General features: G+C 67.0%; 54 protein-coding genes (2 of these 54 running past the window's edge). 26 read left to right on the top strand and 28 right to left on the bottom strand.

The window, feature by feature from the left end; translation table 11 throughout:
• The 5 genes from ABWP22_RS01300 to lepB all read left to right on the top strand — a co-directional run.
• Positions 1-1,860, top strand: the 3' portion of a protein-coding gene (locus ABWP22_RS01300; RefSeq protein ID WP_353198116.1) for a RelA/SpoT family protein. Its footprint begins 249 nt before the window's first position; only the last 1,860 of its 2,109 coding nucleotides appear in the window; the start codon falls outside the window, past its left edge; its stop codon occupies positions 1,858-1,860.
• 65 nt (positions 1,861-1,925) lie between these two features.
• Complete coding sequence (gene pyrE / locus ABWP22_RS01295; RefSeq protein WP_353198115.1) at positions 1,926-2,507, top strand: orotate phosphoribosyltransferase; 582 nt, start codon at positions 1,926-1,928, stop codon at positions 2,505-2,507.
• Positions 2,507-3,268, top strand: coding sequence for a pyridoxine 5'-phosphate synthase (locus tag ABWP22_RS01290; RefSeq protein ID WP_353198414.1), 762 nt, complete (start codon positions 2,507-2,509; stop codon positions 3,266-3,268). The genes pyrE and ABWP22_RS01290 overlap by 1 nt, the downstream gene beginning before the upstream one ends.
• Positions 3,265-3,687 (top strand): holo-ACP synthase, encoded by a 423-nt coding sequence (acpS, locus tag ABWP22_RS01285; protein WP_353198114.1) that lies wholly within the window; start codon positions 3,265-3,267, stop codon positions 3,685-3,687. The genes ABWP22_RS01290 and acpS overlap by 4 nt, the downstream gene beginning before the upstream one ends.
• A complete protein-coding gene (gene lepB, locus ABWP22_RS01280) occupies positions 3,684-4,493 on the top strand; it encodes a signal peptidase I (RefSeq protein ID WP_353198113.1) in 810 nt (269 codons plus the stop codon). Before acpS ends, lepB begins: the two co-directional genes overlap by 4 nt.
• Before the next feature lie 206 nt (positions 4,494-4,699).
• Here the strand turns inward: lepB and ABWP22_RS01275 are convergent, their stop codons facing one another.
• Positions 4,700-5,218: an FKBP-type peptidyl-prolyl cis-trans isomerase gene (locus tag ABWP22_RS01275; protein ID WP_353198112.1), complete on the bottom strand. Its 519-nt coding sequence runs from the start codon at positions 5,216-5,218 to the stop codon at positions 4,700-4,702.
• A gap of 171 nt (positions 5,219-5,389) precedes the next feature.
• Positions 5,390-5,596 (bottom strand): 30S ribosomal protein S21, encoded by a 207-nt coding sequence (gene rpsU, locus ABWP22_RS01270; RefSeq protein WP_353198413.1) that lies wholly within the window; start codon positions 5,594-5,596, stop codon positions 5,390-5,392.
• Positions 5,597-5,800: 204 nt separating this feature from the next.
• Between rpsU and ABWP22_RS01265 the strand changes: the two genes are divergently transcribed.
• From ABWP22_RS01265 to feoB, 3 genes are all read left to right on the top strand, one after another.
• Positions 5,801-6,442, top strand: coding sequence for a COQ9 family protein (locus ABWP22_RS01265; RefSeq protein ID WP_353198111.1), 642 nt, complete (start codon positions 5,801-5,803; stop codon positions 6,440-6,442).
• 69 nt (positions 6,443-6,511) lie between these two features.
• Entirely contained in the window at positions 6,512-6,760 is a 249-nt protein-coding gene (locus ABWP22_RS01260; protein ID WP_353198110.1) for a FeoA family protein, read from the top strand.
• Entirely contained in the window at positions 6,757-8,622 is a 1,866-nt protein-coding gene (feoB, locus tag ABWP22_RS01255) for a ferrous iron transporter B (RefSeq protein ID WP_353198109.1), read from the top strand. The genes ABWP22_RS01260 and feoB overlap by 4 nt, the downstream gene beginning before the upstream one ends.
• On the opposite strand, the gene ABWP22_RS01250 is transcribed toward feoB, so the two are convergent.
• Positions 8,588-9,925, bottom strand: coding sequence for an APC family permease (locus tag ABWP22_RS01250; RefSeq protein ID WP_353198108.1), 1,338 nt, complete (start codon positions 9,923-9,925; stop codon positions 8,588-8,590). The two genes, feoB and ABWP22_RS01250, sit on opposite strands and share 35 nt — an antisense overlap.
• A 177-nt stretch (positions 9,926-10,102) precedes the next feature.
• Positions 10,103-10,561 carry a nucleoside deaminase gene (locus ABWP22_RS01245; protein ID WP_353198107.1) on the bottom strand — a complete coding sequence of 153 codons (459 nt, stop codon included), beginning with the start codon at positions 10,559-10,561 and terminating at the stop codon, positions 10,103-10,105.
• A gap of 45 nt (positions 10,562-10,606) precedes the next feature.
• Here ABWP22_RS01245 and acs point away from each other — a divergent pair, with 45 nt between their 5' ends.
• The gene (acs, locus tag ABWP22_RS01240; RefSeq protein ID WP_353198106.1) at positions 10,607-12,571 is read left to right on the top strand and encodes an acetate--CoA ligase; all 1,965 of its coding nucleotides are present in this window, start codon (positions 10,607-10,609) and stop codon (positions 12,569-12,571) included.
• 6 nt (positions 12,572-12,577) lie between these two features.
• Here the strand turns inward: acs and ABWP22_RS01235 are convergent, their stop codons facing one another.
• Positions 12,578-13,123, bottom strand: coding sequence for a GNAT family N-acetyltransferase (locus ABWP22_RS01235; RefSeq protein WP_353198105.1), 546 nt, complete (start codon positions 13,121-13,123; stop codon positions 12,578-12,580).
• A 143-nt stretch (positions 13,124-13,266) separates the two neighbouring features.
• On the opposite strand from ABWP22_RS01235, the gene ABWP22_RS01230 reads away from it, so the two are divergent.
• Genes ABWP22_RS01230 through ABWP22_RS01220 form a run of 3 tightly spaced genes read left to right on the top strand, consistent with a single transcriptional unit; the run spans position 13,267 to position 15,979 of the window.
• Complete coding sequence (locus tag ABWP22_RS01230) at positions 13,267-13,770, top strand: GNAT family N-acetyltransferase (protein ID WP_353198104.1); 504 nt, start codon at positions 13,267-13,269, stop codon at positions 13,768-13,770.
• Positions 13,767-14,780, top strand: coding sequence for a phosphotransferase family protein (locus tag ABWP22_RS01225; RefSeq protein ID WP_353198103.1), 1,014 nt, complete (start codon positions 13,767-13,769; stop codon positions 14,778-14,780). Before ABWP22_RS01230 ends, ABWP22_RS01225 begins: the two co-directional genes overlap by 4 nt.
• Complete coding sequence (locus ABWP22_RS01220; protein WP_353198102.1) at positions 14,777-15,979, top strand: acyl-CoA dehydrogenase family protein; 1,203 nt, start codon at positions 14,777-14,779, stop codon at positions 15,977-15,979. The genes ABWP22_RS01225 and ABWP22_RS01220 overlap by 4 nt, the downstream gene beginning before the upstream one ends.
• 228 nt (positions 15,980-16,207) lie before the next feature.
• Here the strand turns inward: ABWP22_RS01220 and ABWP22_RS01215 are convergent, their stop codons facing one another.
• Positions 16,208-16,828, bottom strand: a complete 621-nt coding sequence (locus tag ABWP22_RS01215) for an HAD-IA family hydrolase (RefSeq protein WP_353198101.1) — start codon at positions 16,826-16,828, stop codon at positions 16,208-16,210.
• A gap of 91 nt (positions 16,829-16,919) precedes the next feature.
• Between ABWP22_RS01215 and ABWP22_RS01210 the strand changes: the two genes are divergently transcribed.
• On the top strand, positions 16,920-17,999 hold the full coding sequence (locus tag ABWP22_RS01210; RefSeq protein WP_353198100.1) for an ATP-NAD kinase family protein: 1,080 nt from the start codon (positions 16,920-16,922) through the stop codon (positions 17,997-17,999).
• Positions 18,000-18,009: 10 nt separating this feature from the next.
• Here the strand turns inward: ABWP22_RS01210 and ABWP22_RS01205 are convergent, their stop codons facing one another.
• From ABWP22_RS01205 to glnE, 4 genes are all read right to left on the bottom strand, one after another.
• A complete protein-coding gene (locus tag ABWP22_RS01205) occupies positions 18,010-18,342 on the bottom strand; it encodes a HesB/IscA family protein (protein ID WP_353198099.1) in 333 nt (110 codons plus the stop codon).
• A 43-nt stretch (positions 18,343-18,385) separates the two neighbouring features.
• A complete protein-coding gene (locus ABWP22_RS01200) occupies positions 18,386-19,405 on the bottom strand; it encodes a M23 family metallopeptidase (RefSeq protein WP_353198098.1) in 1,020 nt (339 codons plus the stop codon).
• 389 nt (positions 19,406-19,794) lie between these two features.
• Positions 19,795-20,253, bottom strand: coding sequence for a peroxiredoxin (locus ABWP22_RS01195; RefSeq protein WP_353198412.1), 459 nt, complete (start codon positions 20,251-20,253; stop codon positions 19,795-19,797).
• Between the two features lie 2 nt (positions 20,254-20,255).
• Positions 20,256-23,021 (bottom strand): bifunctional [glutamate--ammonia ligase]-adenylyl-L-tyrosine phosphorylase/[glutamate--ammonia-ligase] adenylyltransferase, encoded by a 2,766-nt coding sequence (gene glnE / locus ABWP22_RS01190; protein ID WP_353198097.1) that lies wholly within the window; start codon positions 23,019-23,021, stop codon positions 20,256-20,258.
• 81 nt (positions 23,022-23,102) lie between these two features.
• Here glnE and ABWP22_RS01185 point away from each other — a divergent pair, with 81 nt between their 5' ends.
• Positions 23,103-23,252: an entericidin A/B family lipoprotein gene (locus ABWP22_RS01185; protein ID WP_353198096.1), complete on the top strand. Its 150-nt coding sequence runs from the start codon at positions 23,103-23,105 to the stop codon at positions 23,250-23,252.
• Here ABWP22_RS01185 and tatC read toward each other — a convergent pair.
• From tatC to ABWP22_RS01165, 4 genes are all read right to left on the bottom strand, one after another.
• Entirely contained in the window at positions 23,249-24,040 is a 792-nt protein-coding gene (tatC, locus tag ABWP22_RS01180; protein ID WP_353198095.1) for a twin-arginine translocase subunit TatC, read from the bottom strand. The genes ABWP22_RS01185 and tatC overlap by 4 nt on opposite strands.
• Positions 24,037-24,498, bottom strand: coding sequence for a Sec-independent protein translocase protein TatB (gene tatB, locus ABWP22_RS01175; RefSeq protein ID WP_353198094.1), 462 nt, complete (start codon positions 24,496-24,498; stop codon positions 24,037-24,039). Before tatB ends, tatC begins: the two co-directional genes overlap by 4 nt.
• 56 nt (positions 24,499-24,554) lie before the next feature.
• On the bottom strand, positions 24,555-24,785 hold the full coding sequence (locus tag ABWP22_RS01170) for a twin-arginine translocase TatA/TatE family subunit (protein ID WP_353198093.1): 231 nt from the start codon (positions 24,783-24,785) through the stop codon (positions 24,555-24,557).
• Between the two features lie 89 nt (positions 24,786-24,874).
• Positions 24,875-25,885, bottom strand: coding sequence for an NADP-dependent oxidoreductase (locus ABWP22_RS01165; protein ID WP_353198092.1), 1,011 nt, complete (start codon positions 25,883-25,885; stop codon positions 24,875-24,877).
• Positions 25,886-25,918: 33 nt separating this feature from the next.
• Between ABWP22_RS01165 and ABWP22_RS01160 the strand changes: the two genes are divergently transcribed.
• A complete protein-coding gene (locus tag ABWP22_RS01160) occupies positions 25,919-26,344 on the top strand; it encodes a VOC family protein (protein WP_353198091.1) in 426 nt (141 codons plus the stop codon).
• Here ABWP22_RS01160 and ABWP22_RS01155 read toward each other — a convergent pair.
• Genes ABWP22_RS01155 through ABWP22_RS01140 form a run of 4 tightly spaced genes read right to left on the bottom strand, consistent with a single transcriptional unit; the run spans position 26,341 to position 32,383 of the window.
• Positions 26,341-26,826 carry a CinA family protein gene (locus ABWP22_RS01155; RefSeq protein WP_353198090.1) on the bottom strand — a complete coding sequence of 162 codons (486 nt, stop codon included), beginning with the start codon at positions 26,824-26,826 and terminating at the stop codon, positions 26,341-26,343. The genes ABWP22_RS01160 and ABWP22_RS01155 overlap by 4 nt on opposite strands.
• 31 nt (positions 26,827-26,857) lie before the next feature.
• A complete protein-coding gene (locus tag ABWP22_RS01150) occupies positions 26,858-30,235 on the bottom strand; it encodes an error-prone DNA polymerase (protein WP_353198089.1) in 3,378 nt (1,125 codons plus the stop codon).
• A complete protein-coding gene (locus ABWP22_RS01145) occupies positions 30,232-31,758 on the bottom strand; it encodes a DUF6504 family protein (RefSeq protein ID WP_353198088.1) in 1,527 nt (508 codons plus the stop codon). Before ABWP22_RS01145 ends, ABWP22_RS01150 begins: the two co-directional genes overlap by 4 nt.
• Positions 31,649-32,383: an ImuA family protein gene (locus ABWP22_RS01140; RefSeq protein ID WP_353198087.1), complete on the bottom strand. Its 735-nt coding sequence runs from the start codon at positions 32,381-32,383 to the stop codon at positions 31,649-31,651. The genes ABWP22_RS01145 and ABWP22_RS01140 overlap by 110 nt, the downstream gene beginning before the upstream one ends.
• Positions 32,384-33,055: 672 nt before the next feature.
• Here ABWP22_RS01140 and ABWP22_RS01135 point away from each other — a divergent pair.
• Positions 33,056-33,610 (top strand): nucleotidyltransferase family protein, encoded by a 555-nt coding sequence (locus ABWP22_RS01135; RefSeq protein WP_353198086.1) that lies wholly within the window; start codon positions 33,056-33,058, stop codon positions 33,608-33,610.
• Between the two features lie 15 nt (positions 33,611-33,625).
• Here the strand turns inward: ABWP22_RS01135 and ABWP22_RS01130 are convergent, their stop codons facing one another.
• Positions 33,626-34,234 (bottom strand): 2-hydroxychromene-2-carboxylate isomerase, encoded by a 609-nt coding sequence (locus ABWP22_RS01130; RefSeq protein ID WP_353198085.1) that lies wholly within the window; start codon positions 34,232-34,234, stop codon positions 33,626-33,628.
• A gap of 41 nt (positions 34,235-34,275) precedes the next feature.
• Between ABWP22_RS01130 and ABWP22_RS01125 the strand changes: the two genes are divergently transcribed.
• Positions 34,276-35,796, top strand: coding sequence for a tetratricopeptide repeat protein (locus tag ABWP22_RS01125; protein ID WP_353198084.1), 1,521 nt, complete (start codon positions 34,276-34,278; stop codon positions 35,794-35,796).
• On the opposite strand, the gene ABWP22_RS01120 is transcribed toward ABWP22_RS01125, so the two are convergent.
• Positions 35,780-36,364: a phosphoribosyltransferase gene (locus ABWP22_RS01120; protein WP_353198083.1), complete on the bottom strand. Its 585-nt coding sequence runs from the start codon at positions 36,362-36,364 to the stop codon at positions 35,780-35,782. The genes ABWP22_RS01125 and ABWP22_RS01120 overlap by 17 nt on opposite strands.
• A 9-nt stretch (positions 36,365-36,373) precedes the next feature.
• Complete coding sequence (purB, locus tag ABWP22_RS01115; protein WP_353198082.1) at positions 36,374-37,684, bottom strand: adenylosuccinate lyase; 1,311 nt, start codon at positions 37,682-37,684, stop codon at positions 36,374-36,376.
• Between the two features lie 35 nt (positions 37,685-37,719).
• Here purB and ABWP22_RS01110 point away from each other — a divergent pair, with 35 nt between their 5' ends.
• Positions 37,720-39,924, top strand: coding sequence for a primosomal protein N' (locus tag ABWP22_RS01110; protein WP_502951071.1), 2,205 nt, complete (start codon positions 37,720-37,722; stop codon positions 39,922-39,924).
• An 84-nt stretch (positions 39,925-40,008) separates the two neighbouring features.
• On the opposite strand, the gene ABWP22_RS01105 is transcribed toward ABWP22_RS01110, so the two are convergent.
• Together ABWP22_RS01105 and ABWP22_RS01100 are read right to left on the bottom strand one after the other, a co-directional pair.
• Entirely contained in the window at positions 40,009-41,541 is a 1,533-nt protein-coding gene (locus tag ABWP22_RS01105; protein ID WP_353198081.1) for a lipopolysaccharide biosynthesis protein, read from the bottom strand.
• Positions 41,531-42,052, bottom strand: a complete 522-nt coding sequence (locus ABWP22_RS01100) for a flavin reductase family protein (protein ID WP_353198080.1) — start codon at positions 42,050-42,052, stop codon at positions 41,531-41,533. The genes ABWP22_RS01105 and ABWP22_RS01100 overlap by 11 nt, the downstream gene beginning before the upstream one ends.
• Before the next feature lie 153 nt (positions 42,053-42,205).
• Between ABWP22_RS01100 and ABWP22_RS01095 the strand changes: the two genes are divergently transcribed.
• Positions 42,206-42,532 carry a hypothetical protein gene (locus ABWP22_RS01095; protein ID WP_353198079.1) on the top strand — a complete coding sequence of 109 codons (327 nt, stop codon included), beginning with the start codon at positions 42,206-42,208 and terminating at the stop codon, positions 42,530-42,532.
• A gap of 117 nt (positions 42,533-42,649) precedes the next feature.
• Positions 42,650-43,321, top strand: a complete 672-nt coding sequence (locus ABWP22_RS01090; protein ID WP_353198078.1) for a response regulator transcription factor — start codon at positions 42,650-42,652, stop codon at positions 43,319-43,321.
• Between the two features lie 81 nt (positions 43,322-43,402).
• Here the strand turns inward: ABWP22_RS01090 and ABWP22_RS01085 are convergent, their stop codons facing one another.
• The 4 genes from ABWP22_RS01085 to ABWP22_RS01070 form a co-directional block, all read right to left on the bottom strand.
• A complete protein-coding gene (locus ABWP22_RS01085; RefSeq protein WP_353198410.1) occupies positions 43,403-44,275 on the bottom strand; it encodes a UTP--glucose-1-phosphate uridylyltransferase in 873 nt (290 codons plus the stop codon).
• 143 nt (positions 44,276-44,418) lie between these two features.
• Positions 44,419-45,078 (bottom strand): ligase-associated DNA damage response endonuclease PdeM, encoded by a 660-nt coding sequence (gene pdeM / locus ABWP22_RS01080; protein ID WP_353198077.1) that lies wholly within the window; start codon positions 45,076-45,078, stop codon positions 44,419-44,421.
• Positions 45,075-46,415: a POT-type proton-dependent oligopeptide transporter gene (locus ABWP22_RS01075; protein ID WP_353198076.1), complete on the bottom strand. Its 1,341-nt coding sequence runs from the start codon at positions 46,413-46,415 to the stop codon at positions 45,075-45,077. The genes pdeM and ABWP22_RS01075 overlap by 4 nt, the downstream gene beginning before the upstream one ends.
• A gap of 10 nt (positions 46,416-46,425) precedes the next feature.
• Positions 46,426-48,849 carry a ligase-associated DNA damage response DEXH box helicase gene (locus ABWP22_RS01070; RefSeq protein ID WP_353198075.1) on the bottom strand — a complete coding sequence of 808 codons (2,424 nt, stop codon included), beginning with the start codon at positions 48,847-48,849 and terminating at the stop codon, positions 46,426-46,428.
• 72 nt (positions 48,850-48,921) lie between these two features.
• Between ABWP22_RS01070 and ABWP22_RS01065 the strand changes: the two genes are divergently transcribed.
• Genes ABWP22_RS01065 through ABWP22_RS01040 form a run of 6 tightly spaced genes read left to right on the top strand, consistent with a single transcriptional unit; the run spans position 48,922 to position 55,339 of the window.
• Complete coding sequence (locus ABWP22_RS01065) at positions 48,922-49,158, top strand: FitA-like ribbon-helix-helix domain-containing protein (protein WP_353198074.1); 237 nt, start codon at positions 48,922-48,924, stop codon at positions 49,156-49,158.
• 10 nt (positions 49,159-49,168) lie between these two features.
• Positions 49,169-49,594: a type II toxin-antitoxin system VapC family toxin gene (locus ABWP22_RS01060; RefSeq protein ID WP_353198073.1), complete on the top strand. Its 426-nt coding sequence runs from the start codon at positions 49,169-49,171 to the stop codon at positions 49,592-49,594.
• A complete protein-coding gene (locus ABWP22_RS01055; protein WP_353198072.1) occupies positions 49,587-50,603 on the top strand; it encodes a ligase-associated DNA damage response exonuclease in 1,017 nt (338 codons plus the stop codon). The genes ABWP22_RS01060 and ABWP22_RS01055 overlap by 8 nt, the downstream gene beginning before the upstream one ends.
• Positions 50,604-50,634: 31 nt before the next feature.
• Positions 50,635-51,666 carry a quinone-dependent dihydroorotate dehydrogenase gene (locus ABWP22_RS01050; RefSeq protein ID WP_353198071.1) on the top strand — a complete coding sequence of 344 codons (1,032 nt, stop codon included), beginning with the start codon at positions 50,635-50,637 and terminating at the stop codon, positions 51,664-51,666.
• A gap of 41 nt (positions 51,667-51,707) precedes the next feature.
• Positions 51,708-53,441 (top strand): gamma-glutamyltransferase, encoded by a 1,734-nt coding sequence (ggt, locus tag ABWP22_RS01045; protein WP_353198070.1) that lies wholly within the window; start codon positions 51,708-51,710, stop codon positions 53,439-53,441.
• 44 nt (positions 53,442-53,485) lie between these two features.
• Positions 53,486-55,339 carry an AMP-dependent synthetase/ligase gene (locus ABWP22_RS01040; RefSeq protein ID WP_353198069.1) on the top strand — a complete coding sequence of 618 codons (1,854 nt, stop codon included), beginning with the start codon at positions 53,486-53,488 and terminating at the stop codon, positions 55,337-55,339.
• A gap of 147 nt (positions 55,340-55,486) precedes the next feature.
• Here ABWP22_RS01040 and ABWP22_RS01035 read toward each other — a convergent pair whose 3' ends face one another.
• Positions 55,487-55,699, bottom strand: partial view of a transglycosylase domain-containing protein gene (locus ABWP22_RS01035; RefSeq protein WP_353198068.1) — the 3' portion only. The gene runs 1,758 nt beyond the window's last position; 213 of the gene's 1,971 nt are visible here — the last part of the coding sequence; its start codon lies beyond the right edge, outside the window; the stop codon is at positions 55,487-55,489.

Here is a 55,699-nt window from a genome sequence, read left to right as displayed (position 1 = left end):
GAGATCGAGCGGCTGTTCGGGCCGGAGGTCGCCCGGCTGGTCGATGGCGTCACCAAATTGTCGAAGATCGAGGCGCAGACGGAAAGCGAGCGTCAGGCGGAAAATCTGCGCAAATTCCTGCTGGCGATGTCGAACGACATCAGGGTGCTGCTTGTCAAGTTGGCGGACCGGCTGCACAACATGCGCACGCTGCATCACATCAAGAAGGAAGAAAAGCGCCGCCGCATCGCGCGCGAAACCATGGATATCTATGCGCCGCTCGCCGAGCGCATCGGCATGTACGGTTTCATGGAAGAAATGCAGGAACTCGCCTTCCGCCAGCTTGAACCCGACGCCCACAAGACCATCAGCCAGCGCATGGACCGGCTGCGCGAAACGACGGGCGCCAATGTGCATCGCATCAGCGGATCGGTGGAAGCCGTGCTGCGCAGCAAGGGGCTGGCCGCCAGCGTGACGGGGCGGGAAAAGCGGCCCTATTCGATCTGGCGCAAGATGCAGGCGCGCCAGATGAGTTTCGAACAATTGTCGGATGTGATGGCATTCCGCGTGATCGTCGATGATGTCACCGATTGCTACCGCGCGCTCGGCATCGTGCACGGGCGCTGGCCGATGGTGCCGGGGCGCTTCAAGGATTTCATCTCCACGCCCAAATCGAACGGCTACCGATCGCTGCACACATCGGTGCTGCTCGGCAGCGAGGCGGCGCGCATCGAGGTGCAGATCCGCACCGCGCTGATGCACGAAGAGGCCGAATATGGTCTGGCGGCGCACTGGGCCTACAAGCAGGGCACCGAAGGCGCTTCGGCGCGCGAGGCCTATCCATGGATCGATGATCTGCTCGATGTGCTGCAGGACGCCGCCAATCCGGAAGAGCTGCTCGAAAATGCCCGGCTGGCGATGTTCCAGGATCAGGTGTTCGTCTTCACGCCCAAGGGCGAACTCTACCAGTTGCCCGGCGATTCGACGCCGGTCGATTTTGCCTACGCCGTGCACAGCGATCTGGGCGACAGTTGCGTGGGCGCCAAGGTGAACGGCCGCGTCGTGCCGTTGCGCACCCGGCTGGTGAATGGCGATCAGGTCGAGATCATGAAGGGCAAGGTGAAGGCGCCCGATCCGGCCTGGGAAGGCTTTGTCGCCAGTGCCAAGGCGCGCGCCGCCATCCGCCGCCATGTGCGGCACAAGCGCCGCGAGGAGCTGCAAGCCATGGGCAGCAAATTGCTCGACGCGGTGGCGGGGCGGCTGCGGGTGGCGCTTGGCGACGACATCATGGGGCCGGCGCTGGGCCGTCTGAAGCTGCAGGATCGCAGCGCGCTGGAACTGGCCATGGCCGAAAACCGCCTGACCGACGACCAGGTGGCCGAAGCGCTGGTGCCGGGCGCGGCCGTGCGCCCGGCGCGGTCGCGCAGCAGCAAGGCCAAGGCGGCCGCTGCCATCTCCATCGAAGGCCTCACCCCCGGCGTCGGCTTCCTGCTGTGTGATCACTGCCGGCCGGTGCCCGGTGATCGCATCGTCGGCAACCGCGCCCCCGATGGCCCGATCAGCGTGCATGTGATCGATTGCGATCTGCTCGGCGACGAAGCCGGCGAGTGGCTGGATGTGCGCTGGGGTGCCGAAACCGCCGGCGCCGCGGCGCGGATTGCCGTGGTGGTGCACAACCAGCCCGGCGCGCTGGCCAGCCTCGCCGCCAGCATTGCCGCGCACAACGCCAATATCGTCGGCCTGGCGCTGAAGCACCGTGACCGCGAATTTCACACCGACATCCTCGATATCGAGGTGGAGAATACCGCGCATCTCGCCACGCTGATGGCGGCGCTGCGCCAGGTGAAGGCGGTGGTGTCGGCGGATCGGGTGCGCCAGTAAAGCCGCTTGGCAAAGCGGGTTCGGCCTGCCAATCGCCCAGCCATGGGCCATGAAGGGTGCGCACGATGACCGATGATGAGGTGCTGGCGGAATTTCGGGCGGCGGATGCGCTGCTGGAAGGCCATTTCATTCTCTCATCCGGCTTGCGCAGTTCGCGTTACCTCCAATGCGCGCGGGTGTTGATGGACCCGGCCCGCGCCGAGCGGCTGGCGAAGGCGCTGGCTGCGAAGATCCCGGCTGACGTGAAGAAAAGCGTGTCGGCGGTGATTGCGCCGGCGATGGGCGGCCTGATCTGCGGTTATGAACTGGCGCGTCAGTTGGGCGTGCAATCGATGTTCGTCGAACGGCCGACCGGCAGTTTCGAATTGCGCCGCGGTTTCCGGCTGGAACCGGGGCAGACGGTGCTGCTGATGGAAGATGTCGTCACCACCGGCCTGTCCAGTCGCGAGGCGATTGCCGCCGTGCAGGCTGCAGGCGGGCAGGTGATCCATGCCGCGTCGCTGGTCGATCGCTCCGGCGGGTCTGCCGATCTGGGCGTGCCGTTCACGCCGCTGATCCGGCTGGACGTGCCCAGCTACCAGCCCGATGCGCTGCCCCCGGAACTGGCAGCGATTCCGGCGATCAAGCCTGGAAGCCGCGCCACGTGATACAGCCCGTTTCGCCCAATCACTTGCGCCTTGGCGTGAACATCGACCACGTGGCCACCATCCGCAACGCGCGCGGCGGCTTGCATCCTGATCCGCTGCGCGCCGCCGAAATGGCGGCGGCGGCGGGTGCCGATGGCATCACCATCCACCTGCGCGAAGATCGCCGCCATATCACCGATGCCGATCTCGACCGGCTCAGCATCGGGGTGGCGCTGCCGATCAATCTGGAAATGGCCGCCACCGATGAAATGCTGGGCATCGCGCTGCGCCACCGGCCGCATGCGGCCTGCATCGTCCCGGAACGCCGCGCCGAACGCACCACCGAAGGCGGGCTGGATGCCGCTGGCCAGCACAACAGCCTGCAACCCATCGTGGCGCGGCTGCGCGATGCCGGCATGCGCGTCAGCCTGTTCATCGCCCCCGATGAACGCCAGTTGGAGGCCGCCGCGCGCCTGGGCGCACCGGTGGTGGAACTGCACACTGGTCCCTACGCCCATGCGGAAGGCGACGCCGCCGTCGCCGAACTGGCGCGGCTGGAACGCGCCGTGGCGTTGGGCGTGGAGATGGGGCTGGAGATTCACGCCGGCCATGGCCTGACCTATGACAATGTCAGCCCGGTCGCCGCGTTGCCGCAGCTTGCGGAATTGAACATCGGGCATTTCCTGGTCGGTGAAGCCGTGTTCGTCGGCCTGGGCCCTGCCATCGGTCGTATGCGCGCGTTGATGGATGCGGCGCGGGAAATGGGCGTGCGGGGCGCATGATCGTGCCCGCCGGCCTGTCCGTGCTCGGCCTGGGGTCCGATCTGGCCAACATCGATCGCATCGCCGCCAGCATCGACCGTTTTGGCGACCGCTTCATCCATCGCATCTTCACCGATCTGGAACAGGCCAAGGCCAACCGGCGCCAGATGACGCGGGCTGCCACCTATGCCAAGCGCTTCGCTGCCAAGGAGGCGTGTTCGAAGGCGCTGGGCACGGGTTTTCGCAATGGCGTGTTCTGGCGCGACATGGGCGTGGTCAATCTGCCGAGCGGGCAACCGACATTGATCCTGACCGGCGGCGCTGCGGCAAGGCTGGCGCAAATCACGCCCACCGGGCATAAGGCCGCGATTCATCTCACGATGACCGACGACCATCCGTGGGCGCAGGCCATCGTTCTGATCACGGCGGCACCGGAATGAGCGAAGCAGTGGCGAAGAAAAAGACCAATTGGGCCGAGGAAGCCTGGCAATTGTTCCTGCTGGCTCTGGCCGTGCTTGCCGTGCACACGGCGGTGGCCAAGCCTTTCTATATCCCGTCCGGTTCGATGCTGCCGACGCTGCTGGTCGGCGATCGGCTGATCGTGTCGAAATATCCCTATGGCTATTCCTATCTGTCGCCGTCGTTGAACATGCTGCCGCGCATGCCGGGGCGGCTGTTCGGCAGCCTGCCGGAACGCGGTGACATTGTGGTGTTGAAATCGCCGATCGCACAGGATGACTGGATCAAGCGGGTGATCGGCCTGCCCGGCGATATCGTGCAGATGAAGGATGGCCAGTTGTGGCTGAACGGCCAGCCGGTGCCCAAGGTGCAGGTGGCCGATACGGTGATGCAGGTGACGCCGAACAGCGATTGCGCCTCCATGGTCGATGCGCAGTACCGGGTAATCACGCCGGACGGCACGGCGGAATGCCATCTGCCCACCTATCGCGAAACCCTGCCCGGTGGCCGATCCTATCTGGTGCACGACATGGCCGCCCTGCCGCAGGACAATACCGAAGCGGTGATCGTGCCACAGGGGCGCATCTTCCTGATGGGTGACAACCGCGACAACAGCGAAGACAGCCGTTTTCCGGCCGAATCCGGCGGCCTGGGCCTGTTGCCGGTAGAAAATATCGTCGGCCGCGCCGAATTCACCACCTTCAGCCTGGATGGATCGACCAGCTTCAATCCGGTCACCTGGGTGACGGCGCTGCGCGACCGCTGGTTCCTGTCGCTGCGGGATTGAGACCCAGCGTAGATTGCGTCCAATTTGAAGCGATCCACTCCCTCCCCCTTGCGGGGAGGGCGACTCGCGCCCCTTGGCGCGAGCGGGGTGGGGGTCCTCCATTCGGTCTCAGCAGGCGGGAACCCCCACCCCGCTCGGCTGACGCCGGGTCGCCCTCCCCGCAAGCGGGAGGGAGCCGATTTGCTTCAATCCAAATGCAGGCGCGCTTACGCCGCCGGCTTCACCGCCAGCAATTCGATATCGAATTCCAGCACCGCGCCGGGCGGAATCACGCCGCCGGCACCCTGCGCGCCATAGGCGAGCTGCGGCGGCACCACGAAATGATATTTCGAACCGGTCGGCATCAGCTGCACGCCTTCGGTCCAGCCGGGGATGACCTGGTCGAGCGGGAACGCCGCCGGCTGGCCGCGTTGATAGCTGCTGTCGAACACCGTGCCGTCGATCAGCTTGCCTTCATAATGCACCAGCACCGTATCCTTGGCGGTCGGGCGCGGGCCCTTGCCTTCGCGCACGATGCTATATTGCAGGCCGGAACTTGTGGTGATCACGCCGGGCTTCCCCTTGTTTTCGGCCAGAAAATCCATGTCGGTCTGGCGCACCGATTCGACCTGGCCCTGCGTGCCGGTGTAGACCAGCACGCCCACCACCGCGATCACGACCGCGCCGGCGGCCAGCCATTTGCCGATCCCGATGCCGCCCGCGCTGCCTGCTGTCTGACCTGACATGATGTGCCTCGATGAATATGTGGCCAGAGGGCCGGATCGGCGGGAACCATGGGACGCGCACCGTGCAGGGTCAACCCTGCGCCGGCCGCGCGGCCCCAGAACAAATACGTCTAAACGAAGAAGGCCGGGCAGGTGATCCCAGCCCGGCCCTGATCTTCTTCACGCCAGCGCTTATTTGACGCCGTCGCGCTCCATGCGCTTGCGATCCATCTTGCGGGCGCGGCGCACGGCGGCAGCCTTTTCACGGGCGCGCTTTTCCGACGGCTTCTCGTAGTGACGACGCAGCTTCATCTCGCGGTAGACGCCTTCACGCTGCAGCTTCTTCTTGAGGGCGCGCAGCGCCTGATCGACATTGTTGTCGCGAACCACGATTTGCATGCAGCCGTTCTCTCCATTCACGTCACCGGGGCTGGCACAGCGCCGATGCTTGTCAAAGAATCACCATTTCCGAACCAAGCCTGGCCGGAGCGAGCGCGGCGCATAGCAGAGGGGACACAGGGAAACAAGCGTTGCCGGGCAAACGCCCGCGCCGCGACGTCTTTGGCGCTGGAGGCGGCGCGGCTGGCGCGGTAAGATGCGGCCATGATCAATGATGACACGCCTCTGGCTGACCTCGCGCCGCAGCTGATTGCGGCCATGCTGCCGCATGTCGCCTTCGATGGCTGGAGCGACACGGCGCTGGCGGCCGCCGCGCGCGACATCAGCGTGGACGCCGATCTGGCGGCGCTGGCCTTGCCGGATGCAGCCGTCATGCTGACGGCGTGGGGCACATTGGCCAACGCCCGCATGGCCGAAGCGATGGCGGGCAGCCACAACATGAAGATTCGCGACCGCATCCGCATGGCGCTGGTGACGCGGCTGGAACAGGGCGACCGCGAAGTGACGCGCCGGGCGCTGGCCCTGCTGGCGCAGCCGCAGCACGCGGCACTGTCGGCCCGGCTGCTGTGGCAGGCGGCCGATGCGATGTGGCGCGCCGCCGGCGATACCGCCACCGACTATAATCACTATACCAAGCGCACGATCCTGGCCGCCATCTATTCGGCCACGCTGCTGCACTGGACGCAGGACGACAGCGAGGATTTTGCCGACACGCGCGCCTTCATCGAACGGCGCATCGATGGCGTGATGCGCTTTGAAAAGACCAAGGCCAAGCTGATCGGCCTGGGCGCCAAGCTGCCCGATCCGGCGCGCTTCCTCGGCCGGCTGCGCTATCCGGCGGTGTGATCAACTTGCCGGTGGCATTGCCGGCGATAGGTTGATAATGGTTCGCATTACCTTGCGTCCGGACACACATTGATTCATCCCCATCGCCTGATCGACAGCCTGGCTCCCGGTGAAGTGGCGCTGATCGCCGCGATCGATCGCGGCGGCCTCGCCCCCGAAACCGCGCAACGCCTGTGCGAATTGGGTTTCGATGAAGGTGTCGATGTGGAAATCCTGCACCGCGCGCCGTTTGGCGGCGATCCGCTTGCAGTGCGGGTCGGCAACATGGTGGTGGCGCTGCGCCGCGATATGGCCCGCCTTATCGAAGTAACAGCATGAACGCGCATGGCGTGCAGGCCCGCGATCTGGCGGTGGCGCTGGTCGGCAATCCCAATGCCGGCAAGACCAGCCTGTTCAACGCGCTGACCGGCAGCCGGCAGAAGGTCGGCAATTATCCGGGCGTCACCGTGGAGCGCAAGGCGGGGCGGCTGGCGCTGCCCGATGGCCGCGTGGCCGAACTGATCGATCTGCCCGGCACTTACAGCCTCGATCCCAAATCGCCCGATGAAGCGGTGACGCGCGATGCCATTTTCGGGCGCATCGCTGGCGAGCGCCCGCTGGATGCCATCATCGCGGTGATCGACGCCACCAATTTGCGCAACCATCTGCGCTTCGTGCTGGAATTGCGCGCGCTCGGCCTGCCGCTGGTGGTGGCGCTGAACATGGTCGATCTGGCGGCGCGCGATGGCATCGTCATCGATGCGGCGCGGCTGGCCGATCTGCTGGGTGTGCCCGTGGTGGCCACCGTTGCGGTGCGCAAGCGTGGGCTCGACGCACTGGGCGCGGCGCTGAACGAACAGATCGGCGCCGAACGGCCGGCCGCGCCAGCCCTGCAACCACGCGACCTGCGCGCCCTGCAAGGCGAAGCCCGCCGCATGGCCGCCGCGGTGCAGACCGCCACCGGCGCGGCACGGCGCTGGTCACAACGGATCGACAATGTCGTGCTGCACCCCGTTGCCGGGCCGTTGCTGCTTGCCGCCATCCTGTTCTTCATGTTCCAAGCGGTGTTCAGTTGGGCCGAAGCGCCGATGGGCTGGATCGAAGCCGGCGTGGCCGCGTTGCAAACCCAATTGGCCGCCGCCTTGCCCGCCGGTTGGCTGTTGTCGCTGCTGAACGATGGCGTGCTGGCCGGGGTGGGGGCGGTGGTGGTGTTCCTGCCGCAGATCCTGATCCTGTTCGCCTTCATCATCACGTTGGAACAATCCGGTTACATGACCCGCGCGGCGTTCCTGATGGACCGGTTGATGGCGCGGGTGGGGCTGAATGGCCGCGCCTTCATCCCGCTGCTGTCCAGCTTTGCCTGCGCCATCCCCGGCATCATGGCGACGCGCAGCATCGATTCGCCGCGTGACCGGCTGACCACCATATTGATCGCGCCGCTGATGACCTGTTCGGCGCGTCTGCCGGTCTATGCCGTGGTCATCGGCGCCTTCATCCCGGCGCGCGATGTGGGGCCGTTCGGCTTGCAGGGCCTGGTGCTGTTCGTGCTCTATCTGGCCGGCATCCTCGGCGCGCTGGTGGCGGCCTTTGCGCTGCGCCGCACCGTCACCAAGGGCGCCGCGCCGCCGTTCCTGATGGAAATGCCCAAATATCAATGGCCGGCACTGCGCGACATCGGCATCGGCCTCTATGGCCGCGCCAAGGCCTTCCTCCAACGCGCCGGCACCATCATCATGGCCAGCACCATCGTGCTGTGGGCGATGGCAAGCTGGCCGCAGCCGCCGGTGGGCGCGGTCAAGCCCGGCATCGAATACAGCCTGGCCGGCAAGCTCGGCACCGCGCTGGAGCCGATCTTCGCCCCCATCGGCTTCAACAAGGAAATCGCCATCGCGCTGGTGCCCGGCATGGCGGCGCGCGAAGTGGCGGTGTCGGCGCTCGGCACCGTCTATGCCCTGCAGGATGTCGACGAGGAAAACACCGGCGGCCTGATCGAACAATTGCGCGCCGCCTGGCCGCTGCCGACCGCGCTGGCGTTTCTGGCGTGGTTCGTGTTTGCCCCGCAATGCCTGTCAACGCTGGCGGTCACCCGCCGCGAAACCGCCAGTTGGCGCTGGCCGATCTTCATGTTCACCTATTTGTTTGTCGCAGCCTATCTCGCCGCCGGCATCACGTTCCACGCCGCGACGGCGCTGGGGCTTTGAGGACCAGCCGCAGCACCAGCCCTGCCGCCAGCACACCAAAGCTGATCAGCGAGCCCTGCACGCCGACATAGCGCACGGAGCTTTGCAGCACGAACAGGCAGCCGCCGGTGAACAGCAACGGCACCAGCGGATAGAGCGGCACCCGGAAGGGCCGCGGCTGATCCGGCAGCCGGCGGCGCAGGATGATCAGTGCCGGGCCGGTCAAGGACAGGAACAGCCAGAACACCGGCGACAGGAAATCCACCATCTGGGCAAAGCCGGTGGACAGCGACCCCCACGCCACCAGGCACAGCGAAAGCGCACATTGCGCCCAGATCGCCACGCGCGGCACGCCGGCCACTTCGTCCCACGCCGCCAGCCGCGCCAGCGCCGGTTCATCGCCGGCCACGGCATAAAGCGTGCGCCCGCCCACGATCACCAGCGCGTTGACAATGGCCAACGCCGCCAGCGTGACGAAGACCACCATCACGGCCTGACCCACCGGGCCGAAGGCGCGCGCCATCAACGCCGCCGCCGGCGCATTGCTGGCCGCCAGCCCGGCGCCGCCCAGCCCGGCGAGATAGGCCCAATTCGCCAGGCAATAGAGGGTGGTGACCAGCGCCATGCCGCCGACCATGGCGCGGGTCATGTCGCGTGGGCTTCGCACTTCGGCCGACAAGGTGGCAGCATCGTTGAAGCCGCCAAAGGCCAGCATGACGAACACCATGGCCTGGCCAAAGGACGCGGCGCCGAACGGTTGTGGCGCCGTGGTGGGCAACAGCGGCGGCGTGCCGGCAGCGATCAGGCTGGCGGCGGCCACGCCCAGCACCAGCAGCGCGATCACATCACCGGTGACCAGCACGACCTGGCCGCCGGTGGAGCGCTTCACGCCCGCCAGATTCAGCGCGGTCAGCGTGACGATGGCCAGCGCCGCCACCCCGCCGCGTCCCGCGGCCGACAAGGGCACCAGCTCCGCGATATAATCCGCCGCCACAAACGCCAGCAGCGCCGCCGACGCCGAGAAGATCACCGCAAAGCGCGACCAGGCAAACAGAAAGGCCACCAGCCGGCCATAGGCCAGCCGCAGGAAACGATAGTCGCCGCCGGTATGCGGAAAGGCCGTCGCCAGTTCGGCATAAACCAGTGCGCCGGCCAGCGCGAACACCCCGCCCAGCCCCCACGCAGCCAGCACCAGCGCATCATTCTGCAGCGTTGCCGCCACCAGACTGGCCGACCGGAAAATGCCGGCGCCCACCACCATGCCGACCACCACCGATGCAGCGGCAAAGGGGCCGAGGATGCGGCGGGGGGCTGGGGTGGTCATGCCGCCAGCGTGGCCGAGAGCGCCCCCGGCAGCAAGCCCCCCCGTCCCGCAAGGGGGAGGGCGAGAGACGCCGTAGGCGGCCCGGGGTGAGGGGGTGCCAAGCGTGGCCAAAGTCAGCACCCCCTCACCCCGCCGCGCTGGCGCGCGAGTCGCCCTCTCCCGCAAGGGGAGAGGGGTTCAGGCGCGCCTTGCGGCGAAGAAGTCCTTCAGCAGTGCGGTGCTCTCCGATTCGGCGACGCCAGTGACCACTTCGGGCCGGTGATGCGCCTGGGCATGGCTGAACACGCGCGCGCCGTGCGCCACGCCGCCGGATTTCGGATCGGACGCGCCATAGACCACGCGGCTCAGCCGGGCTGCCGCGATGGCTGCCGCGCACATCGCGCAGGGTTCGAGGGTCACCGTGATCGTGCAGCCGATCAGCCGCTCCGACGCGATCCGTGCGCACGCCGCACGGATGGCCAGCATTTCGGCATGCGCGGTCGGGTCGCTCAGTTCGCGCGTGCGATTGCCGGCGCTGGCGATGATCGTGCCGGCGGCATCGCTGATCACCGCGCCCACCGGCACTTCATCGCGCGCGGCCGCCAGCCTCGCCTCATTCAGCGCCATGGCCATCGCTTTGGAGGGGGGAAATGCCATCTGCACCCTCTAGCCCGGCGCGGCGCTCCGGCCTAGTCTGCGGGCATGAGCACGATCCACCCGGTCACACCAGACGCGCTGGCCATCACCCGCACCACCGCCGAACAATATCAGGCACTCCATGCCCAGAGCCTGGATGATCCCGATGGCTTCTGGCGCGATCAGATTGCCCGGCTGGATTGGCACCGCGCCCCCACCATCATGGGCAACTGGCGTTGGGACCCGGTGGCGATCAAATGGTTCGAAGACGGCATCTTGAACGCCAGCTGGAACTGCCTCGATCGCTGGGCCGATTCCGATCCCGGCCGCATCGCGATCATCTGGGAAGCCGACGATCCCGGCGCCGCCACGCGCCGCATCAGCTATGGCGAATTGCGTGAAGAGGTGGCGCGCATGGCCAACGCGCTGGTCGCGCTCGGCGTGGAGAAGGGCGACCGCGTCACCATCTACATGCCGATGATTCCGGAAGCCACGATGGCGATGCTGGCCTGCGCCCGCATCGGCGCGGTGCATTCGGTGGTGTTCGGCGGCTTTTCCGCCGAGGCACTCGCCGGACGGCTGGAAGATGCGCAGAGCCGGTTCGTGATCACCGCCGACGAAGGCCGGCGCGGCGGCAAGGCCATCCCGTTGAAAGCCATTGTTGATACCGCTTGCGAAAAAGCCGAGGCCGCCGGCACCCCGGTGGAAGCCGTGCTGGTCGTTCGCCACACCGGCGGCAAGGTGACCACCCACGCCGAGCGCGACCATTGGTGGCACCAGGTGCGCGGTACCCTGCCGACCACCTGCACGCCCGAGCCGATGGCCGCGGAAGACCCGCTGTTCATCCTCTACACGTCAGGGTCCACCGGCAAGCCCAAGGGCGTGCTGCACACCACCGCCGGCTATCTGTTGTGGGCCAATCTCACCTTCGAAACCGTGTTCGATTACCGCCAAGGCGAGATTTTCTGGTGCACGGCCGATGTCGGCTGGATCACCGGTCATTCGTATATCGTCTATGGCCCACTGTCGGCCGGCGCGACGGTGCTGATGTTCGAAGGCGTGCCGAGCTGGCCGGCGAACGACCGTTTCTGGCAGGTGATCGCCAAGCACAAGGTCAACATCTTCTACACCGCGCCCACCGCCTTGCGCGCCATCATGCGCGATGGCGATGAGCCGGTGGAACGCCATGATTTGTCCAGCCTGCGCCTGCTTGGCTCGGTCGGCGAACCGATCAATCCCGAAGCGTGGAACTGGTATCACCGCGTGGTCGGCAAGGGCCGTCTGCCGATTGTCGACACCTGGTGGCAGACCGAAACCGGCGGCGTGCTGATCACCCCCTTGCCGGGTGCCACCGCGCTGAAGCCCGGCAGCGCCTGCCATCCGATGTTCGGCATCGAACCGGCGCTGGTGGAAGCCGACGGGACGGTGATCCCCTGGGCGCCGGGGCAGGATATCAGCGGCAATCTCATCCTGCGGCGCAGTTGGCCCGGCCAGGCGCGCAGCATCTTCGGCGATCATGATCGTTTTGCGCAGACCTATTTCACCACCTATCACGGCCAGTATTTCACCGGCGATGGCGCGCGCCGCGATGCCGATGGCTATTGGTGGATCACCGGGCGGGTGGACGATGTCATCAACGTCTCCGGCCATCGCATGGGCACCGCCGAGGTTGAATCGGCGCTGGTCGCCCACGTCGATGTCGCCGAAGCCGCGGTGGTCGGCTATCCGCACGATGTGAAGGGCCAGGGCATTTATGCCTATGTGACGCTGAATGCCGGCATCGCCGCGTCGCCGGCACTGGTCGATGCCCTGAAGGCCACGGTACGCGCCGAAATCGGCGGGATCGCCGTGCCCGACCATATCCACCTGACGCCCGCCCTGCCGAAGACCCGCAGCGGCAAGATCATGCGCCGCATCCTGCGCAAGATTGCGGAGAATGACTTTGCCGCGCTGGGCGATACGTCGACTCTGGCCGACCCGTCGGTGGTCGATGCGCTGATCGAGGGGCGGCTGAATCGGCAGGCAGGTTGAGCCGGATCAGCCCAGCGCGTGGCGTTCCCACAGGCCGACCAGATGGTCGTGGTAACGTGATTCGCCGAAGATCGCATAGCCGCAGCGCCGCGCCACCGCGATGCTGGCGGCATTGGCCGGGTTGATCATGGCGACGGTGCGGGCAAAGCGCGGATCGGCGCCGCTGGCGGCCTGCGCATCCGCCCATGCCAATATGCAGGCCACGGCTTCGCTGCCCAGCCCCTGGCCTTGCGCTTCGGGGTGGAAGCTCCACCCGGCTTCCGGGCAGCCGAATGCCGGCACGCCGGTGCGCTCGCCGTGCAGAAAGCCGACATCGCCCATGTGGAGATCATCGCCGCGCAGCGTGGCCGTCCACATGCCATAGCCCAGCAGTTCCCAATGCCCGACATAGCGCAGCAGGCGGTTCCAACTGTCCTCGCGGCTGAACGGCTTGCCGCCGAAATGCGTGACGACAGACGGTTGTGCCCACATGGCCGCCAGCCGGTCGAAATCCGACAGGCGCGGCCGGCGCAGCACCAGCCGATCGGATTGCAGGACGAAAAGGTCTTCCATGCGGCGATTCATAACCAGAGCCGGCCCCAAGTTCCAGTAACCGCTTTGTGACAAATAGTTGCTGTCTGCGCGAGGCATGTTACCCCTGCCGGCATGCCGGTTTCGCTCCACTTCGCTCGATCCGTGCCCGTGCAGGGGCAGCGGTGATACGGCTGGCGACCCCTGACGATCTGCCGCTGCTGCCGGGAATCGAGGCGTCGGCCGCGCAGTTGTTTGCCGGCACGGCCGTCGCGCATCTGGCCGAAGGTGCCACCACGCCCCCCGATCTGCTCGCGATGGGCGTCCGGTCCGGCAGCCTGTGGGTGGCCGACGCGGGCGGGCCGGTGGGTTTCCTGCTTGCCGCTGCAACTGCGGGCTGGCTGCACATTCAGGAACTGTCGGTGGCGCACGCCGCCCAGGGCGGCGGCCATGGCGGGGCGCTGCTGGCGGCCGCGATTGCCGCAGCGCCCGGCCTTGGCTGTGTGCGTCTGTCGCTGATCACCGATCGGTTGCTGCCGTGGAATGCGCCCTTCTATGCGCGCCGCGGCTTTGTGGCGGTTGCAGCCGACGAGGCCCTGGTGCCGCCCTGGCTTGCGGCCAAATTGTTGCCACAGCCCGGCGATGGCCTCGATCCGGCGCGGCGCTGCCTGATGGTGCGTAGCCTATGACCGATCTCGACCGCTTGCTGGCCTGGTTGCCGACGGTGGGGCTGGCACCAGCGCCCGGCACCCGGTTGGAGGCCCTGGGCGGCGGCATCGCCAACCGCAACGAACTTGTCATGCTCACCATCGGCCCGGCGGTGCTGCGCCGGCCGCCGCCCGGTGTGCTGGCGGCTGGCGCCAGCGACATGGCGCGCGAAGCCCGCGTGCTGACCGCGCTCGCCCCGCAGTTCGCGCTTGCACCGCGTCTGATCGCCTTTTGTGACGATGAAGCCGTGCTCGGCACCAAATTCCAGTTGCTGGAATGGCGGAGCGGCATCGCCATCGGCGGCGCGCTGCCCGCCGGCATTGCGGACGGCCTGCCGCTGGTCGAAACTACATTGGGCGCCATGGCCGCGCTGCATGCGCTCGATCCGGCCCATGTGGGCCTTGGCGACCTCGGCAAACCGGAAGGCTTTTTCGCCCGCCAGTTGAAGGGCTGGACGGCGCGCGCCGCGGCCGTCTGGCCGGAAGGATTGCCGGCGGCTGCGACCGATCTGATCGCCGGCCTGGCGGCTGCGCTGCCGCCCGATTCGGGCAACGCCGTGCTGCTGCACATGGATCTGAAGCCGGACAATCTGCTGGTCGACGCGCACACGCTGGCGCCAGGCGCCATGATCGATTGGGACATGGCGACGCGCGGCCCGCGCAGCTTCGATCTGGCGGTGCTGTTGTCCTACTGGATCGAACCGGGCGATCCCGACGCGGTGAAATCGCTGCTGGCGGTGCCATCGCTCACCCCCGGCTGGCCGGGGCGCGCGGCGGTGGCGGCGCGTTATCAGGCGATCAGCGGGTTCGATGTGGGCGATCTCGTCTGGCCGCTGGCGCTGGCGCGGCTGCGACTGGCGGTCGCCTGGATGCAATTATACCGAAAATGGCAGCGCGGCGAGATGCACGGAAGCCGCTATCAGGGCTTTGAACCGCTGGCGCTGGCGATCCTTGCCCATGCCGCAGGCCAGTTCAGGAAAGGCGCGTTGTGACCGATTTCACCCTGCCGGAAGAAACCAAAGCACTGGCCCGCCGCGTCCGCCAGTTTGTCATTGACCGGATCATTCCGTTCGAACGCGATCCACGGCTGACCCAACATGGCCCCAATGATGATCTGCGCAGCGAATTGGTGGCGCTGGCCCGCGCCGAAGGCCTGTTGACGCCGCAAGCGCCCACCGAATTGGGCGGCATGGGTTTCGATCATGCCACCCAGGCCGCGGTGTTCGAAGCCGCCGGCTGGTCGACGCTGGGCCCGGTGGCGATGAACTGCGCCGCGCCGGATGAAGGCAATATGTATCTGCTGTCGCGCATCGCCCGGCCCGATCAGGTGGCGGATTTTCTGGCGCCGATGGTCGCCGGGCACCGGCGCAGCGTGTTCGCCATGACCGAGCCGGACGGCGCCGGCAGCGATCCCGGCCAATTGAAGACCACCGCGGTGTTCAATGGCAATGATTACGAGATTTCCGGGCTGAAGTGGCTGATCACCGGGGCCAATGGCGCGAAAACCTGGATCATCATGGCCAATGTCGAGCCGAATCCGCACGGGCCCCACGGGCCGACCCTGTTCCTGTGCGAAGGCGACACGCCGGGCATCCGGATCGAACGCGTGATGGATTCGATGGATCGCAACTATGTCGAAGGCCATTGCGTGGTGCGTTTTGACAGTGTGCGGCTGGGGCCGTCGCACCTGCTGGGCGAGATTGGCTCGGCGTTCCGTTATGCCCAGATGCGCCTCGCGCCGGCGCGGCTCACCCACTGCATGCGCTGGCTTGGTGCGGCGGCGCGCTGCCAGCATATCGCGCTGGAACATGCGCGGGTGCGCACGGCTTTCGGCAAGCCTTTGATCCAGCACCAGGGCGTCAACTTCATGCTGGCCGACAATGAAATCGCCCTGCACCAGGCCCGGCTCGCCATCCGCCATGTCGCCTGGCTGCTCGACAACGGCGTGCGCGCCCGTCACGAAAGCAGCATCGTCAAGGCCAGCGTGTCGGAAGATCTGTTCAAGGTCGCCGATCGCTGCGTGCAGATATTGGGCGGCATCGGCGTGACATCGGAAACCGTCGTCGAAATGATCTTCCGCGATATGCGGCCGTTCCGCCTTTATGATGGCCCCACCGAAGTGCATAAATTTGCCATCGCCACCCAGCTGGAGCGGACCGGCACGGCGTTTGCCGATCCGGTTGGGTGGTAGCGATCAGGGTCGATTGCGTTCAAGTTCAAACGCCAGACTCCCGCCCCCCTGCGGTGAGGGCGACCCGGCGCCAGCCGCGCAGCCTGCCCCGGACTTGATCCGGGGGGTGGGCGTTACCGCCTTTGGCATCAAAGTGCGCAACCCCGACGGGCTTCGCCTTCGGCTCGTCTCTCGCTTTCCCCGCAAGGGGGAGGGCGTTGAAGAGGTTTCGTCAGAATGCCATCGAGCCTAGAAGCGCAGCCCCGTTGCCGCTGCCAGATCGGCCAGTGCCTGCGCCTCGCTGGTCACCTTGATTGCCGTCATGCCCAAGGCCGCCGCCGGTTTGCAGTTGATGCCGAGATCATCGAGATACACGCAAGTTTCCGGCGCCACGCCCAGCGCCTCGCACATCATCAGATAGATGCGCGGGTCGGGCTTGCGCACGCCGGCCTTGCTGCTTTCGATGACATGATCGAACAGCGCCAGGATGTCGGCGACGCTGCTGCCCCAGCCGATATCATCGTCACTGGCGACATTGTTGGTGATGCACCCCACCTTGAATTGCGCCTTGCAGGCCTTCAGCGCGGCGACCATGCCGGGCCGCACACCACCTGCGAGCAGCGGCAGCACATCGCGGCCCGGCACGTCGTGGCCCAGCGCCAGCGCCTCGGTGCGGAACAGCGCATCAAATTCGGCGCCGGCAATCTCGCTGCGCTCCAGCAGCGCCCAGGCGTTGCCATCCGGGTTGGTCGCGTTGACGGTGCGGATGAAATTGGCTGGCAGCCCACGCGCCGCTTCATAGCGGGCAAAGGCCTCGAATGGCGACGAGGTGATGACGCCGCCGAAATCGAAAATCACTGCTGATGGCATCGCCTCGGTCCCCCATTGTCCTTTGCCGCCGGATTTGTCCGCCGTGCTGCCGTGGGATAGCATCAAAGCCTGGGGTTGAAAGGATCATCATGTGCGGCTTGGCCTGATCGTCAATCCCCGGGCCGGAATTGGTGGCCCGCTGGCGCTGAAGGGCAGCGACGGCGCGTTGGCGGGCCGCGCACTGGCGCAAGGTGCGCAGGCGCTGGCCGGGCAGCGGGCGGTTCGGGCCCTCACCGGGATCGGCCATGTTGAAATCTTCACCGCCAGTGGTGCCATGGGGCAGGCGGCGGCGCTGGCCGCCGGGCACCAGGCCATTGTGGTGCATCAGGCGCCACCGGTCACCACCGCCGCCGATACGGTTGCCGCAGCGCGGGCCGTGTGCGCTGCCGGCATCGATCTGCTGGTCTTTGCCGGCGGGGACGGCACGGCGCGCGACCTGTTGGGCGCAACGGGCGTCGTGCCGGTGCTGGGCATTCCGGCCGGGGTGAAAATGCACAGCGCGGTATTTGCCACCAGCCCGGCGGCGGCCGCGGCCCTGCTGGGCGAACTTGCGGCTGGCCAGGCATTGCGGCCCCTTGCTGCAGAAATCATCGATCGCGCTGCGGACGGCGCCGCCACGCTGTTTGGCCTGCTGCCGGCGCCGCAAGGCCCGCGCCGGCAAGCCGCCAAGGCCGCCGGCCCCGGAACCGCCAACGCCGACCTGTCCGCCGCCTGCGCCGCGCTGGCGCGCGAACTGACGGACTGTCCGCTGGCGATCATCGGCACCGGCGGCACCATGCTGGCGGTGAAACAGGCGCTGGCCGGCGACGGCACGTTGCTGGGTGTCGATGTGTACGCCGGCGGGCAGTTGCTGGCGCGCGATGCCGATGAAGGCCGGCTGTGGCAGGTGCTGGCCGGCACGCCGGTGGGCGCTCGCCTCGTGCTGGGCGTGATCGGTGGCCAGGGCTTTCTGCTGGGGCGCGGCAATCAGCAGCTTTCCGCGCGCATCATCCGGGCGGTGGGCCGGCCCGCGCTGACCATCCTGGCCGGTGCCGACAAGTTGGCAGGCCTGGCCGCAGGGCAATTGCTGGTCGATTCGGGCGATGAGGCGCTGGATCAGGCGCTGGCCGGCCAAATCGCCGTGCGCACCGGGCCGCGCCGGCAGATGATGATGGCGGTGGTGCCGGCCTGAACGACGGCGGTCAGACCGAAAAGCTGGAACCGCAGCCGCAACCGGATGCGGCATTGGGGTTGCGCACCTCGAAGGCGGCAGCGCCGATCTTCTCGACATAATCGACTTCGGCACCCGCCAGGAACGGCAGGCTGTCCGGATCGATCAACATGGTCACGCCATGGGCTTCCACGGCGACGTCGTCGGCGGCGGGCGCCGCTTCCAGGCCAAAGCGATACTGGAACCCGGCACAGCCGCCGCCATCAACGGCCAGTCGCAGCATCAGGCCCGGCTTGCCCTGACGGGCGGCGATGGCCGACACGCGGCCGGCTGCGGCGGGGCTGAGGCGGGGCAGTTCATCCATGGGTGCAATGTAGGGGGTCGCACCCTTCGGCGCAACCGCAGGCTCAACGGCCAGCGCGAACAGTCCAGGTGCGGCCGGCGGCCATCACCATGTCGTCGCTGGCCAGCGGCGCAAAGGGTTCATCGCTGGCAATGTTCAGCGGCGCCACCACGGCCTTGCGCGGCTTGGCCAGTGCATTCACGCCATAGCTGGCAAGATCGAGGAACGGCTGCGGATCGAGCGGGCGACCGTCGAGCCGCACTTCAAAATGCAGGTGGGTGCCGGTGGACCGCCCGGTGGAGCCCATGCCGCCAATCACCTGGCCCTGGCGGACCACATCGCCGGCCTTCACATGAAAGCGCGACATGTGGCCATAACGTGTCTCCACGCCATTGCCGTGATCGACAACCACGACCTTGCCATAGCCCGCCCACCAGCCGGCCCGCACCACCACACCATCAGCGGCGGCATGGATGGCTTCACCGGTCTTCCCGGTTAGATCGAGGCCGGCATGAAAGGCGCCGCCACCATGGAACGGATCACTCCGATAGCCGAAATCCGATGATTCCTTCACTCGGTTGACCGGCAGGAAGGCCGGGATGCTGGCGAAGGTGGCGGCCATCGCGGCCTGGCGCACCGAATCCGCCTGCAAGCTGCGCACCTGCGGATCATTGGCCGCGATGAACGGGCCGCCCTGCGCCAGATTGGTGCGGGCACCCAGAAAGCGTTCGGGATCCAGGCCGAGCCGACGCAGGACCGCTTCGGCGCGCGCCTGCCCGGCCGGTGCCGCGCCGATCAAGGCCGCAACCGGTTGGCCGGCGCGCGGCAGCAGGCGGGCCAGCACGGCGGCATCGGTATATTCATTGGCCAATGCGGCCAGAAATTCGCGGCGCGCTTGCGCAACGCTGGTCGCCGGCTGGCTGGCGCTGTCGTCGGATGTCATCGCCATGACGGCGCTGGCGGCGGAAACCGGTGCAAAGCCTGAGCCCTGACCCGTTGCGGCTGCCTCATCGGCCGATGCCGGGGCGCCAAGGGCAAGCAGCCCCGCGCCAATCAGCATGATCGTGCCGATCCGAAAATGCATGACCCGGTGCAACCTTTCCTCAGCCGGAGCATTTCACCCACAACCCGCCCGAGCATCGGCATGAAATGCCAATGCCACCACACGCGCTGTGCTGAAGCCCCCGTTGCCACCGGAAAACCCGGCTGACGACGTTGATGAAGCAGTCACCGTGCCGGCAAACAACCGGTCATCCTCCCCCAAGCGGCCAAGCGTTGGGCGGGGGCGGTGAAGTGTGACAAAATCGTGCCGTCAGCGTGCATCTGCACGGCAAACCACTGCGTACAAGCCGAAAGTAATTTGAATTTGAGCGCAGGATCGCCATCCCGCTGCTGCGCATCTGAGTGGATTTCGCCCTGTCGTCTGATTCGCGGCCAGGCGATTCGCGTCTGGCCGCGCATCGCAAAGGCGCATCACGCCAGCGCGCGGGCTGCCGCCAGCACAGCTTCGGCATGGCCAGGCACCTTCACCTTCGGCCACACCCCGGCAATGATCCCGTCACGGCCGATCAGGAAGGTCGCCCGCTCGATCCCCATATATTTCTTGCCGTACATGGATTTTTCCACCCACACGCCGAAGGCTTCGGTCACGCTGCCATCATCGCTGCCCAGCGCAACGGTCAGGCCCTGCTTGGTGCGAAACTTGGCATGGCTGGCCACCGAATCGCGCGACACGCCGACAATCGCGGTATCGGCGGCGTCGAAATCCGCCTTCAGCGCGGAAAACGCCTTGCCTTCGGTGGTGCAGCCCGGCGTGTCATCCTTCGGGTAGAAATACACCACCAACTTGCGCCCCGCGAAATCGGAAAGGGCGATCGGGCCGGCATCGCCGTCCATGCGGAAATCGGGGGCGGCGTCACCTGGCTGCGGCATATTCATGGCTCATTTCCCTTGCAGAGGATGATGTCTGCCCATGCCATGCGCACCACGCCCTTGGCGATGGCCAGTTGCTGCTGAACATCGGCGAAATCTGTCGCACCCAGCGCACGCCCCAGCAAGGTGCCGATCTGTGCCGGCATGGCGGCCGGGATGCGCGCGCCGGGGAACAACAGGCGCAGCCACATCAGGGATCGGCTCAACAGGTCGTGGGCCTGGGCCAGTTCGGCGGGCAACAAGCCGGCTGTCACCAGTTGATCGATGGCGGGCCGCAATTCCGGGGACAGGCCCTGCCCGGTGGCAAGTTGCCGGAAATGCACGATGAACTCCAGATCGACGAGGCCGCCCGGCGCCAGCTTGACGTCGTACCGGCCCTGCGGTGGTTTGGCAGTCGCCACATCGGCGCGCATGGCCAGCACGGATTCGCGCAGCACGTCGATGTCCCGCGGCATCGCAAACACCTGGGCCCGAACGCCGCCAATCACCGCTTCCACGGTGCCTGCCGGCCCCGCCACCACCCGCGCCCGGCAGAGCGCCATATGCTCCCAGCTTTCCGCCTCTTCCAACTGGTATCGGGCAAAGCTGCTGATCGACAGCGCGAGATTGCCCTTTGCCCCCCAGGGCCGCAGCCTGGTGTCGATCTCGTACATGGCGCCGGCCGCGGTCGGCACCGACAAGGCGGTGACCAGCCGGGCGGCCAACCGGTTGAAATACTGGCTGGCGGGCAGCGGCTTCTCGCCATCCGAAACCACCGTGTGATCCCCGGTGAACAGGAACACCAGATCAAGATCGGAGGCATGGGTCATCGCCCGGCCGCCGTGCCGGCCCAGCGCCAGCACCACCAGTTCGCCGCCGGGAACCGCGCCGTGCAGCCGCGCATAATCGGCCGCCACCACCGGCAACAGCACGCGAATCGCGGCGTCCGCACAATCGGCGAGGTTGCGCCCGATCGTCAGCGCATCGGCATGGCCCTCGATCAACTGGGCGCCAAGCTGAAAACGCAATTCGGCTGTCCAGCGCCGCACCCGGTCCAGCACGTCTTCCACACCGGCCGCGCCGGCGCACAACTGCGCCAGGCTGGCGGTCAACCGATCGGCATCGGGCAGCGGTGCAAAGGCATCGGGCGACAACATGATGTCGAACAGCGCCGGTTGCCGGGCCAGCGCCTCGGCCAGCACCGGGGTCACACCGATCAGATTGCTGAGCAGGGTGACCAGGCGCGGATTGGCCCGCAGCAGCGCGAGAAACTGCACGCCGGCGGGCAGCGCCGCCAGGAAGGCGTCCAGCCGGCCCGCCGCCGTGGCGGGGTCGGCCGCAGCGGCCAGCCCGTCGATCAAGCCGGGCAACACGGCTTCGAAATCGGCGCGGGCGGCTTCGGCACGCAAGGATCGGTATCTGCCTTGCCGCCAACCGGCGATCAGCGGCACCAGCAGCTTGGCCAGCGGGCGGTGATGTTCCTTCAGCCAGGGCGCGGGATCGGCGGGCACCACCGTGCCTTCCGGCAGTGCCGCCTGCACCAGCCGGTCATAGGCCGCCGCCACCGGGGCCGTGATGCGGGCCAGCGCGGTTTCCAGCGCCGCGCCGTCCTGCAATCCGCTCAGCCGTGCCACGGCTGCCCGGTCGGCCGCCAGCCGCGGCACCGCGTGCGTCTGTTCATCGCGGCGCATCTGCAAGCGATGCTCCAGCGTGCGCAGCGCGCGGTACGCGGCCGACAGCGCCTGCACATCCGCGGCCGGCACATGCCCCGCCGCCCCCAGCGCCGCCAGCCCGTCCAGCGTGGCCGGGCAGCGCAGTTCCGGCGCGCGCCCGCCCCAGATCAGCTGATGGATCTGGGCAAAAAATTCGACCTCGCGGATGCCGCCACGGCCACGTTTCAGGTCAAAGCCGGGCCCGATGCCCTGACCGGCTTCGAAATGATCGCGGATGCGCAAGCTGACCGACTGGATGTCGCGCACCGCCGTATAATCCAGGCTGCGGCGCCACACGAATGGCCGGATGCGACCCAGAAATGCGGCCCCCATCGCGACATCGCCGCCGGCGGCGCGGGCGCGGATGAAGGCCACCCGCTCCCAGGTCAGCGCTTCGGATTGATAATATTGCTCGGCCGCATTGAGGCTGATCGACATCGGGGTGATTTCCGATGCGGGGCGCAGCCGCAGATCGATGCGCGCGACATACCCATCCGGCGTCAGATCGGCCAGGATCGCCACGGCGCGGCGGGTGATGCGCACGGCGGCCTCGCCCGGGTCTTCCCCCGCCCGGCACGGGATCAGGTCGGGATCATGCAGGAAGATCAGATCGGCGTCGGACGAATAGTTGAGTTCATGGCTGCCGAGCTTGCCCAGCGCCAGCGCCACCAGCCCGCGCGGGGGCGCGCCGCGTTCGGCCAGCGCGGTGGTGATTGCGGCATCGATGGCGGCATCGGCAAAGGCCGACAGGGCCGCCGTCACCTGCTCCAGCGGCCACAGCCCGGCGAGATCGGCCAGCGCGGTGATCAGCGCCACGTCGCGGCGGGCCGTGCGCAGCCGCGGCATGATCGGCTGCGCATCGTCGCGCACCATCGCCATGGCATCGGCCAGCGCCGCATCCGGGCCGTCGGTGGCCAGCCGCGCCATCGTGGCGGTCCGGCCGCGGATCAGGCCTTTCAGAAACGGCGCATTGAACCAAGCGGCCACGGCGGCGTTCAGCATCTGGCGGGACAGGCCATCGGGCAACACGCCCGCCAGATCGGGCGGCGGCTCGGCATCGGGCAGGATGAACGCCATGCCCGGGTGATGCCACCCCGTGCGGTCGCCAGCAAGCCGGCAGGCGATCAGCATCTCGATACGATATGAGGGAGAATATCCATGAAGACCACGACAATCGGCCTGCTGGCCGCGCTGGTGCTGCTGACCGCATGCAACACGGTGGAAGGCGCCGGTCGCGACCTCGAAAGCGCGGGCAGCACCATCGAAAAATCCGCCAATGATAACAAGGACGACGCCGGGCGCGTTTAAGGGCTGGCGGTGGCATCCACGCGGGCGCGCCGCCGTTCGGTGATCCAGATGCCGATGATCGAAATTTCATACAGCAGGATCAACGGGATAGCGAGCGCGACCTGCGACCACAAATCCGGCGGCGTGAGCACGGCGGCGACCACGAACGCCGCCACCACCGAATAACGGCGGCCGCCCTGCAATTGCTGGCGGGTGATGATGCCGGAGCGTTCCAGCAGCATCAGCAGCACCGGCAGCAGAAATGCGACGCCAAAGGCCAGGATCATGCTCATCACCAGATCGAGATATTCGCCCATGGCGGGCAGCGCTTCGCGTTCGACGCCGCCGGCCCCGCCCACTTGCTGAAAGCTCAGGAAGAACCGGAACGCCGTGGGCATGACGACATAATAGGCCAGCGCCGCGCCGCAGGTGAACAGGATCGGCGTCGCCAGCAGGAACGGCAGCAGCGCCTTCTGCTCGCGGCGATACAGGCCGGGCGCCACAAAGCGCCAGAGTTCGTTGGCGATCAACGGAAACGCCAGACAGATACCGGCAAAGGCCGCGACCCGGATCTCGGTGAAGAAGGCCTCATACAATTTGGTGTAGATCAGTTTGGCGCTGGTGCCCGACGCCGTGACCAGCGGTTGCACCAGAAAATCAAACACCCGGCCCGCCTGGCTGAACGCCAGGCCAAAGGCGACGGCGAAATAGAGGACGCAGCGCAGCAACCGCCCGCGCAGTTCGATCAGATGATCCATCAACGGCGCCTTGCTGGCGTCGATATCGGAACGATCGATCTCCTCGCTCATGCCGCGTCACTCTGCGGCGCGGCTTCGGCTGGGGCTGCGGGCTTGGCACGGGGCTTGCGCGCGCGCTTGGGCTTGGCCGGCGCTTCGGCAGCAATGTCCGGCTGCGCCTGTGGCTCCGGCGCGGGCAGCCACGGCGTGTCGTTGGTCGGCCACGGATCGTAGGAGGTTTCGGCAGGCTCGGATGGCACCGGCCCGGCCAGATTGGGCAGGGCATTTTCCGGCAGCGCCGATGCCTTCATGATGGCGTCGTTCTGCGCCGCCCACAATTTCTGCATCTCTTCCAGTTCGGATTCGCGCATCATCGCATCGAAACCGGTGCGCAGATGCCGGCTCATGGCGCGGGCCTTGCCCACCCATTGCCCCACCCAGCGCATGACGCGCGGCAGATCCTTGGGGCCGATGACCACCAGGGCCACCAGCGCGATGACCAGAAGTTCGGACGACTCAATACCAAACATGGGGCGGTGCCGGGTTCACTTGAACGAGGAAGGCGGGGGGCTGCCCCCTCAAGTGCTCAGCGGCGGGTTTCTTCGCCCAGCGGCGCCGGCTGCGGCTGGCCGGCGTTCGTCACCTGCGGCGGCGCGGCCGCGGGCGGTGCGGGCGCGTCATTGTCGCTCAGCCCCTTCTTGAAGCTGTTGATCCCCTTGGCGAAATCGCCCATCAGATCGGAAATGCGGCCGCGGCCGAACAGCAGCACGACAACCAGAATGACCACCAGCCAGTGGGTGAGGCTGAACGAACCCATGTGATGTGTTCCTTAGGCAGTTTTGAACGCGATAGCCGTCTTCTTACGCCCATGGTTGGCGATGCGCCAGCCCAGAGCCTGTGATGTGATTACAGCCGGATCAGCCGCCGGCCAAAGCTCGCGCCGCTGAACAGCCCGCAGAAGGCGGCAGGCAGGCTGGCCAGGCCGTCAAAGATTTCCTCGCGATAGGCGACCTTGCCATCGCGGATCAGCGCCGCCAGTTCGGCTTGCGCGGCGGGGAACTGCGGCAGATCGTCGAACACCACCATGCCTTCCATGCGCAGCCGCTTGCCGATGAATTCGCGGGTGTGGTGGATGCCGGGCGCGTCTTCCGGCGTCAGATTATAATCCGCCACCTGGCCCGACACGACGATGCGGCCCTTCATGCGCATCACCGGCAGGGCGCGATCGATGCTGGCATTGCCGACATTGTCGAACAGCACGTCCCAGCCCTCGGCACTGGCCTCGGCAAAGCGCGCCTCGAAATCGTCCGCCTTGTAATCGATGGCGTCGTCAAATCCGCACACGTCGGTCAACCAACGGCATTTCTCCGCGCCGCCGGCAATGCCGACGACTCGGCCAGCGCCCCACAGCTTGGCGAGCTGGCCTGCGGTCGCGCCGACCGGCCCAGCGGCCGACGTGACCAGCACCCGCTCCCCCGCCTGCAAATTTGCCACGCGCTTCAGGCCGAACCACGCCGTCATCCCCGGCACGCCCAATATGCCGTTCCACAGACTGAGCGGCACGCCGAGATCAGGCACTTTCGACAGATAGCCGCGCCCGTTCGACACCATGTGCGTCGCCCAACCGGTGCCCATCACCAGTTCGCCAGCGCTGAACTTCGGATGGCGGCTCTCGATCACCTCCCCCACCGCAAAGCCGTCGACCATCGCGCCGGCCTTCAGCGGCGGCGCATAGGAGGCGCCGGGCGACAGCCGAGACCGCGTGCCGGGATCGCAACTGATGAAGCGATTGGCGATCAGCAACTGCCCCTCTTCCAGCGCCGGGATCGGCAGCGTCTCCAGCCGGAAATCGTCGGGCGTCGGCGCGCCAACGATATGCCGTGCCAGCACGATGCGTTCCATATTTCCTGCCGTCATGCCAAAGTCTCCCCATTCAACCGGAGGTTATCCATGGACCAACGCATCAGCATCGTCACCCTCGGAACGGACAATATGGCCCGCGCCGTCGCCTTCTGGGAAGCCATGGGCTGGCCTCGCAAGATGCGAAAGTGGGAGGCCATCGCCATGTTCCAGTGCGGCGGCATGACCTTCGCCCTCTACCCGTTCGACAAATTGGCCGAAGATTGCGGCATGACGGATAGAGGAGCGGGCTTCGGTGGCTTCACCTTGGCCCACAATGTCAGCAGCAAGGCAGAGGTGGACGAACTCCTCGCCCGCGCCGTCGCCAACGGCGCCACCTTGCAAAAACCCGCCCACGACGCCTTCTGGGGCGGCTACTCCGGCTATTTCTGCGATCCCGATGGCCACCCATGGGAAGTGGCGTACAACCCGTTCATGCTGCCGGGACCGGATGGAACCGTGACGTTGGCGGATTAGACCAGCTGTTCCCCCAGCAATTCCAGCGCCGCCACCGCAAACGCCACCATGTTCGCCTGTCGGTCACTCGACCCCGTCGCGATGGTGCGCGCCATCTGCACCGGCCCGCTCACCGCCACCACATCATGCCCGGCGGCGTGGCCATAGGGATTGCCGTTCGGCCCGGCCGCGCCGGTTTCGCCGATGCCCCAGGTGGTGCTGTGCTGGTGGCGGATGGTTTCGGCCATCAACAGCGCGAACGGTTCGGTGGCCGACATGAAGCCGCGCACGTCTTCGCGCTTCAAACCGAGGAGCCGGTGCCGCGCGCGCGGGGTGTAGACGACCGCGCCGGCGATATAGAAGGCCGACGCGCCCGGCACGGCCAGCAGCGCCGCCGAAATCAGGCCGCCGGCGGCCGATTCGGCAACGGCGATGGTTTCGCCGCGCGCCTTCAGGCGATCGGCAATGGTGGCGGCAGTGGCGAAAAGGGTTTCCATGGTCATGGGCGCAGCTTGCCGCGCCGCGCCCCTGTCATCAATGAAAATCCCGGCTGCGCGGGATCACGCGCACGTCGCGGGGGTGGCGGCCCCGGTTTGCCGCCTTGGGCGGCGGCGGTTTGCGGTTTGAGGGGCCGTGCACCAAATCCTCGCTGGCGCGGGCCAGCGCTGGGCGCGCGTCGTGGGCGTCGGACAATCGGTCCAATACCCCGCTCATGTCGGTGATGCGGGTGGCCATCAGGTGCATCACGCCTTCCGGGCTGCGCTGCACTTCGCCGTCAACCTGCATCAGCCGGCTGGCCATGATGGCGCGGCGATAGATTTCGAACAGGCGCGCCCACACCACCACATTCACCACGCCCGTTTCATCCTCCAGCGTGATGAAGATGGCATTGCCGCCGCCCGGCCGCTGCCGCACCAGCACCACGCCGGCCGCGCTGACGCGCCGGCCGTTCCGCGCCGCGTTGAACTGCGCGGCGGTCATCACGCCGGGAAACCACGGCCGCAGCAGCGCCATGGGGTGGGCGCGCAGGGACAGGCGCAGCACCTGATAATCGGCGGCGACCTCCTCGCCGGGTGCCATCAGCGGCAGATCGGCGGATTCTTCCTGGCCCAGATCGCTGGCGTCCGCAGCGGCGAACAGCGGCAGGCTATCCGTCGGCGTGCGCAGCGCCTGCCAGCCGGCATCGCGGCGATTGAGGCCCAAGGACGCGCAGGCATCGGCATCGGCAAGCAGTTTCAGTGCGCGGGCTGGCAGGCCGGCGCGGGCGAGATGTTCGAGGGAATGGATCGGGCGGGCGGCGGCGATGGCCTGCGCCCATTCTTCGCGGAAACCGGTGATCTGGCGCAGGCCGAGGCGCAGGGACAGGGGGGCGTCGGCACGCGCTTCCCCACCCCCAGCCCCTCCCGCAGGCGAGAGGGGAGACGGCTGGCGCCCGCACACACTGTTCCCCTCCCGCCTGCGGGAGGGGCTGGGGGTGGGAATGCCCTCCAACGAACAATCCCACCCGCTGAAATTCACATCGACCGGCAACACCGCCACGCCATGTTCCGCCGCATCGCGCACGATCTGCGCCGGCGCGTAAAACCCCATCGGCTGCGCGTTCAGCAGCGCCGCCGCGAACACCGCCGGGTATCGGCATTTGAGGTACGCCGACACCCACACCAGCCGGGCAAAGGCAATCGCGTGGCTTTCGGGAAAGCCATAGCTGCCGAACCCCTTGATCTGGTTGAAACAGCGCCGGGCGAAATCCGCTTCATAGCCACGCGCCACCATGCCATCGATCAGCTTGGCTTCGAAATATTCCATGCCGCCATTGCTGCGGAAGGTCGCCATGGCGCGGCGCAGGCGGTTGGCTTCGGCGGGGGTAAAGCTGGCCGCCGTGATCGCCAGCTTCATCGCCTGTTCCTGGAACAGCGGCACGCCAAGCGTCTTGCCGAGCACTTGCTTCAGCTCATCCGGATCGTGTGGCGGGCCGGGGGAGGGGAAGTGCACCGCCTCGCGCCCCTGCCGGCGCCGCAGATAGGGGTGGACCATGTCGCCCTGGATCGGGCCGGGCCGCACGATGGCGACCTGGATGACCAGATCATAGAATTCCGCCGGCTTCAGCCGTGGCAGCATGTTCATCTGCGCGCGGCTTTCGACCTGGAACACGCCGATGCTGTCGCCCCTTTGCAGCATCGCATAGACGTCCGGCGCATCGCCCGACACATTATCGAGCGTATAGCGGGGGCCGATGTGGGTCTCGATCATCTCGAACGCCCGCCGGATGCAGCTCAGCATGCCCAGCGCCAGCACATCGACCTTCATCAGGCCCAGCGCGTCGATATCGTCCTTGTCCCATTCGATGAAGGTGCGATCGGCCATGGCGGCATTGTGGATGGGCACCAGCTCATCCAGCCGGCCCTCGGTCAGCACGAATCCGCCGACATGCTGCGAAAGATGCCGCGGCAGCCCCAAGATCTGCCCGACCAGCCCCGCCAGCCGCGCAAGTTCCGGGCTGTCGGGATCGAGACCGCTTTCGGCAAAGCGCTCCCGCTCCATCTGCGAAGAATAACTGCCCCAGACGGTGCTCGAAAGCCGGTTGGTCAGATCCTCGCTCATGCCCAGCACCTTGCCGACCTCGCGCACCGCGCTTCTGGGCCGGTAATGGATCACGGTGGCGGCGATGCCGGCACGGTCCCGGCCATAGCGCTCGTAAATCCACTGCATCACCTCCTCGCGGCGCTCATGTTCGAAATCGACATCGATATCGGGCGGCTCCTTGCGCTCTTCGGAAATGAAGCGGGAAAACAGCAGGTTGTGCACCGAAGGATCGACGGCGGTGATGCCCAGCACGAAGCACACCGCGCTGTTCGCCGCACTGCCGCGGCCCTGGCACAATATGCCGCGCGCCTGCGCAAACGCCACGATATCATGCACGGTCAGGAAATAGGGGGCATAGCCGGCGCGCGCGATGATGCGGAATTCCTCGGCGAGCAGGCCGAGCAGTTTCGGCGGGATGCCATCGGGCCAACGCGCCCGCGCCTTTTGCAGGGTGAGCGTTTCCAGCCAGCCCTGCGGGGAATAGCCGGGCGGCACCGGTTCATTGGGATATTCGTACCGCAGCTGATCGAGGTTGAAATCGATGCGCGAAAGCAGCCGCGCCGGTTCGGCCAGCGCATCGGGGCGGTCGCGGAACAGCCGCGCCATGTCGGCGGCGGATTTCAGATGGCGTTCGGCATTGGCGCGCAATATCGTGCCGGCGGCTTTCAGCGTGCAACCCAGTTTGATGCAGCGCATCACATCGTGCAGCGGGCGCTGCGCCGGCGCCGCATAAAGCGGCGCATTCAGCGCCAGCAGCGGCAGGCCCTGCGCATCGGCAACGCCAGCCAGTGCCGCCAGCCGGCGCCTGTCGCTGCCCAGCCCCCACATCATCGCCCCCTGCCACAGCCGGCCGGGGCAGGCGCGCGCCAGTTCGGCCAGGCGCGGCTGCTGGCCGGGTTCGGGCGGCATCGTGATCAGCAACAGCCCATCGGCATGATCGATCAGATCGGCCAGATGCAGGATGCACGCGCCCTTGTCGGCGCGGCGGTTGCCGGTGGTGAGCAGCCGCGTCAGCCGGCCCCAGCCCTGCCGATGCGCCGGATAGGCGATCACATCGGGCGTGCCATCGGCGAAGACCAGCCGCGCCCCCACCGCCAGCTTGAAGGGCGGCATCTCGGTGCCGGCCTCGCGTGCGGCTTCGGCCAGATCCCGCACCGCCACCTGCGCGCGCACCACGCCGGCCACCGTGTTGGTATCGGCAATACCGATGCCGGCATGGCCCAGCGCCAGCGCCGCCGCCACCATCTCGGCTGCGCTGGAGGCGCCATCCAGGAACGAATAATGGGTTGCGGCCGCCAGCTCGGCAAAGCCGGCGACAGGCGGCATCATGCAAACAGCCCGTGCAGATACCAGCGCGGGCTTGTTGTTTCGCGCTCATACAGGCCGTGGCGGAACAGCCAGAACCGCCGGCCGCTGCTGTCCTCCACCCGCCAGTAATCCCGCGTCAGCCCGGCGCCATCCTTGCGTTGCCACCATTCGGCGGCGATGCGTTCCGGGCCTTCCTGCGCCGTCACATCATACACGCGGCTGCGCCAGCGAAAGCGACGGGGCGGGCCATCGGGCACTTCGGCGAGCACTTCGATCGGTTGTGGCGGATCGAACAGGCGGATCGGGCGGGTGGGCGGCTCGCCGGGGGCCGGTGCGGGCCAGGCTGTCGGCGCGTCCGCCAGCGCCCCCAGAAAACTCGCCTGTTCGGGGATATGGGTGTCGGCCGCGACCGGCCGGCGCAAGCGCCCGCGCCCCAGCCGCGCCGTCAGCCGATCGACCAGATCGTTCAACTGGGTTTCGGCCAGCGCGCCGCCATCCAGGCCGAGCTGCGATTCGTCCAGCCGCGCGGTGACCGGCACGGCAAGGCGCAGCAGATCATAGCCGAAACCGGGATCGAGCGGATCGTTGAGCGCGGCGATGCGTTCATCGAACAGGCGCAGCACGGCGCGGGCATCGCGCTGCGGTTCGGCGGTGTCCACCGAAAGCCGCGCGACATGGCCGTCGCTGCGATAAAGCGACAGCGCGAAATGCCGGCCGCCGACGCCGAGTGCCCCCATTTGCGCCGCGCAGCGCCGCAGCAAGCGTTCCAGCGCCACGCGCACGGCATCCTGTTGCACGATCGGGCTGGCAAAACGCTGTTCGGCCGCCACCTCGGCTGGCGGCTGCAACGGATCGAGCGGCTGCGGCACCGCCTCGGTCAACGCATCGAGCGCGGCGAGCAGCGCCTCGCCAAAGCGCGAGGCGACGGCGGCGCGCGACAGGCGGGCAACATCACCCACGCTGCGCAAGCCGGCGCGGCGCAGGCCGATCTGCACCTGTTCAAGATCGGACAGCGCCGCCAGCGGCAGTTCGTTCACGCGGGTCCCGCCGAAGCGTGCCAGTGCCAGCGCCGCAGCGGGCGTTGCGGCCAGCGCCGGCTGTGCGCTGAAGCCCAGCCGGTGCAGGCGGGTGACCACGTCCGACACCAGGCTGGCCTCCCCGCCAAACAGTTGCACGCAGCCGCTGATGTCGATCACCAGGCCATAAGGCGGCCGCGCGGCGACCATGGGGGACCAGCGCGTGGCCCCCTGCGCCAGCCAATCGAGACAGGCGGCATCGCCCGCCGGATCATGCGGCGCCACGCGCAGGCCGGGCAGCCGCGCGCGGGCATCGGCCAGCGCCAGGCCGGGCAAGATGCCTTCGGCCAGCGCGGCGGCGTTCACCGCCTGAATCACCTGCCGACCGCGATCATTGGCGATCAGCGCCAGCGGCTGCTCAGGCGGCGCTGCGCCTGCCCCGCCCGCTGGCTTGTTTGCCAGGCGTTCCGCTGGCAGCCACGGCAGGGCCAGCGCCAGGATGCGGCGGCTGTTTGGCAAAGGCCGCACCGATGGGGGTGGCGGCGGTAACGCGGCTTTCGGCCGGGATGAAGCTGCAACGGTCACGATCCCACTCCAATGCAAGGCTGATATCGGCCGGCCCGCCGCGCTGGCGCGTCAGGGTGATGGCCAGGCGCGGCGGCCCCGGCGCGCCCGCCGCCAGCCGCCGCGCCGGCGCGGGTTCGGCCTGCCAGCGGGTGCTGGCAGCGCTGGGGCGCGGCGCGCCGCTGCGCAGCAACAGGGTGAACACGCCATGCGCAGCGGCGGCCAGTTGCAGCCGGCGCGTCACGGTCAGATCGATGGCCTTGGCCTCGCCATGGGATTCGATCACCACACAGGCCAGCGCGCCGCAGCGCTGCGCCTCGCCGGCGGCCCGCAGCATCGGCACCACGCCGCCCGCCGCCACCAGCCACAACCGCCCCGGATCGCCGCCCAATTCGGCCAGGCCGGCGCCATGCAAACGCCCATTGTCTTCCCAGCCATCGGCCACCCACAGGATCGGCCCCGGGCGCGGGCAGGCCAACGCCAGCATCAACGCAAATGCAGTGTCCGCCGGACCATAAATCTCGTGACACGCCGCCAGCATCAGCCCGCCGTTCAACGCCGCATCCACCCGCCCGGAATCCAGCCGCAACCGCCCAGCAGCACACGGCGCCGCAGGCGGAGCAGCAACGGGCACAGGCGGCACCAGGCGGGCAACAGGGCGGGCAGCAGGGGGCAGGGGGGCGACTCACTTCGGCAACGTGTTCCACTTTTGTTCACGTTGCCGCCTGTCGCCGCAAAGAGTCAAGCCGGCCGGTGGCAAGAGAGCCCTGAGCAAAGTCCATTGAGCCGAGCCGTCCTCTAGTCCATATCGATCCTACCACACGGCGCGTCGCGCCGGTTCGCTCATACCCTGGTGGTGGTGGGTTACAAAGGCGAGTGAGAACGACCGGAGAGGGCGCGGAGTGATCCGCGCCCTCTTTGCGCCTATGACAGCAGCCATGACGTCCGGCGGAAGAGCTTCCCCCACGTCGGCCGGTTCCTCAATCGGTTCCTCAATCTCAAAAATTGTCTATGTTCCTGCTTTAAGTGATTGAAATTCTAGAGCCTGCCGCTTGGCAAGCAGTGAGGAACATTGCAGAAATTGAGGAACCTACAGTTGCCTGAAAATTGTCTCAGGAACCAATGCCTTACCCGCTACAGCTAGCCATCAGACACCTGCCGAGTAGGACAAAACGCAAATTCGCGTCCAGCCTGTCCGTCGCAGGCGCCCCCGCCGGCGCGATGGTTGCCGAAACCAGCCCTTTGCCGGATAACCGAAGATATGGACGCTTCAGATTTCCGCGCTGCTGTCGCGGCGAATCCGCTCAACACGGCCCTGCTTGACCGTCTCGGCACCATGGGGCTGGCGCAATGCCATCTTGTGGCTGGATGCCTGTTTCAAACGGTCTGGAACCGCATTTCCGGCAACGCGCCGGATTGGGGCATCAAGGATTATGACATCTTCTACTTTGACGACGAGGATCTGTCGTGGGACGCGGAAGACCAGGTCATTCAGCGCGTCAATTCCGTCGTTCGTGACCTGCCAATCAAGGTCGAGGTCAAAAATCAGGCCCGTGTCCACCTGTGGTACCGTGACCGATTCAAAAGCGACTACCCACAACTGACGTCAACCCGTGCCGGCATTGATCTTTATCTGGTCCGTTGCACTTGCGTTGGCATCGACGTGCACACCGGCGATCTCTATGCCCCGGATGGCTTCCACGATCTTGCCGCTGGCATCCTCAAGATCAACCCGCGCAATCCCAAGCCTGACCTGTTCCAGCAAAAGGCCGAAACCTATCGGCAGCGGTGGCCCTGGCTCAAAATCAGCCATTGACCACCGCCCTGGCCATCAATCCGCCCGCGCCGCCGCCTCGCGCACCAGCAGGATACGGTCCTGCCCGAAATACATGTCGGTGCCGCCCACATAATAGGTCGGGCTGCCGAAGCCGCCGCGCGCGATCAGTTCATCGGTGTTGGCGCGCAGGCGGGCTTTCAGGTCGGGCGAATCGGCCAGTTCCAGTGCATCCGGCCCCAGCCCGCCGGCGGCTGCGGCTTCGGCGAGCACGTCGGGCTGCGAAATGTCGCGATCTTCGCCCCAGTAAAGCTGGAAGATGCGGCGGGCGACCGCTTCGCAGGCGTGGGCATCGGCCGCGACCAGGCACAGGCGCATGGCGCGGGCGCTGTTCACCGGGAAGATGCTCGGCGTCCATTTGATCGCCAGGCCCGATCGCCTGATCCAGTCGTGCAGATCCTTGGTGAAATATCGCGCCTTGGGCACCACTGGCTTTGCGCGCATTTCATAAACGCTGGGGTTCACCGTGTTGAACACGCCGCCAACCAGAAACGGCCGGAAACACAGGCCGAAGCCGTCTTCGCGCGCCGCCGTGCACAGTGCCTCGAAGCCCAGATAGGTCCAGGGCGACGAACAATCGAAGAAGAATTCCACCTGTGCCGTCATGACCCTCTCCCCAAAGCCGTTTATCGGGTTACTGTGGACGCATGACCCATATCTTCAAACCAGCCATTTTGCTGGCACCGCTGGCGTTCATGCTGCCTCTTGCTGCAACGCGGGCCGCCCCCACCGCTCCACCGGCCACCGCGCTGTCTGCCCCAATGGCGCGGGAGGATCGGCTGGCGCAGGCCGCTGGCCTGATCGATGCAAACAAGACCGTCGAAGCCTTGAGCCTGCTTGATGGCCTGCTCGCCGAAGCCGATCTGCCGGCGGATCGCGGCCAGATCGAAGGGCTGCGCAGTTTTGCGCTGGCGCGCCAGGGCAAGGTGGCCGAGGCGCGCAAAGCCATCGAATTCGCTGCGGACACGGCGCTGAACCCGACGCTGTTGTTGCTGCGGCAATTGTTCGTGCTGCGCGCCATCAGCGGCGATGCGCCGGCTGCGGGCCAGGCGCTGCAACTGATTGCGGTATCCAATCCCAAATGGCTGGCCGAATTGCCATCGGAACTGGTCAGCCAAGTGCTGGTGGCCATCACCGATGCCGATCAGAAATTCGATCTGGCCTTCACGCTGGTCAGCGCCGATTACGGGCCGCGCGATGAAACGGTGGCGGCCGGCGATGGCCTGAAGCTGCTGGTGATCACCGGCCTCGCCACGCGCGATCGGCTGGACGAGGCGCTGCCGATCATCGAGAAATTGATCAACCCGGTCAGCCTGGTGCGGCTGGCAATCGATCGCCGCTATCAATCGCTGTGGCCGGCGCTGGAAAAGCGGCTGGGGCCGGGCGCCGATCTGGCCGATGCTGTCTATCTGAAGGCCAGCAAGGCGGCGCTGGACAAGGCGCCGGATGATGTCACCGCCCGGCTCGGCCATGCCCAGGCGCTCAACATCGCCTCGCAAGAGAAAGACGCGCTGGCCCTGGCCGATACGGCACAGACCGCCGAAGCCATGGCCAAATTGCCGGACAACGGCCTGTGGCTGGTCAATCTGTCGGCGCAATTGCTCGCCGATCTCGGCCAGGTCGATGCCGGGCTGGCCCGCTTCATGGCGGCGGCCACGCTGGATGCGAACGGCCGCCCGAGCCTGACCGGACTGCTGATCAACCATGCGCTGCTTGCCGATCAGGTCGGGCGCATCGATGCGGCGCTGGCCGCAGCCGACGTGGCCGAGCGCAAGATGGGCGAGGACATGAATGATTTCGGCCAACTCTATCTGGCCGGGGTGCGCGCCTGTGCCCGGCACCGGCAGGGCAATGCCGCGGCGGCCACGACTGCGCTGGCACCGTTGCTGGCAGCGCCCGAACGCAATGATGATGCCTATTTCCAGGCGATGCTGTGCGTCGGCCGCGCCGATGATGCGGCGCGTGCCATCATCAAGCGCCTCGACGATCCGGCCAGGCGCAGCGAAGCCTTGTTCGAATTGCAGCCGTTCCTGATTCTCGATCACGCGGCCTTGCCGGGCCGCCGCAGCCGCGCCGATCTGCGGGCGCTCAAGGCGCGGCCGGACGTGAAGGCAGCGTTCGCGAAATGGGGCCGCGATCTGCCGGCGGCGGTCAGCCCGCCCCGCTGATCCCTGGCCCGATTGGCGCCAGAATCGCCTCCGCACCCGGCTTGTGGGCGCGAATCTCGTCGGCGCTCAGCCCGCACAGTTCGTGCGGGAACACCAGCCACGCCTCGCTCTGGTGCAGCACATAATCCGGTGTCAGGGCCGTGCGGTTGCGGCTGGGCTTGTGCCATGGGCAGGCGATGCGGATATCGCCGGGCTGGTTCGCGCCGCAGCGCGCCTCAAGCTCGGCCAGCACGGCGGCGATGCTGCGGCCGGTGTCGAACACATCATCGACCAGCAGCAGGCGATCGTCGCGTGTCAGCGTCTCCGCCAGCCAGCCCAGCCCATGCACCTGCACTGCATCCGCCTGTTGGTCGATGCCGGTATAGGATGCGGTGCGAATGGCGACATGATCGCAGTGCAACCCGTGAAATTCGAAAAACTCCTGCACGGCGATGCCGATCGGCGCGCCGCCGCGCCAGATGCCGATCAGATGCGTGGGCCGAAAACCGCTTTCCAGCACCAGCCGCGCCAGCCGGTACGAATCGGCCAGCAGATCATCGGCGGTCAGCCAGATTTTCGTCGCCGTCATGGCCGCCCGTCAGTCGAACACCCGCGCAAAGATCGTATCGACATGGGCGAAGTGGTAACCAAGATCGAACAGGCCTTCGAGCTGGGCAGCGGACAGATGGGCGGTCACATCCGGGTCGGCCTTCAACAGATCGAGCAGCGACAGAGCGCCGTCCGCCTCCCACACGCTCATGGCGTTGCGCTGGACCAGCCGATAGGCGTCGTCGCGGGTCACGCCGGCCTGGGTGAGCGCCAGCAGGATGCGCTGGCTGTGGATCAGGCCGCCCATGCGGTTGAGATTCTTCGCCATCCGCTCCGGGTAGATCAGCAATTTGTCCACGACCTGGGTCAACCGGGCCAGCGCGAAATCCAGGGTGATGGTGGCATCCGGGCCGATCATGCGTTCCACCGAGGAATGCGAAATGTCGCGTTCGTGCCACAGCGCGACATTCTCCAGCGCCGGAGTCACGGCGGAGCGCACCAGCCGGGCGAGACCGGTGAGATTCTCGGTCAGCACCGGGTTGCGCTTGTGCGGCATCGCGCTCGAACCCTTCTGGCCGGGGCTGAAATATTCTTCGGCCTCCAGCACTTCGGTGCGTTGCAGATGGCGGATTTCGGTGGCCAGCCGCTCGATGCTGCTGGCGATCACGCCCAGCGTGGCGAAGAACATGGCGTGGCGATCGCGCGGGATGACCTGGGTGGACACCGGCTCGATCGTCAGGCCCATCTGTTCGGCGACATAGGCTTCGACGCGCGGATCGATATTGGCAAAGGTGCCGACGGCGCCGGAAATCGCGCAGGTGGCGATATCGGCGCGTGCGGCGACCAGCCGGACGCGGTTGCGGGCAAATTCGGCGTACGCCTGCGCCAGCTTCACGCCAAAGGTCGTCGGTTCGGCGTGGATGCCATGGCTGCGGCCCATGGTGGGGGTGAATTTATGCTCCAGCGCCCGGCGCTTGATGGCATCCAGCAGCGCATCGATGTCGGCCAGCAAGATGTCGGCGGCGCGGGCCAGTTGCACGGCCAGGCAGGTATCCAGCACGTCGCTGCTCGTCATGCCCTGGTGCATGAAGCGCGCTTCGGGGCCGACCTGGCTCGCCACCCAATCGAGGAAGGCGATCACGTCATGCTTGGTCACCGCCTCGATCGCGTCGATGGCGGCAACGTCGATGGCGGGATTGGTCGCCCACCAGTCCCACAAGGCCTTGGCTGCGCTTTGCGGCACGACCCCGATATCGGCCAGCTTCTGCGTGGCGTGCGCCTCGATTTCGAACCAGATGCGAAACCGGCTTGTCGCATCCCACAGGGCAACCATTTCGGGGCGGGAATAACGCGGGATCATGGCGGGCCTTTCGTTTGGCCGCGCGCCTAGCATGCGTGGCAGGACTTGCCTATCTGTCGAGGGTGAACCAGGCCACCCCCTCCCGCGTGCGCGTCATCCCGTTCCAGCATGGGCTGGGCGCGCTCGATTATGCCGTGCCGGCCGGCATGGCGCTTGTCCCCGGTGATGCGGTGGAGGTGCCGCTGGGCCCGCGGCGCATCCTGGGTGTGGTGTGGGATATGGAGGCGCTGGCCGCGCCCGAAGTTGCGGCGGCCAGATTGCGTCCCGTGGCGGCACGGCTCGATCTGCCGCCGCTGGCCGCGCCGCTACGCCGCCTGATCGACTGGACAGCAGACTATTATGTCGCCAGCCCGCTTTCGGTGGTGCGCATGGCCTGGCCTTCGGTGGCGTTCCTGAACCCACGTGAATTCACCGAATATCGGCTGGGCGGCATGGCTCCGAAGCGGCTGACGCCGGAACGCAGCCAGGCGATCGAACGGCTCCAAGGCCGGCAGGGCAGCGCCCGCGATCTGGCGCGGATGGCCGGTGTGTCGGACGCGGTCATTCGTGGGCTGGTGACGGCCGGCACGCTGGTGGCGCAGCGCGTGGCCGGCGATGTCAGCCCGCCGCTGCCCGATCCGGATCATGATGTGCCGGCGCTGTCCGCCGATCAACGCGCCGTGGCCGACACATTGGTGGCGGCGGTGCGCAACCGGCAGTTCGCGCCGTTCCTGCTGGAAGGCGTCACCGGTTCCGGCAAGACCGAAGTCTATTTCGAGGCCGTGGCGCAGGCAATCCGCGACGGCGGCCAGGTGCTGGTGCTGGTACCGGAAATCGCGCTGACCGCGCCGTGGCTCGATCGCTTTGCCGCGCGCTTCGGCTGCCCGCCGCTGGCCTGGCATTCAGACCTGAAAACCAGCGAGCGCCGCGCCGCCTGGGCCGCCATCGCCGATGGCCGCGCGCGGGTGGTGGTGGGGGCGCGATCCGCGCTGTTCCTGCCCTATGCGAACCTGCGCTGCATCATCGTCGATGAAGCCCATGAAGCCAGCTTCAAGCAGGAGGAGGGCGTGCATTATCACGCCCGCGATGTGGCGGTGATGCGCGGCCGCATGGAACGCCTGCCGGTGGTGCTCGCCACCGCGACGCCAGCCATCGAAACCCAGGTGCTGGCCAGCCGCGGCACCTATACGCGGCTGCTGTTGCCCAGCCGCTTTGGCGGGGCGGAACTGCCCGATGTGCAACTGGTGGACATGACCCGCCATCCACCGGCACGTGGGGCCTGGCTGTCGCCTGTGCTGGTCGCCGCGATCAGCGAAACCCTCGCACGCGGCGAACAATCGCTGCTGTTCCTCAACCGGCGCGGTTATGCGCCGCTCACCTTGTGCCGCAGTTGTGGCCACCGCATCCAGTGCCCCAATTGCACGGCGTGGATGGTGGAACATCGCCTGTCGCGCCGGCTGGCCTGCCACCATTGCGGCCATGTCGCGCCGGTGCCCGAACGCTGCCCGGAATGTGGGGAAACCGACCATCTGGTCGCCTGCGGCCCCGGCGTGGAGCGCATCGCCGAAGAGGTGCGCCGCACCTGGCCCGAGGCGCGCACGGCGGTGGTGACCAGCGACACCATCACCAGCCCGGCGCGCGCCGCCGCGCTGGTGGCGGCCGTTGAATCGCGCGAAATCGACATCATCGTCGGCACCCAGATGGTCACCAAGGGCTATCATTTCCCCGATCTGACGCTGGTGGGCGTGGTCGATGCCGATCTGGGCCTGCAAGGCGGCGATCTGCGCGCCGGGGAACGCAGTTGGCAGCAGATCGTGCAGGCATCGGGCCGGGCGGGGCGCGGCGCCAAGCCCGGCCGCGTGCTGATCCAGACGCACCAGCCGCAGGCCGCCTTGATGCAGGCGCTGGGCAAGGGCGATGCGCAGGCGTTTTTTGCCGCCGAAATCGCTGCGCGCCGCGATCTGGGCCAGCCCCCATTCGGGCGGCTGGCGGCGCTGATCATCAGTTCCGAAGATGCTTCAGCGGCCAAATCGGCTGCCGATGCGCTGGGTGCCGCCGCGCCGGTGCGCGAAGGCCTGTTGGTGCTCGGCCCGGCGCCGGCCAGCATGGCGATGCTGCGCGGCCGGCACCGGCATCGCATATTGGTGCAGGCGCGGCGCGAACTGCCGCTGCCGGCGATCCTGCGCGATTGGCTGCTGCGGGTGCCGCTGCCCGGCAATGTGCGGGTGGTGGTGGATGTCGATCCCTACAGCTTCGTGTGAACCGTGCTGGCGGTTCGCAGCGGCTGCCTGGCTCGATTGCCCGTTTATTGAAGCACCGTGGCGCCCTCCCCCATGCGGGCGAGCCTAAGGCCCGGTAACGGGCGCGGTCTTGACCGCGTCGGCCTCGAGTTGCTTGAGGCCGCGCGCGAACAGCAGCCGATCGGCGCCACGAAACCCGATGCGCCAGATCGTCAGGCCAAAGCTGCCCAGAATGGCGAAGAAGCCGATGGTGAGCTGAATGGGTTCGGGTGTGCGCAGCACCAGCAGGCCGACGCCCAACGCCGGTAGCGCCGCGGCCAGCAGCGACCAGCGCCAACCGGCCACCGGATGGCCGAGCGTTGCCGCCAGCAGCCGCGATTTGCCCACCGATTGCAGCAAGGCGGCAATCGCCAGCGCCAGCGCCGCGCCCACCGCGCCACCAAATGGCCCCGCCATCTGCACCAGCCACAGCGTCAGCGCCGCCTGCACCACCAGGCCGACCGCCGACCACATCAGATTGCGGCCCCGCGCCACATAGATCAGCGCGCCTTCCGCCACCGCCGCCTGCGCCGCGAACAGCTCGACCGCCAGCAGCACGCTGAGCACCACAAATCCGCTCGCAAAGGCCGGGCCGAACAGGCCCATGGCGGCCTGCCCGATCATGCCGAGCGACAGCACCGCCGCCAGTTGCACCGATGCCACCCAGAAACTGATCTGGCGCACATGCGCTGCCACCTTGGCCAGATTGCCGGCGGCCAGATTGCGGGTGAGCACCGGGCCGAGGATCGGATCGAAGCTGGATTTCAGGCGCTGCGGCAGCGAAGCGATCTGCTGCGCCACATAATAGATGCCGACCAGCTCGGCCGAGGCAAAGCGGCCGAGGATGAAGATGTCGAGCCGGCGGGCTCCCCATTCGGCCAGATCGGCACCGGCCAATGGCCCGTTGCTGCGCACCAGCCGCCACAGCCGCGGCGGATCGATTCGCCAGCCGGTTGGCCAGCCGAAGCGGCGCACGGCCGGCGCCAGCGCCGCCAGAAACGCCGCCAGCATTGACAATAGATAGGCGATCAGCATGCCGTCGCCTTTCCAGGCGGTGAAGGCCAAGGCCAGCGCCGCTATCGAAAGAATCCACGGCTCGATGATCGATCGCGCGCGCACGGTGGCCCCGACATCGTGGTGGAAGGCCAGGCCGGCCAGTGCGACATCGGCCAGTGCGATGAACGGGATGACAGCGGCGAACCAGCGATCCAGCGGATGCAGGCTTGTGGCCGGGAACATCAGTTGGGGCAGCGCCACCAGCACGGCCGCGCCCAACAGAGAGGCCAGCAACGCCGCCAGCAGCGCATCGGCCATGGCGCCGGCCTGATCGTCGGGGCGGCGCGCCAGATCTTCGGCCAGGCCGCGCTTCAGCCCCAGCGTCGCCAGCATCGCCACCAGCTCGACCGCCATGGTGGCATAGGCAAAGCGACCCAGGGCTTCGGCGCCATAGAGCCGCCCGGCGATGAACAGGAACGGAAAGCGCGCCGCCAGCCGCAGCACATAGCCGAAGAAGCTGGTGCGCCCGCCCTTCGCCAGGGCAGCGGTTTCGGCAGCCGTTTCCGGTGTGTCCCGGCTGGAGGCCGGCGTGTCAGCCAACATGCACCCGGCGATAACGACCGTGCAGGTACAGCAGGGGTTCGCGGTCGGTATCGAGCGCCAGCCGGGTCACAAGGCCGACGATGATGCGGTGATCGCCGCCGTCATGATCGGCGTGCAATTCGCAGGCAAAGGCTGCCTTGGCGGTGGCCAGCACCGGCACGCCATCCCAATCCAGCCAATCGTCCGCACCAAAGCGATCAAGATCGCGCTGGGTGAAGCGGTTGGCCACCGTCTGGCCATCCAGATCGAGGATGTTGATGGCAAACCGCCCCGATTCGCGCAGCACCGGCAGCGCCGATGCGCCATTCGCCGGGCAAAACAGCAGCAACGGCGGATCGAGGCTGACCGAAGTGAAGCTGTTGGCGGTCAGGCCGACGCGCTCCCCGCTGGGGGATTGGCTGGTCACCACCGTGACTCCGGTGGCGAAACAGCCGAAGGCATCGCGCAGCAGCCGCGCGTCGAACGGCGATTCGGCCAGCGCAGCGGGCATCTGGGAGGGGATGGCGATCATGCCCGTCCCCTATCGCGAATCCGCGCCTCGTCAATGTTGCGGATGGCCACCGCGGCGTTAACGTTCGCATGATCCGTCTGATATGGTCTCGAGTCCATGGTGCTGCCCTTTGCCCTGTTCCTGTCCATGGCCAATTCGGCCCCACGGCCCGTCATGTTGCCGATCGATGCCGCGACGCTGGCTGGCTTGCCCAGGTGCAACGCCATCCAGAGGCCGGCGTTGCAGACGTTGATCGTTGCCGAAGCCACCGATGCTTGTCGCGTGATGTTCAGCCTGGGGGAGATCGACGCCAGATTGGGCAATCGCCACGCGCTGCTCATCCCGCATTGCGACGGACAGAAGCTGTCGGGCGAGGGCGGTCCGCTGCGTCTGGGTGACACCGGGGACGGCGCGCGCCGTGCGGTCGGTGCGACCGCTGGGATCCCTGCGAGTGATCACCCTGCCCGGAACGATCATTGCATCACCGACCACCCGGTATGAAAGATTAAGATTATACCTAGGGTAGGATTTTTATGGTTACCATTGTTCCTTTCGCTTTGCATTGCGGCGTTGAACTGTTACAGTTCGTTAACGAAAGAAAGGTTTCATAAAGCTTCCATGCGGATTGCTGTTCTGCATCATGACCCCGCTGCCGCCGGCGCCTTGTCAGTGGTGCTGGCGCGATTCGGATATCGGCCTGTGGCCTTCACCGGCGGGGAGGCCCTGGCCGATGCACTTGCCCATGAACAATATGATCTGCTGGTGATGCGCTGGGATGGGCCGGACCTGTGCGGCGTCGCGTTGATGCACCGGTTGCGCAATCGCCACGCCCACCCGCCGGCCACCGTGCTGATCCTGACCGACGATGCACCGGGCTGTATCGGCGAAGCGGCCGACGCGCTGCTGGGCGATCCCAGCAGCGACGCCGATATCGAACAGGCCATCTCTGCGGCCATCGCCAGCCGCGGCACCCAGGGCGCGCTGCGCGAACAGTTCGGCAAATTGCTGTTTGATCGCGCCGCCAGCCAGGTGCTGGTGGGCGGCCATCCGGTGCTGCTGACCGCCAAGGAATTTGCGCTGGCCCTGCTGTTCATGCGCAACACCGGCCAGGCCCTGTCACGCGACCAGATCATGACCAGTGTGTGGGGGCGCGGCGATCAACCGGGCAGCCGCACCCTGGATGCCCATGTCGCCCAGGTGCGCAAGCGGCTGGCGCTGCGCCCTGATCAGGGCTGGCGCCTCAGCAGCGTCTATGGGTTTGGTTACCGGTTGGACAAGCTGGACGGCTGACCGCGCAGCGCTTCAGGCTCGCTTGATCCTCATGACGACCCGCTGCCTGAGCGGGTCAATCCAGATACCATGGGGTCCAGATCAGAACGTCTGGGATTTGAGCCATGCGCGCACTGCCGGGCCGACATCGTCGCGTTCCAGCGCCAGCGCGACATTGGCCATCACATGCCCGGCCTTGTCGCCGCAATCAAAGCGCGTGCCCGTGAAGCTGAGCGCATGGAACGGCTGCACGCCGATCATTTCCGCCATGGCATCGGTCAACTGCACCTCGCCGCCGGCACCACGCTTGCCATGCGCCAGCACATCCATCACTTCGGGCTGCAGGATATAACGGCCGATGACGGCCAGCCGCGAGGGCGCCGTGCCCTGCGGCGGCTTTTCCACCAGCGCCTTCACTTCGGTGATCAGGCCGTCGACCGCGCCGGGCGACACGATGCCATAGCGGTGGGTCTGGTCCTCCGGCACTTCCAGCACCGAAATGATGTTGCCGCCCAGCCGGTGGTAGGCCGCGCACATTTCCTTCAGCGCCGGGTTGGCCGGGTTCCACAACAGTTCATCGGGCAACAGCACGGCAAAGGCTTCACGGCCCACGACATGGCGGGCGCACCATACGGCGTGGCCCAGGCCGGCTGGATCCTGCTGCCGCACATACAGGATGCGACCCGGTTCGAGCTGCGTGTCTTCCAGCGTGACCAGCTCGGCCGTCTTGCCCTTGCGTTCCAGCGAATCGACCAGTTCGCGGGCGATATCGAAATAATCCTCCAGCGCATCCTTGCCGCGCGCCGTCACGAATACCAGCCGCTCGATCCCGGCGGCCAACGCTTCGTCCACGGCATATTGCAGCAGCGGCTTGTCAACCACCGGCAGCATTTCCTTGGGCACCGCCTTGGTGGCCGGCAGAAACCGTGTGCCTTGCCCGCCCGCTGGAAATACGGCGGTTTTCACTGATCGCATGGACATTGGCGCCTCTCACTTTGGCGTGCACCATTGCGATGACAAGGCGCTGGTCAAGCAAAACTTGGGTTAATGCGCTTGTATGCTGGGCAAAAGCGGCAATCAGGCCGCTTTCGTGCCAGGCTGTTGGCCCAGGCGCGGGGTCAGCATGGAAACCGCAGCAACCGATCGCCTTCCACCACCAGCGCGTGCCCCGGCCCGGCCAGCGCGGTGCGGATCGCCGGATCGGCCACGTCCAGGCCGCCGGTAAACGCCCCGAACGCCGGCAGGATCAGCTTGGTTGCCCCTTGCGCGATGCAGCGCCGGGCAATGTGACGGCCGCGATGGCGGATCACCAGTTTCGGATGGAAATGTCCGGACAGTTCCGGCGTCACATCGCCCGGATCGGCTTCGTGGCGCAGCACCAGCGGGCCGATCCGCGCCGTTTCCATCACCTGCCCGCCAAGGCACGCGGCGGCGGCTTCGTCATGATTGCCGGTGATCCACCACCAATCGAGATTGCGCGTCATCAGGCCCAGGGCGTGGCGGGCTTCGGGCAGCAGACGGTCGGGGCCGCCCTGATCGTGGAAACTGTCGCCCAGGCACACCACCCGCCGCGCCACCGTCTGTTCCACCGCGGTGATCAGCGCCGCCAGGGTTTCGGCGCTGGCATGCGGCGGCAGCAGCCAGCCCCGCGCCGCGAAATGGCTGGCCTTCTCCAGATGCAGATCGGCCACGAACAGCGTTGCCTGCGCCGGCCACCACAGCGCACCGCTGGCCAGGGGGGTGAAACATTCGCCGGCGAAATCGAACTGCCGGGTCATCCGCCAACCAGCCGGCGCACGGCGGGGCGCAGCAGCAGCGCCGCCACCGCGCCGCCAGCGCCGACCCCGGCCAGCAGCCACCAGAAGGCGGCCGGGTCCGCCGGGTTATGAAAGCGGCCCAGCCAGCCCGACGCGATATTGGCCGCGCCAAAGGCAGCGATGTTCAGGCTCATCAACGTGCTCGACAGGCGCGGCGGCGCATGCACCGACACGAAGCTGTTGGCCGGCGGATCGAGCCAGCCATAGGACAGATCGAGCAGCGCGAAGAAGACCAGCACCGACAGGATCGGCACCATGGCGCCGGCCGCCGCGGTGGTGATCAGCGCCAGCAACGACCAGGACAGGGCGACAATCACGCCGGCCACCGCCAGCTTGATCATCGCATCGGGTTCGCGGCCGCCAAGCCGTCGCCACAGGGTGAGCGCCCCGAAGATGCCGACGATGGTCATCAACCCGTCATAGGTGAGCAGCCAGGTGACCGGCACAGGCCAGCCGGCGACATCGCGGTCCGTCGCCTCCTGCGCCCAGACCAGCAGCAGATTATAGGCCTGCATCGCGCCGGCATAGGTGATGATGAACGGCAGCAGCATCAGCACGATGGCTGCTATGGCGGCGCTGTCGCTGATCGGGCGGGTGGCGGGCACAGCAGATGTATCTGCAGCCTGCCCGCCGATGCGATCGGCCGGCAGATCGCGTGTGCCAGCCACATAGATGCCCAGCCCGACCAGCATGCCGGCGCCGGCGGCGGCAAAGCCCCAATGCCAACCGACCAGCTCGCCCAGCGTGCCGCACACCAGCGGCGCCAGGATCGACCCGACATTCAACGCCATCAGATGGATGGCATAGGCGCGGGTGCGGCGATCATCGCCGCTGCCATAAAGTATGCCGACCTGCGCATAGAGATTGCCCTTCAGGCAGCCGCCACCGAGCAACAGCAGCGCCAGCGCCGGCAGGAACAGGGCTTCGACCGCCATGGCGAAATGTCCGGCCGCCATCAGCACCAGCCCGGCCAGCACCAGCCGGCGTTGCCCATAAAGCCCATCGGCCAGCCAGCCCAGCGCCATCGGCGCGATGTTGAACAGGCCGATGTAAAGCCCGAACAATTGCGCGGCGAAGGCAGTGGTGCTGAGCGGTCCGGTCAACAGCTCCACGCCGACACGCAGGCCATCCAGCCCGACCACCTTGGCCGCGACCTCGGGCTTGAGCAGGTGGCTGACCAGATAGAGCGGCAGCAGCGCCTGCATGCCATAAAAGGAAAAGCGTTCCGAAGCCTGGGTGAAGGCCAGGATGCCAAGGCCGCGCGGGTGGCCGAAGAAGGCGGTGTTCGGGCTTTTCATGGCGATTCGCCTAATCCGTCCGCATCGCTTCGGCAATCAGCGCTTCGGCCTCCAGCAGCAGCGCCGAATCGGCGCTCTCCCCCACCCGCTCACGGCCGATGGTCAGCAGCGATGGCACCGCCAGCGGCGACACGCGATCGAGGCGCATGTGGGTGAGCTGCGCATGCGCGCGTTCCAGCAGCGCCGCGAGCCGATCGATATCGGTCAACTTGCCGCGCGCATCGGTCCAGGCGGCGGCGAGCAGCAGATGGTCGGGCTCGTGCCGGCGCAGCACATCATAGATCAGGTCGGACGACACGCTCATCGCCTTGCCGGTCTTGACCACGCCGGGCTGGGTACGCTCGATCAGGCCGCCGATGATCGCCACTTCGCGAAACGCCCGGCGCAGGAACGGCGACGCCGCCAGCCAGGCCGCCAATTCATCCTCCAGCACGGTGGGATCGAACAGCGGGCGCGGATCATCGATCGGATCGAGGCTCCAGCAGGCCATGGCATAATCGCTGGCGACAAAGCCCAGGGGTTTCAGCCCGGCGCGCTCCATGCGCTGGGTGATCAGCATGCCCAAGGTCTGGTGGGCGGGGTGGCCGGCAAAACCATAGGCGATCAGATACCAGCGGCCATCGCGTTCGAAGGTTTCGACCAGCACATCGTCCAACCCTGGCAGCCGCGACACGCGCGCCTGGATGGCCAGCCATTCGCGCACATCGCCCGGCATCTCCGGCCAGCGCGCCGGCGTGTTCATCAGGCCGCGCACCCGCATCGCCAGCCGCGTCGTCATCGGCATGCGCCCGCCGGCATAGACCGGCACCTTGGGATTGCCGCGCCCCAGCCGCACATGCACATCGGCCCCGTCAAAGCCGGTGACCTCCAGCACCTGGCCGGCGAACATGAAGCTGTCGCCCACCAGCAATTGCCCGGCGAAATATTCCTCGACCTGGCCCAGCCGTCGCCCGCCGCGCCCCGGCTTGCCGGTGCCGAACACGATGTTCATGGCGACGGCCTCGACAATGGTGCCGCTGTTCATCCGCCAAACCCGCGCCAGCGCGGCGGAGCGCAACCGCAGCCGGCCATCGGGCATGGTGATCAGCCGCTGGTAGCGTTCATAGGCCTTCAACGCATAACCACCGGTGGCGGCATAGTTCAGCACCGCATCAAATGTGTCGCGGGTCAGCCCGGCGTAGGGCGCGGCGCCCTTCACTTCGTTGTAGAGCGCGTCCGGATGGAATGGCCCGGCGGCGGCACAGCCGATGACATGCTGGGCCAGCACATCCAGCGCGCCGGGGCGGAAACCATCGGGATCAAGTTCCCCTACCGCCACCGCATCGCGCGCCGCAAAGGCTTCCAGATATTCGAAGCGGTTGCCGGGCACGATCAGGCAATGGCTGGCTTCATCCATGCGGTGATTGGCGCGCCCCGTGCGCTGCAACAGGCGGCTGGCCCCCTTGGGCGCGCCCATCTGGATGACCAGATCGACATCGCCCCAATCGAGGCCGAGATCGAGGCTGGCGGTGGCCACGATCGCCCGCAGCCGGCCGGCAGCCATCGCAGCCTCCACCTTGCGGCGGGCTTCGGGGGCCAGGCTGCCGTGGTGGATGCCGATCGGCAGGGCCTGATCATTTTCCGCCCACAGATCGCGGAACACCAGTTCGGCGACGGCGCGGGTGTTGACGAAGACGATGGCCAGCCGCGCCGTCTCGATGCGCCGCATCACCGCCCGCGCCGCCCAGCGGCCATTGTGGCCGCCCCACGGGATGCGATCGTCGATCACCAGGATATCGATATCGGGCGCCGCGCCGCCCTGGGCGCGCACGATCTCCACCTGGGTCACGTCGGCATCGGGCGCCAGCCAGCCGGCCCAGCTTTCGGGATCGGCGATGGTGGCCGACAGGCCGACGCGCTGCATGGCGGGCGCGAGGCGTTGCAGACGGGCGAGGCAGAGGCTGAGCTGATCGCCGCGCTTGGTGGTGCCGAAGGCGTGGATTTCATCGATGATGACGCGCTTGACCCCGGCCATCATGGTGGCCGCTTCGGCGGCGGAGAGCAGGATGGCGAGGCTTTCCGGGGTGGTGAGCAGGATCTGCGGCGGGCGCACCTTCTGCCGCGCCTTGCGATCCGATGGGGTATCCCCGGTGCGGGTTTCGACCGTGATGGCCAGACCCATTTCGGCGATCGGGTTGATCAGATTGCGCTGCACATCCACCGCCAGCGCCTTCAGCGGCGAGATATAGAGCGTGTGCAGGCCTTCATGCGCCGTGGTCGCCAGATCGGCGAGCGTCGGCAGGAAGCCAGCCAGCGTCTTGCCCGCGCCGGTGGGCGCGGTGAGCAGCGCATGGCGCCCGCGCGCCGCCGCATCGATCATCGCCAGTTGATGGTCGCGCACCTGCCAGCCGCGCTGTGCGAACCAGTTGGCGATGATGGGGGGCAGGGTCACCATGCCAGCCTATAGCCAAGCTGGGCGCGGCGGCCAGTCTGGCAGCGGCGATGATATCGTGATATCAACATGTGCATGGCGCAGATTCTTGTCCGCAACCTCGATGATCATGTGAAGGCCGGACTGGTGCGCCGGGCGGCGCGGCATGGCCGCAGCCTGGAGGCAGAGGCGCGGGCGATCCTGGCCGAGGCGGTCGAGCCGGCCGAACCGGGGCTGGCCACATACATGCAAGGGTTGTTCGCTGATTGCGGCCTGGACGAGCCGTTCCCGGAAATGAAGGGGCAGGCACCCCGACTGGTCGAATTTGATTGAGCCAAAGCTGGTGTCGCGCTGGCTGCTTGATACCAATATCATTTCCGAATTGATGCGTGTGCCGTGCAACCCGAATGTGGCGCGCTGGATTGACGCGCAGCGCAGTGACGATCTGATGGGTAACGCGGTGATGGTCATGGAAATTCGCCAGGGCCTTGCAGCATTGCCCTTCGGCCAGCGGCGAAGCGGGCTGGAATTGCGTTTTGCAACCTTGTTGGCCGAGCGTTTTGCCGGCCGGATCCTGCCATTTGACCAATCTGCGGCCGAGCGTGCCGGCTTGCTGACGGCACAGCGGCGCAGCATTGGCCGACCGGTCGATATTCGCGACACGATGATTGCCGGCATCGCGCTCGCCAACCGCATGGGCATCGTCACGCGCAACGCCGGCGATTTCCACGGCCTGGACGTGCCGGTGGTGAACCCGTTCGATGGCTGATCCGGGCTGGATCCAGCCGCTGCCCGCTGGCCTTTACCTGCCCGGCATCGACACGTGGATCGATCCCGCGCGCAGCGTTGGCCGTGCCATCATCACACACGGCCATGCCGATCATGCCCGCGCCGGGCATGCACATGTGCTGGCGACGGCGGAGACGCTGGCGATCATGCACCAGCGCTTCGGGCCGCAGGCAACAGGTGTTTCGGGCGGACAGGCCCTGGCCTATGGCGAACGCTTGGCGCTGGGCGATGGCATCATGCTGATGCTGCTGCCGGCCGGCCATGTGCTGGGATCGGCGCAGGTGGTGCTGGAAAAGGCGGGCACGCGCATCATCGTTTCGGGCGATTACAAGCGCCGGCCCGATCCGACCTGCGCACTGTTTGAACCGCTGCAATGCGATATCTTCATCACCGAAGCCACCTTCGGCCTGCCGGTGTTCCGTCATCCCGACACGGCGGGCGAAATTCGGAAACTGCTGGCCGCGCTTAATGCCAATCCGGATCGCTGCGTCGCGGTGGGCGCCTATGCGCTGGGCAAGGCGCAGCGGGTGATCGCCGAACTGCGCCGCGCCGGCCATGATGCGCCCATCTATCTGCACGGCGCGATGGTGGCGCTGTGTGCGCTGTATGAAGCACAGGGCGTGGCGCTGGGCGATCTCAGGCCGGTGGGCACGCTGAAGGGCGATGCCTTGAAGGGCGCCATCATCATCGCCCCGCCATCGGCGTTGCGTGATGTGTGGAGCCGGCGCTTGCCCGATCCCGTCATCGCGATGGCCTCAGGCTGGATGCGGGTGCGCCAGCGCGCCGTGCAGAGCGGCATCGAACTGCCGCTGGTGATTTCCGATCACGCCGATTGGGATGAGCTGACCGCCACCATCACCGAACTGAACCCGGCCGAAGTCTGGGTGACGCACGGCCGCGAGGAGGCGCTGGTGCACTGGTGCGCACTCAATCAGCGCCGCGCGCGGGCGCTCGCCCTGGTCGGGCGTGAAGCGGAAGATGGGGATTGAATGGGGGCGTGCCCCCTGCCATGCGCGTCCCATGTTTTCGCTCGCCCGCCCGCTGCTGTTCGCGCTCGATCCGGAGGTCGCGCACAATCTGACCATGGCGGCGCTGAAGACCGGGCTCGTGCCCGCCGCGCCCGCCGATGATCCCATTCTGGCCACGCAGTTCGCTGGCCTGTCCCTGCCCAATCCGATCGGCCTCGCCGCCGGCTTCGACAAGGATGCCGAGGTGCCCGATGCGATGCTGAAACTGGGCTTCGGCTTTGTCGAATGCGGCAGCGTCTGCCCGCGCCCGCAGCCGGGCAATCCCAGGCCGCGGCTGTTCCGGCTGGTGGAGGATGACGCCGTCATCAACCGCTTCGGCTTCAATTCCAAGGGCGTCGAATTTGCCCACGCCCGCCTGTCCGCCCGGCGCGGCAAGCCCGGTGTGGTCGGCATCAACCTGGGTGCCAACAAGGACAGTGAAGACCGTGCCGATGATTATGCCGTGGGGCTGCGCGCGCTGGCGCCGCTGGCCTCCTATGTCACGGTCAACATCTCGTCGCCCAACACGCCGGGCCTGCGTGCCTTGCAGGATGGCGCCGCGCTGGCCGATCTGATCGCGCGGGTGATGGCGGCGCGAGGGCGCCTGGAGGTCCCGGTGTTCGTCAAGGTTGCCCCCGATCAGGGTGAAGATGATTGGGCCATCATCACCCGCGCCTGCATCGATGGCGGCATCGACGGGCTGATCGTTTCCAACACCACCTTGGCGCGGCCCACGCTGGCCAGTGCCCATGCCGGCGAGACCGGTGGGCTGTCGGGCGCGCCGCTCAAACCGCTGGCCCTGGCCGCCCTGCAGCGGTTCCGCGCCGAGACCGGCGGGCAATTGCCGTTGATCGCGGTGGGCGGCATCGCCTGCGGGCAGGACGCCTATGATCGCATCCGCGCCGGTGCCAGTGCGGTGCAACTCTATTCGGCGCTGGTCTATCACGGGCCGGGGCTGGTGACGCGCATCAAGTCGGAACTGGCCGCCCTGTTGCGGCGTGATGGCTTTGCCAGCGTGGCCGAAGCGGTCAGCAGCGGAGTTTAGCCACTTTTCTTGGCCTGAAATCGGCCTAAGGTGCAGGCACCATGATACGCTTCACGCTCCTCGCCGCTTCCCTGCTTGCCACCGCTGCCGCAGCCCAGCCCATACCGAAAGACGCTGACAGCGGCCCGGTGCAGGCCGCCAGCACCGCCGGCGCCGGGCCATTCAAGGCCGTGGTCTCGGCCGCCAATCCGATGGCGTCCGAAGCCGGCCTGTCCATCCTGAAACAGGGCGGCAGCGCGGCCGATGCCGCCATTGCCACCATGCTGGCCTTGACCGTGGTGGAGCCGCAATCGAGCGGCATCGGCGGTGGCGGCTTCATCGTCTATCAGCCGGCCAAGGGCGCGCTCGGCACCATCGATGGCCGCGAAACCGCACCGGGCGTCGCCAGCCCGAAACAATTCCTCGATGAGGCCGGCAAGCCGATGCCGTTCATGAAAGCCGCCACCGGCGGGCGCAGTGTCGGCGTGCCGGGCAATGTCGCGCTCGCGGCTGAGGCGCACAAGCGCTGGGGCAAGCTGCCGTGGGCGAAGCTGTTCGAACCCGCCATCCGCCTGGCGGAAGGCTTTGCCATCTCGCCGACCATGGCGCGCTTCATCGCCTTCGGACAGGACAGTCTGAAGGTGGCCGGGCCTGAGGGCCGCGCGCTTTATTATGACAAGGATGGCGCGCCGCTGCCGGCTGGCACCATTTTCCGCAACGACAAGCTCGCTGCCACGCTGCGCACGATTGCGGCGCAGGGGCCGGATGCCTTCTACAAGGGACCGATCGCGCAAGGCATCGTGCAGACGGTATCCAGCGCCGAGGCCAATCCCACCGCGATGACGCTGGCCGATGTCGCCGCCTATCAGGCCAAGGTGCGGGAACCGGTGTGCGGCACCTATCGTCAATACAAGGTGTGCGGCATGGGCCCGCCTTCGTCTGGCGGAACCGGCGTGCTGGCGATGCTGAAGCAACTGGAACGGTTCGATATCGCCGGGTTGGGCAAGGACAATCCGGTTTCGTGGCATCTGTTCGCCGAAAGCCAGCGGCTGGCCTATGCCGATCGCGAAAAATGGATCGGCGATCCGGGTTTCGTGGCGGTGCCCACCAAGGGCCTCGCCGATCCGGCCTATCTGACCGCCCGGTCCGGGCTGATCAACGCTGGTACCCGCATGGCCAAGGCGGCCGCCGGCATGCCGGCCGGCGCGCCGATGGCGCGGGTGACGGCGGCCGACAATGAAGTCGCCGGCACCACCAATTTCGCCGTGGCCGATACCGCCGGCAACATCACCACCTGGACCTCGACGGTGGAAAAGAGCTTCGGTTCCGGCCTGGTGTCGAACGGCTTCGTGCTCAACAATGAACTGACCGATTTCAATTTCGCGCCGGAAGATCAGGGCGTGCTGACCGCCAACCATGTGCAGCCGGGCAAGCGGCCACGCTCTGCCATGTCGCCCACCATCGTCTATGATGCCAAGGGTCAGCCGATCCTGGCCATCGGGGCCGCCGGCGGGGTGACCATCATTGCGCAGGTGACCAAGGCGATCATCGGCGTGCTCGATTGGGGTCTGCCGGTGGAACAGGCGATTGCCCTGCCGCAATTGATCGCCATTGGCGATCGCCTCTCGGTGGAAAAGGGCACGTTCCTCGAAACGATGATCCCGGCCCTCACCGCCATGGGCCATCAGCCGGTGGCAACCGCGCTGCCCTTGAAGCTGAACGGCGTGCAGCGCGTGGCGGGTGGCTGGCGCGGCGGCGCCGACGCGCGCGGCGAAGGCCGGCCGGCCGGATACTGAACCAACAAGATGGCGGCGAAATACGCTGCTGCGGGGAGAGGGTGATGTTGCCGAAATTGCCGCCGTTGCGGCCCGCCGCCATTGCGGAACGCATCGATCAGACGCCAAATCTGGTGACGATGTTCCTCGATCGCGCCGATGAACAGCCATTGTTGCCGTTCCTGACAGCCCGGATCGGCGGCCAGTGGCGCAGCATGAGCTGGGCCGAGGCGCGCGACGCGGTGGCCAGCCTGTCGGCGGCGCTGATCGCGAACGGCATCAAGCGCGGCGACCGGGTGTGCATCGTTTCGGAAAATCGCCCGGAATGGTGTCTGGCCGATCTGGCGATCATGGCCGCCGGTGCGATCAGCGTGCCGGCCTACACCACCAATACCGAAGCCGATCATACCCATATCCTCACCAACAGCGGCGCGCGCGCCGTGGTGGTGTCGGGGCCGAAACTGGCGAAAAATCTGCTGCCGGCGATGCTCGCCACCGAAGCCTGCCGCATCGTTGTCACCATCGATCCCGTGCAGGATGTGCAGGGCCTGGCCATCCACGAATGGGGCAAGTTGATCGCCAGCCGCGGCGCCATGCTGGATGATGATCGTGCGGCTGCGCGCGCGCGCGCGACGATGAGCCGGGATGATCTTGCCTGCCTGATCTACACCAGCGGCACCGGCGGCGCCCCGCGCGGCGTGCGCCAGCATCACGGCGCGATTCTGCGCAACATTTCCGGCGCCATCACCGTGATCGAACAGGATTTTCCCGATCCGCCGCCCGAAGCCAAGGGCGAGATCTTCCTGTCGTTCCTGCCGTTGAGCCACGCCTATGAGCATACCGCCGGGCAATATATGCCGATGGGGATGGGCGGGCAGATCGTCTATGCCGAAGGCCTCGAAAAGCTGGCCAGCAACATCGAGGAGGCGCGCCCGACCTTCATGGTGGTGGTGCCGCGCCTGTTCGAAGTGCTGCGCATGCGCATTGCCAAGCAGATCGAGAAGCAGGGCGGGCTGGCGATCACCCTGCTCAACCAGGCGCTCAACATCGCGCGCAAGGAAGCCAAGGGCGAATCGCTCAATCTGGCCGAAAAGCTGATCGATCAGGCGCTGGAACGCACGATCCGCAAATCCATTCGCGCCAAATTCGGCGGCCGCCTGCGCGGCATGGTGGCCGGCGGTGCGCCGCTCAACCCCGAAGTCGGCATCTTCTTCACCGCCATCGGCATCCCCATCCTGCAAGGCTATGGCCAGACCGAGGCTGGCCCGGTGATCAGTTGCAATCGCCCGCGCGCCCGGTTGAAGATGCACACGGTCGGCCCGCCGCTTTCCGGCGTCGAGATCAAGATCGCGCCCGATGGCGAGATATTGGTGCGCGGCGAGCTGGTGATGGACGGTTACTGGATGAACGACGCCGAAAGCCACAAGGCGTTGAAGGACGGCTGGCTCTATACCGGCGATATCGGCCACATCGACAAGGATGGCCATCTGGTGATCACCGATCGCAAGAAGGACATCATCATCAACGACAAGGGCGACAATGTTGCGCCCCAGCGCGTTGAAGGCATGCTCACCCTGCAGGACGAGATCGCCCAGGCGATGGTCTATGGTGACAAACGCCCCTATCTGGTCGGCGTGGTCGTGCCGGAAGCCGAATGGGCGCTGGGCTTTGCCCGCGACAAGGGCCTGCCGGCCGATCTGCACAAATTGCGCGATGAACCCGAATTCGTGCGGGCGATGCAGGCGGCGGTGGACCGGATCAACCAGCGGCTGAGCGTGATCGAAAAGGTGCGGCGGGTGATCATCGCCGATGAACCGTTCAGCACCGACAACCAGCAATTGACGCCATCGCTGAAGATCCGCCGCCACGTGCTGCGGCAGGTCTATGGCGAGCGGCTGGACCGGCTTTACAAGGATTGAAGCGGGGGATTGAGGGCTGCCAAATCCCGGTCATGCTGAACTTGTTTCAGCATCCATGGGAGGAAGATGCCATGCGATCGCTCGACGGGACAAACGCCCATGGATGCTGAAACAAGTTCAGCATGACGCGTGCTCTTTTTTGGTTGGTCAGCCCTGAACGTCTTGCGGCGGGACTTGCGGTTCCGGAATCGATGGTGCCGACGGCTCGACCACAGGTTCGGTCGGCGGTTCGACCGGCGTGCCATCCAGGTTCAGCGACATGCCCTCCATGTCGAGCGCCAGCGCGTCCATGTCGACCTCGACCGGCGCCACTTCGGCTTCGCGCTCCAGCCGGCCTTCGGATTGCAGCGCCGCGGTCAT

This window comes from Sandarakinorhabdus sp. (genome assembly GCF_040398665.1).
GTDB lineage: Bacteria > Pseudomonadota > Alphaproteobacteria > Sphingomonadales > Sphingomonadaceae > Sandarakinorhabdus.
Note: the sequence above shows the minus strand (reverse complement) of the source record. Positions and strands in the feature narration are given on the sequence as shown.

Bases quoted from the DNA above. Each gene is read 5' to 3' on its own strand.
- tatB (WP_353198094.1), bottom strand. From the start codon at position 24,498: ATGTTTGGTATTGAGTCGTCCGAACTTCTGGTCATCGCGCTGGTGGCC.
- ABWP22_RS01090 (WP_353198078.1), top strand. From the start codon at position 42,650: ATGCGGATTGCTGTTCTGCATCATGACCCCGCTGCCGCCGGCGCCTTG.
- ABWP22_RS01170 (WP_353198093.1), bottom strand. From the start codon at position 24,785: ATGGGTTCGTTCAGCCTCACCCACTGGCTGGTGGTCATTCTGGTTGTC.
- ABWP22_RS01135 (WP_353198086.1), top strand. From the start codon at position 33,056: ATGGACGCTTCAGATTTCCGCGCTGCTGTCGCGGCGAATCCGCTCAAC.
- rpsU (WP_353198413.1), bottom strand. From the start codon at position 5,596: ATGCAAATCGTGGTTCGCGACAACAATGTCGATCAGGCGCTGCGCGCC.
- glnE (WP_353198097.1), bottom strand. From the start codon at position 23,021: ATGGCGTTCATCCTGCCCGATGCCGAGCCGCCGCCCGATCTGGCGGGC.
- ABWP22_RS01130 (WP_353198085.1), bottom strand. From the start codon at position 34,234: ATGACGGCACAGGTGGAATTCTTCTTCGATTGTTCGTCGCCCTGGACC.
- ABWP22_RS01105 (WP_353198081.1), bottom strand. From the start codon at position 41,541: ATGTTGGCTGACACGCCGGCCTCCAGCCGGGACACACCGGAAACGGCT.
- acs (WP_353198106.1), top strand. From the start codon at position 10,607: ATGAGCACGATCCACCCGGTCACACCAGACGCGCTGGCCATCACCCGC.
- ABWP22_RS01150 (WP_353198089.1), bottom strand. From the start codon at position 30,235: ATGATGCCGCCTGTCGCCGGCTTTGCCGAGCTGGCGGCCGCAACCCAT.
- ABWP22_RS01055 (WP_353198072.1), top strand. From the start codon at position 49,587: ATGGCTGATCCGGGCTGGATCCAGCCGCTGCCCGCTGGCCTTTACCTG.
- ABWP22_RS01100 (WP_353198080.1), bottom strand. From the start codon at position 42,052: ATGATCGCCATCCCCTCCCAGATGCCCGCTGCGCTGGCCGAATCGCCG.
- pdeM (WP_353198077.1), bottom strand. From the start codon at position 45,078: ATGACCCGGCAGTTCGATTTCGCCGGCGAATGTTTCACCCCCCTGGCC.
- ABWP22_RS01185 (WP_353198096.1), top strand. From the start codon at position 23,103: ATGAAGACCACGACAATCGGCCTGCTGGCCGCGCTGGTGCTGCTGACC.
- ABWP22_RS01235 (WP_353198105.1), bottom strand. From the start codon at position 13,123: ATGGAAGACCTTTTCGTCCTGCAATCCGATCGGCTGGTGCTGCGCCGG.
- ABWP22_RS01275 (WP_353198112.1), bottom strand. From the start codon at position 5,218: ATGTCAGGTCAGACAGCAGGCAGCGCGGGCGGCATCGGGATCGGCAAA.
- ABWP22_RS01250 (WP_353198108.1), bottom strand. From the start codon at position 9,925: ATGACCACCCCAGCCCCCCGCCGCATCCTCGGCCCCTTTGCCGCTGCA.
- ABWP22_RS01160 (WP_353198091.1), top strand. From the start codon at position 25,919: ATGGACCAACGCATCAGCATCGTCACCCTCGGAACGGACAATATGGCC.
- ABWP22_RS01075 (WP_353198076.1), bottom strand. From the start codon at position 46,415: ATGAAAAGCCCGAACACCGCCTTCTTCGGCCACCCGCGCGGCCTTGGC.
- ABWP22_RS01165 (WP_353198092.1), bottom strand. From the start codon at position 25,885: ATGACGGCAGGAAATATGGAACGCATCGTGCTGGCACGGCATATCGTT.
- ABWP22_RS01200 (WP_353198098.1), bottom strand. From the start codon at position 19,405: ATGCATTTTCGGATCGGCACGATCATGCTGATTGGCGCGGGGCTGCTT.
- feoB (WP_353198109.1), top strand. From the start codon at position 6,757: ATGAACGCGCATGGCGTGCAGGCCCGCGATCTGGCGGTGGCGCTGGTC.
- ABWP22_RS01225 (WP_353198103.1), top strand. From the start codon at position 13,767: ATGACCGATCTCGACCGCTTGCTGGCCTGGTTGCCGACGGTGGGGCTG.
- ABWP22_RS01120 (WP_353198083.1), bottom strand. From the start codon at position 36,364: ATGACGGCGACGAAAATCTGGCTGACCGCCGATGATCTGCTGGCCGAT.
- ggt (WP_353198070.1), top strand. From the start codon at position 51,708: ATGATACGCTTCACGCTCCTCGCCGCTTCCCTGCTTGCCACCGCTGCC.
- ABWP22_RS01205 (WP_353198099.1), bottom strand. From the start codon at position 18,342: ATGGATGAACTGCCCCGCCTCAGCCCCGCCGCAGCCGGCCGCGTGTCG.
- purB (WP_353198082.1), bottom strand. From the start codon at position 37,684: ATGATCCCGCGTTATTCCCGCCCCGAAATGGTTGCCCTGTGGGATGCG.
- ABWP22_RS01095 (WP_353198079.1), top strand. From the start codon at position 42,206: ATGTTGCCGATCGATGCCGCGACGCTGGCTGGCTTGCCCAGGTGCAAC.
- ABWP22_RS01125 (WP_353198084.1), top strand. From the start codon at position 34,276: ATGACCCATATCTTCAAACCAGCCATTTTGCTGGCACCGCTGGCGTTC.
- ABWP22_RS01065 (WP_353198074.1), top strand. From the start codon at position 48,922: ATGGCGCAGATTCTTGTCCGCAACCTCGATGATCATGTGAAGGCCGGA.
- ABWP22_RS01245 (WP_353198107.1), bottom strand. From the start codon at position 10,561: ATGGCATTTCCCCCCTCCAAAGCGATGGCCATGGCGCTGAATGAGGCG.
- lepB (WP_353198113.1), top strand. From the start codon at position 3,684: ATGAGCGAAGCAGTGGCGAAGAAAAAGACCAATTGGGCCGAGGAAGCC.
- tatC (WP_353198095.1), bottom strand. From the start codon at position 24,040: ATGAGCGAGGAGATCGATCGTTCCGATATCGACGCCAGCAAGGCGCCG.
- acpS (WP_353198114.1), top strand. From the start codon at position 3,265: ATGATCGTGCCCGCCGGCCTGTCCGTGCTCGGCCTGGGGTCCGATCTG.
- ABWP22_RS01215 (WP_353198101.1), bottom strand. From the start codon at position 16,828: ATGCCATCAGCAGTGATTTTCGATTTCGGCGGCGTCATCACCTCGTCG.
- ABWP22_RS01085 (WP_353198410.1), bottom strand. From the start codon at position 44,275: ATGCGATCAGTGAAAACCGCCGTATTTCCAGCGGGCGGGCAAGGCACA.
- ABWP22_RS01195 (WP_353198412.1), bottom strand. From the start codon at position 20,253: ATGCCGCAGCCAGGTGACGCCGCCCCCGATTTCCGCATGGACGGCGAT.
- ABWP22_RS01265 (WP_353198111.1), top strand. From the start codon at position 5,801: ATGATCAATGATGACACGCCTCTGGCTGACCTCGCGCCGCAGCTGATT.
- pyrE (WP_353198115.1), top strand. From the start codon at position 1,926: ATGACCGATGATGAGGTGCTGGCGGAATTTCGGGCGGCGGATGCGCTG.
- ABWP22_RS01070 (WP_353198075.1), bottom strand. From the start codon at position 48,849: ATGGTGACCCTGCCCCCCATCATCGCCAACTGGTTCGCACAGCGCGGC.
- ABWP22_RS01040 (WP_353198069.1), top strand. From the start codon at position 53,486: ATGTTGCCGAAATTGCCGCCGTTGCGGCCCGCCGCCATTGCGGAACGC.
- ABWP22_RS01050 (WP_353198071.1), top strand. From the start codon at position 50,635: ATGTTTTCGCTCGCCCGCCCGCTGCTGTTCGCGCTCGATCCGGAGGTC.
- ABWP22_RS01155 (WP_353198090.1), bottom strand. From the start codon at position 26,826: ATGACCATGGAAACCCTTTTCGCCACTGCCGCCACCATTGCCGATCGC.